The following is a 57,319-nucleotide window of genomic DNA, read 5'->3' on the forward strand; positions in this document are numbered from 1 at the left end:
ACTAAAATCGTTGACAATATCCCAGATGCCACGGAGGTAGTCAGACTCGGCCGACCCGGCGTACCAACCCAATCCGAGGTCCCCTCGCAGATGGAGTGCTGGGTCTGAAAAGTAAATACAGCTGGCAGGGAATTTTCGTGCCCAGCTCCACCTTTGGAAGACGGGCGGATCGAACAAGGTTCGGCGGGCATCACCGGAGAAAAAGACGATCAAGCGCTTGGATTGTGGTTTTGGCGCAAAAATGAACTCGTACAGGCTGTCCTCAGCGACGTGACTATAGATAGCGTGCTGAGCGAGGTCTATAGAGAACCGCCCTTCCCACCGCAACTTGGGTATGTGTGCGAGCTTAGATATCGACGTCTTCTTTGCTTTCACTGCCACCTCAATGAGTCCGGAATAACCCCACCCCACCTTGGGAATGAGACAAACTGAGCTTACCTGGTCCAGACAAAGTGGACACAACCATGCTTTACTGCGGTGGGCACCGTCGCTGCATAAATCGAGCTGGCTACGTCCTTGAACGATTTAGGAGCTTCTCCGTTTCTTTGATTCCCGTCCGTGCTCTCGCAGCATAACGCGATCCCGCCGACGAGTTGGGTGCTGCCAGGATCCTTGCATGATCGGGCAGTAGCAGGGATTACCTGAGCAAGGCGAGCTATACAGTTTCATATGGCGTGCCATAGTATGACGCGTCGTGAGGAACAGCTAGTAGGAGAGCAGTAGTAATGAATGAAGTACAGACGCTGCTGAAACCTCGGCTGCTTCAGCAGTATTTGGACAACGCGGGATCATTCGGTGTCGGCCTTGAGCGCACGGCGCTTCGCAGCGAATCTCTGCAGATGCGCGAATTGTTAGCGTTTGCATCAACACATGGCACGCTCACGTGGGAGCGACTCAAAGTCCAGGTCCTCCAGCGCGCGGTTTCAGCACATTCCCTAGACCTGCAATGGCTAGGCCGCCTCGCCCATACGGTAGCGCTGCAGAATGTCCGGGCGAGCGACACCGACTTCGCCATCGAAGCATTTACCTTGCTCAACTCCGTAGCAGAGCAGGGAGACAAACCTCGGCGCTTCAACAAACTGTTGGCCGAGCTGCTCTTCGAAGAAGGGCGCCTCGAAGAGCTGGACGCGCTGATTCTGCAGTACCCGGACATCAAGTCCCATTACTTCAGCTACATCGCAGTGGATTCACGGAGCCCTTTCATCAGAGGTGACGGGACGGCTCGGGAGTATGATCGATGGCTCGAAGGGTTTAACCGTCAGTTCATTCGCAACGGGTTGACTCCAGTGTTCTTAAACTCAAGTGAGGGCACCCCGTTCAACCGTCTCGACAGTCTTCCTGAACACGGACCTCAGCTTCCTGGACCGCTGGTCACCGTCATCATGACCAGCTTCAAGCCTGTGCGTGAGGACATTCTCCTCTCGGCGCGCTCGATACTGAAGCAGACTTGGAAGAACATTGAGCTGCTTATCGTGGATGACGCATCGCCAGCGGACTCGGCGCCGGTGCTAGACGAGCTTGAAGCACTGGATGACCGGGTGCGGGTAATTCGGTTGGAAGTCAACGGTGGAACCTACGCCGCTCGCAATGTGGGCATCTCCCAAGCGCGCGGTGAATTCATCACGGGACAGGACGCCGATGACTGGTCACACCCCCAGAGAATCGAAACCCAGGTCAACCACCTGCTACGTAACCCACAGAGACCCGGCAACCAGGTCTATACAGTCAACATGACGGAAGACTTGGTGCGTATCCGGCGCGGATACTTCCCCTTCATACCGAGCGCGCCGACGCTGATGGTCAGGACACCCATCATGCGCGAGCTCGGCGGTTACCTCCCCGCGCGAAAAGCCGCCGACAATGAGATGCGAGATCGTATCTCGGCTCTAGCCGGCACGGATGTCTATCAAATCTCAGATCCACTGATCTTCATGCGCATCCTCCCGGATTCCCTCTCGCGATCTGACTTCCGGGCGGGCTGGCAGCACCCAGCCCGCAGGGCGTTCTGGAGCAGCTACAAGACTTGGCACGCACGCGCGAAGCCGGCTGAACTTCGTCGCGCCGCAGGTCAGGCGAGTCCTATCTACATTCCGCCTAGATTCACATCGCCTCCAGATAGCCCGCAGACTCTCGATGCGGTATTCGTAGCTGACTGGTGCGAGCTAGGAGAAACCCAAGAGCTCGCCCTGGAAGAAATCCGGCGTCTGCTCAAGGATGGTCGCCGAGTGGGGGTCATGCACATGGAGAACGCCCTTCACCTTTCGGAATACTCGCGTACTTTCATAGCCCCGGTGCAAGAACTCATCTCGCAGGGGAAAGTCGCGTCCGTTCTCGCCGATGAGGACTTCTACAGGGTTCACCTTGTGTTGGTAAGGAACCCACAGCTTCTAGAGTTCGTGCCGGACGGAAGCGTCGCTTTTGACGTAGGGACTGTGGCAGTCATCGCGGGGAAGAAACCCTGGGACTCAGCGGACTTCCAGGTGCACTATGTACCTAAGGACTGCGCCACCAACGCCCAGGTCTTCTTCGGAGTACGTCCCACATGGATCGCTCAGTCATCTGACGTGCTCTCGGAGCTCAAAGGCTTTGTAGAGCCGGACGAGTTACTGGAGCAGCTCCACGTCACCAGGGTTAACGCAGCTCAGTGGAAGGTCCGCAGAACTCGTCACCGTAATACCCGCCCCGTCATCGGACGCTGGGCGGGAGATCGCGAAGTCCTGTGGCCGGACTCGCCTGAAACCATTGAGCAGATCTATCCCACCGACGGCTCTGCAGATGTTCGCCTCTACGGTGACCCGTCCTCGGCTCTTCGTGCTTTAGGTTCCGCGCGTCTGCCAGCGTCCTGGCTGAGCTTCAGGCAGCACGAAATCAGTAGGCGCACTTACTACCGGTCGGTGGACTTCTTCGTGCACTTTGACCGGGGTTCGGAGGCGCCGGACGTCAGTCTCGCGGTCCTCGAAGCCTTGGCTTCCGGATGCATCGTCGTCCTTCCTCCGGCGTACCTCCCCATCTACGGGGATGCCGCCGTGTACGCCGACGCTCACGACGTAAGAAGCACCGTGAATTTCTATATGGAACGGCCGTCAGAATACCTCCGTCAATCGCAGCAAGGTATAGAGTTTGCGAGCACTTACGGGGCCCATGTTTCGGATGACCCCGTCCAGCAACTGCTACGCCACGCTGACCACGCCTCGGAGGTATTATCCCGGTGAAACTTCTGCCCATTGCTCAGATCATTTTTTTCACTATCAGCGCTCTGGCACTCTTGGGGGTTGCGCTTGCTGTGTTCGCGGAACACTGGCGATTCGCTGCCGGCGCCGCGACCGTCAGCGCAGTGTTTTTCATGGGCCTTGTTGCGCTGACACTAGCTTTCCTGCAGCGGCAACTACGGATAATCCGGGCGCGGGTACGTACCATCGATCAAGAACTGATGCAGAACCGTCACATTGCAGCTGGAGTCCGGCGCATTGACGACAGAACTGCTGATCGTTTCAAGATGATGGAGGCAACAGAAGCGCGGCTTGAAGCTGCTGAGCGTCGCCTCCTTGCCACCTTCGAAGCGCACCGCTTTCAGCTGGAAGACGAGCTCGCAGAGCTGAAAGAAGCTCGCAGTCCCCAACAGTAAAGCCAGACCTACTTAACTGTGCCCTTTGGGCGTTTAGCTCGTTCAATACCCTGCCGTTTCGATTTGTCAGAAGTGGGAGAACCCATGCAGTTCATCGGACATACACGCTTCAGCGTGTACTCCTATCAGTCGGATAAGTTTGCCGCCACCCGCGGCAAGTCAGATGAAAAGAGCTACCGGAACTGGTTGTACGCTCCTGAGCGGATGGCCCCCCGGACTGAGATCTTCATCAACGAGTCACTTCCGCAGATCCAGCGCGCCATGGGTGAGACCCACCAAGTCGCCCATGTGGTCTGCTACTCCCCTTCACTGCCCGACGAGTACCTCAGCGCTCTCCAGAATGCAGAGCACAAATACGAGTTCTTGCATCTGTATGAGGTCAACTCAGCCGTCAGCGGCACCGCTCCGCCAGTCGAAGCGATTCGTGCGGTTGCGGGGTGGACTGATGGCCAGACTCAGCGTTTGGGGATCTACCGTTTGGATGACGATGACCTGATCGCTGAGGACTATTTCGACCGGATGGCTCGCTACGGTGCCGCGGCCGAACCCGGCTGGCGCGTATCCCTGGGATATGGGTTCTCTGCCATACGGTCCAAGGGAGAGTACTACTTTGCTCGGCGCGACTATCACCCCATGGCCAGCGTGGGCATGATGTCTGTTGCTCAGCTCAACCCCGAAGGAGAGCTGGAAGGCCTTCACGACACCGCACACCAGTACAGCGATACCGGCGGCCCCGTCATCGTCGATTCCGAGCATCCCGGATTCTTCCGCACACGGCACTCAGGCCAGGACAACATTCTGGCCAAGTACAAAGGCCAAGATTTCCTCTCCGCTGCCGTAGCAGAAATGCGCCGCTGGCAGCCACAGGACGTCAAAGACGTCGTCGCCAAATTCCCCATACTGCAGGGCAGAGTGCACAAAGCCCTCACGCCAGTGGATTCGGCGGTCAACCTGGTTGACTCACCCATTGAACTAAGCGCGGAGCCCACGCGCTTCAACGCACCATTCCAGGACGGGTGCGTCCTGGTCATGGAACTCGAAGGACGATTCGAGAAGGGACAGGTCAAAGTCCGCTACTCCGTGAGCGCCGATGAGGGACAGGACGTGGCTGATAAAGCCACCCGCGAGTACTTCTCGGCGCAGCTGGTGGACTACGACCAGGAGTCCGGGTACTTCGAACCTGTTGCCACCAACGAACGAGGCCCGAAACGGCACCTGGTCATCAGATGCCCAGAGGGACTCCGGTTGGAAGAAGTCGCGGTGATATCGAAGCGGAAGAAAAATCCCGTGATCCTCAAAGAACTCAGCGTCCGCCCGCTTCTGGACACTGACGCCTCCGCTGAGACGGCTGTCAGCTAGCTGGTCAGCGAGTCGCCACCGCCGCGCGCGGCAGACGCCGCCTGGCGCACAGTATCCTCCTCAGCAGAGTCCAGGGCGGCCAAGAACTGCTGCGCCTCAGGAACTAGGCGGGTTCGGGAGGTCTGGGCACCATAGAGCTCAGACAGCGCTTTGGCCTGGCTCGCTAGGTCCAGAATGGCGCGGTCTTGGGATTCTCTCTTGCGCAGCACCAGTACTGGGATGTGCAGCTTCAGCAGTCGGTTCCAATAGTCCGCCCGCATCCGCCCAGCCCGCTGCGCGAGCTCTCCACCTTGGCCACGCGCCAGAGCCATCAGTCCAAAACAGTCATGAATGAACTGCAGCTGCTGGTGCGCCGGAACCTCAGCCCGAGACACATGCACTCGGTGCTGCGAGTCCGGTTCTTCCAGGGTGATGAAGTAGCAGTCCACGTCCTCTACCAGGGCGACCTTGTCCGCGTAGAGAAACGCGGCCACCATGAACGGGTGGTCACTGGCGTAGATCAGCGACTCATTGAAGCGGTAGGGCAGCCTGCGCGCGAAATCTGTCCGGAAGAGCTTCTGCACGTGCAGGCTGTTCAGCCAGCCGGCGTGGTAGCCCTTCACTTTAGGGTCCTTAGGGGGCAAGACGTTCGGCGCTGAACGGTTCACGCCCACGTACCGGCCCACCACCAGATCGGCAGATGTCTCACGGGCCTGCGCCACCATGCTGTTCAGCGCCTGGTCGCCGAGGTAATCATCGGCGTCAAGGAAGAAGACAAACTCGCCCCGGGCGGCGTCGAGGATAGTGTTCCTGCCCTTCGACGGGCTACCCGTTCCGCGGTGGCGGGCCACGGTGAACCCGGCCCAGTCTGCGCTGTCCTTATAGGCGCTGGCGGTCTTCACCGTGGCATCAGTGGATCCGTCATCCACCACCAGCACTTCAATATAGGAAGTCCCCAGGCTCTGGGCGGCGACGCTCTCTAGGCAGCGGCCTACTCGCTGCGCATCCTGGTGCGTGGTGATCCCTACGGTGACGATGGGGACGGCGGTGCCACTGGCTGGATTGGGCGAGGGGATGCGAGGGTTTGCCTGGGGTTGCCGCTTTCGCGGCGTACCTGTGCGCAGGATCCGCCTAGTGGCTTTCTGCAGGAAGCTGCGCGGCATCCGATCCTCTCCTCATACTGTGATGTGCTCAGATCTCAGCACATGCTCAATCGCCTCTGCTCTCGGGCGGAACCTCTGTGTCTGGGACTTGTCACAACTTACTAGAACTTTTCTCCTCTGCATCCGGCACCACTGTGGCCCCTGCTTCTCACAAGGGTGTTCTGCGCGATGCGTCAAGGTGACCACGGTACGCTCGGGGACAATGTGCTGACCGCCGCGTTCCCGCCGGCCTTACAGAATGGATCCCGCAGTGGCTAGACCTCAACGTAGACGTGACTCGCCTTTTATGAAGTTCACCACTGCGGAGTACTACAACCGTGGCACCAAGCTGCGACGGGACCTCACGAATAAGACTTTCGTGCACCAGCTGCTGCGGGACAAGACCCTGGGTGGCCAGCACATAGGTCTCCCTACTCAGCACGCCATCCTCACCTCGCCGGAACAGATCACTGATGAAGTTCTCGGCGAGCGAGTTGCTCTGAAATTCGCCCATGGCTGGTCCGCAAAGGGTGTGATGCTCTTAGAGCGCATCGGCGAGCACCAGTACTTCGACCACATGAGCTTGCGTGAGCGCAGCTTGGACAATATTCGCCGCTCACAGCAGGCGATTCTGGCGAAGTTCCCCAAGAAGAAGGCAGCTTGGATTGTGGAGGACTTCCTGCAGGGAGCCCAGCCCGGCGGGGTGCCCTACGACTACAAGTTCTATATGTTCCAAGATCAGATAGGCGTGGTGGCCCAGATTGACCGTAATTCATCCCCGCTGCGAGCAGTGATGCTCGATGGAAACCTCAAGCCCCTCACGCTGGGGCGGGATTACTGGACAGGACGCAATGACACCCAGCTGACGGTCCCGCTGGTACCGCGTTCGGCTGTCATGCTCTCCCGCTGGGCCATCGAGCTGGCAAAGATGACCGACGCGCCTTTCTCCCGCATAGACCTCTACGACACTGTGGACGGCCCATACTTCGGCGAGTTCACCTTCTCCACCGGCGCGGAGATCAAAGGACGCGTCACCTACAGTCGAGCTATCGATGACCATCTCGACGAGCTCTTCAATGAGGCCCAACGGGAACTCAACGGGGAGACCGTGACCCCGCGGGATACCTTCAGCACAGCTCTCCAGACTCTTGAGCCTGAGGTCATCGCGGCCCAACCGGTGATGGACCTCCAGCAGTACCAGCGCTACGCCTATTACCTGCACAATCAGGGTAGCCTGGGTGGCTACCGCCTGGCTCAAGCCCAACAGGCACTGGTGGAACATGGCGCGGAGGAGACCATCAACCGTTACGTGGTGGATGCCCACCATGCCGCCCGACGCAGCGCCCGCAGACTGGGCGCGCCTCCCAGCAACCGCGTGACCCAGCAGGCCAAGCGGGTCTACCGCAAAGTCTCCAAGCTGTTGCCCGTCTAAAGGAGAAGCACACCTATATGCCACCAGCGACGCGCCCGCGTGCCAAAAAGTCACCCTTCCTACAGTTCACCGCTGCGGAATTCCGCCAACGCGGCACCAGGTTGCGTCAGCAGCTCTCGGATAAGACCTATGTCCAAGAGCTACTCAGAGACAAGACCCTGGGCGGGACCACCATCGGTCTGCCCAAGCAGTACGCCAAGCTGACCTCACCGGAGCAGATCACCCCAGAGATCCTGGGGGAGCGGACCGCGCTGAAATTCGCACACGGTTGGTCCGCCAAGGGGGTCATGCTGCTGGAGAAACTCGGCGAGAACCGGTACTTCGACCATATGGCCATGCGGGAATGCACCCTGGAGCGCATCCGGGAGAAGCAGCAGGCTGTGGCAGCGGCGTTCGGAAGGAAGAACCCGGTCTGGATTGTGGAAGAGTTCCTCCGCGGAGCTCAGCCAGGGGAGGTGCCCTTTGACTACAAGTTCTATATGTTCCAGGGGCAGATTGCCATGGTCGCCCAGATTGACCGCAACTCTTCTCCGCCGAAGATGATCAAGCTCAAAGGCAATCTCACACCCTTTACGCCGGGAAAGGACTATTGGGCTAAGCCTAAGGACCTTCAGCCCGCGGTGCCGGTGGTGCCCCGTTCAGCTGTGATGCTCTCGCGCTGGGCGATCGAACTGTCCACCATGACAGATGCCCCCTTTGTGCGGGTAGACCTTTATGACACGGTGGATGGCCCCTACTTCGGGGAATTCACCTTCTCCTCCGGCGCGGAGTTCAAAGGCACCGTCACCTACAGCCCAAAGATGCTTAACCGGTTCGACCAGCTCTTCGGTGACGCCCAGCGCCGCCTCGACGGTGAGGAGACGGACCTGCCGGCAGGTTGGAGCACCCTGCTGCAGTCCCTTGACCCGCAGGTTCTCGCTGAGCACCCGCAGATTCCGCTGCCGGAATATGAACGCTTCAGCTACCTGCTGCACAATCACGGAAGCGTGGGTGCGCGACGCCTGGCAGAAGCCCAGAAGGACCTGCTTCACGGTGCCGAGGACGACGCCACCGCGCGCCGCATCAACCGGTACCTCACGCAGGCGCATAAAGCCGCCGGGCTACGCGCAGTAGAGCAGCAGAAGAAGCTCGGGTCCACAGACTCGCAAGCGCTGAAGATGGGCCGAAAAGTGTACAAGAAGGCAGCATCGCGCATTGGAGCCCCAAGAGGACCCAAGTCCTAGGAACGCGAGGGCAGCGCTCTCTGTCAGCTAGGGGTGAGTAGACTTCCGTCTCGATGCTTAAGTCACTCGCCCTAGGCGCCGAAGCCGCCCGCCGGGCCGTTCACACCCTGGCCAAAGTCCCCGGAGCGGACACCGCCCTGGCGCGTGCCATCGTCTTTACCGGTCGCGCGGTGCCCTCCGCCGCCGAAGCTGACTTCACCGGGGAGGACCGGCCGCTACGGCGGCTGCACTCCCAAGCAGCCAGCCTGGTCTTCGAAGCCAACGGCAGCGGCGCCCAGCGACTGCTGCAGCGCCTGGATATCTCCACCATCAAGGACGCGGACTACCTTGAGCGCCTAGCCGCCCGCTACCACCGGATCCACCGCTACGACGCCGCCCTGGCCATGCGCCAGCGCGCCGCCCAGCTGGACTCAGAGAACCCAGTGCGGCATCTGGCCCTGGGCAGGGCCCTGCAGCGGGCCAGCAGCTCCGGACTCATGCGTGATCCCATCGCCGGGCTGACCACAGGCCCCCAGCCGCGCACCGAGGAAGCCCGCCAGGCCCTGCACCGGGCAGCCGAACTAGCACCGGAGAACCCCGCCATCCTGCACGAACTGGGACGGCTGGAGTTCGACCACGGCGACCTCGATCGCGGACTGGAACTGCTTGAGCAAGCGGTCTCCCAACGGCCCAACGCAGTGTGGCACGTCGATGCGGCCAAACGCTTCCGCAAACCCCACGTGCTGCAGCTTGAGAAGGCCCTTGAGCACTACGAAAAAGCTCTGGCCCTGGACCCAGGTCAGGACCAAACCTTCCGGCATGTGATCACCATCGGCTGCCGCGCCGTCAGCGACTGGCCCAGGCTCTGGCGCAGCGCAGAGCTCTACGAAGGCCACCGCAGCCGACGCGCCAAGGCGCACATCAAGAGCCAGCGCCGTGCGGCGATGGACCAACTGGCGCCCCTGTTCACAACGGAACTCGCGGCCGGTGGAGCCATCAGCGCGGCTGAAGCCCGTTCCGCAGTCCAGACCCTGCAGCAGGCCGAGGCCGCCGGCCACCGGCTCTCTTGGCCCACCACGCTGCTCATCAGCTACCGGCTGCAGTTCGCCGGGCACCTAGGCCTGGGCTTCGAAATCCGCCAGCGGCTGGCCGAACGCAGCCTCGCGTGGCTGGGCACCACCTCCGGCGGTCACATTGGGCACCGGCAGAAACTTCTGGCGGCCCTGGTGTACCTGGACCGGCTAGAGGAGGCGCAGCGGCTCATCGACCCCGCCCCTTGGCCGCCGCAGACTGATCTGGCCGCCCAACAGCTGCAGAAGCTCGCCGCCGATGTGCAGCTCACCCGTGGCAACCACCGGCCCTATCTTGAGTACTCCGCGCAGCAGCGTGCCCGTATCCCACTGCCGGTGGATGACACCATGGAATCCCTGGTCCGAGGCAAACGAGTGGCGATCGTGGGACCAGTGGACACCGGAGACCAACTGGGAGAGCTGATCGATGGCCACGACGTCGTCGTGCGTCCCCGCTTTGCCCTGGACTTCGTGGCCCAGCACACGAAGTCCCAGGGCAGCCGCACGGACATCGTCTACATCAACGGACAAGACATCGACCCACTGTTGCCGCAGCTGGACGCCGCGGTGGAGAGCGGCAATCTCCAGCTCGCCGTGGCACGGCCGATCAGCCTGCAGCAGCACCTGGACCGGCAGCTGCCCTGGCTGCGGTTCTACCGGCAGGACTACGCGCTGAACTTCCACGGCGCGCCCTTGGGTGTGCAGCGGTTTATCTACGACATCCTGCAGTTCGAACCAGCGGAGATCGCCGTGTTCAACAGCGATATGTACACCGGACTGGATCCCTTCGCCGCGGGCTATCGTGAGGCCAAGGACACCTCCTACGGGCCGGGCTCCATCATGAACGACCTGATCGTCCTCCATGACCTGCTCTTCGACTTCAAGTACCTGCAGGGCCTGCAGGCCACCGGCATCATCACCCTGCACGGGCGCAGTGCCGAGGTGGGCGCGCTGACCCCGGAGGAGTACGTCCACGCCATCGAAACCGGCGGTGCGCTCAGATGATGGGCACTGCGGTCATGAGCACTGTGGTGACGAACGCTCCGGTGACGGGAGCTGAACGCTGATGGCGGTGAACCTGCATCATCTGCGGCTGAAGATCGCCGCGGCTGCCATGGTCAAAGGGATTGCCTGGCGGGCCACTCGGCTGCCCGGACCGGCAGGCACCGCTGCTGCACACGCGCTGACCCGAGCCTCCACCCGGCTGACCCCTGAGGGCGAGGCCACCGGCTCCTACCGAGGACTGCTGGCGGGACTGCTGCAGGACGCGCTGCGCGACCACCACACCGACGACGACGCCGCAGCGGTCAGCTACGACCCCGTGGCGGGATTGGTGCCTGCGGCTGGCGCCGAGCCAGTCCCGGACCTGCCGCTGCTGCGCCAGCGAGCAGAGCAGGACCCCAGGGCCGGAAACCTGCTGGCACTGGCCGCGGCCCACCGGAAGTCCTATATCGCTGAGTTCGAGGCATCCGCGGAGTTCTATGAGCGGGCCTTCGCCGCCAACCCGAAGGACCTGCGCGCCATCGAGGGGATCTTAAGCTCCGGGGCCCGTTCGCACTTCGACTTCGCGCGCATCTGGACGTACGTACACACCCTGAGGCCCACGAAAGGCACGCTCAGCGGTGCCGACTTCTGGGACCCGGTGGAACAGCTTTTCGCAGCCGACCCCAGTACAACCGACTCCAGTACAGCCCAACCCACTGCCGCGCAGATTGAGGCGGCAGAAGCGGTCCTCGCCGCGCATGAGCAGGACCTGCCGGATCTGCACCAGCTGCTGCTGGAGGCCCTGGCGGTGCGTCTGCAGTTCTTAGGCGCATTCCTCACCGGCACGATGATCCGCCGAGCCATGGCGCAGAACCGGGTCAACGAACTGCGCGGCATCCCGCTGGAATCAGCGCTGTGGGTCAAGCACCTGATGGGCGCCTACGCCTACCTCGAGCAGGACCAGCGGCTGGAGAGGATTGCGGCAAAACCCCCAGTGGACCGCCCGCACAAGCTTGCTCACCAGCAGGTGGACAAGCTGCGGGCAGATGCCGCGCTCTGGACCGGTGATGCTGCCCCGCTGCAGGAACTGAGCCTTCAACGCGCGGCTGAGCTTGAGCTGCCGGGGGAGCAGCGGATGCGCCAGCTGGTGCTGGGCCGCCGGGTCGCCGTGGTCGGTCCCGCCGCCACCGCCGAAGAGGTAGGGGAACTCATCGACGCCCACGACGTCGTCGTCCGTCCCCGTTTCACCCCGGAGTACGTCCAGACAGAGCGGGTGCGGATCGGTTCCCGCACGGATATCGCTTACTACTCAGGACTGGATCTCACGCGCGGTTGGGAGCAGATCGAACGCTCCGCGCTCAACGGGGACTTTCAGCTCGCGGTCACCCGTCCGCTCTACTGGCCGGTGCTGGCACAGCAGCAGCTCCCCCCGCAGTGGCTTCGCGCCGCGAGGTTCGAATTCGGCCTCTACTTTCGCGGTGCCCCGCTGGGGCTGCAGAGGATCCTCTACGACCTGTTGCAGTTTGCTCCGGCCGAGCTCTCACTGTTCCACGCTGACTTCTACGCCAGCCCCCACGTACTGCGCCCCGGCTACCGTGCTGCCGACTCCAGCGTGTTCGGTCCGCACTCACCCATGAATGACCCTGTGGTGATGCATGACCTCAGCTTCGAGTTCCGCTTCACCCAGCGGCTGGTGCGCAGCGGACTGGTCACCGCCCACGGCACTGCCGGTGAGGTGCTGACGCTCAGCGAAGCGCAGTATCTGGAGCGTCTGGAGCAGCTGAGCCCGCTGGGGCGGCGCGTTGGACGCTCCTGAAACCCGTCCCTGGAGCCCCTCTGCGAGCCCTCTCCGCGGGCACCTCCGTGAACCCCCTCACTCACCCCTAGCACCGGCTAGGTAGACTCAGCTGCTGTGAGCAGCTCAATCCTGAAACCCGTAGATACCGATCAGATCACCGTCGTCGTGCCGGCGCGGGCCGGCAGTGAGCGGGTGAAGAATAAGAACACTCGCCGTTTCGCCTCCTATGAGGGCGGCCTGCTGGAGCTGAAGCTCAAACAGCTGACCCGGACTGAAGAGGTTGATCGGATCATCGTCTCCTCCAATGACCCGGTGGTGCTGGACTACACCGCACGCTTTGCCGAAGATCAGGGCGATGAGCGGATCCAAGCGCTTCCGCGCCCCGACGAGCTGGGCCGGTCCTCCACCCCCATGAGTGTGTTCATCGATTACGTGGCGCAGCTCCAGGAGACCGGCACCATGATGATGACCCACGTGACCCACCCCTTCATCGGGTCCCAGTACTTCTCCGAACTGGTCAGTGCATGGCGCGAAGCCGCCGACGCCGGCCACGACAGTCTGCTCTCCGTCACCAAGCTACAGACTTTCCTCTGGGATGAGAACGGCCCGGTCAACTATGACCCGACCGACGAGAAATGGCCACGCAGCCAGGACATCAAGCCGCTGTTCGAGATCAACCACGGCGCTTACCTGATTCCCTTCCGCGTGATGCGCGAAGTGGGTGACCGGGTAGGTGAACACCCGAAGATGTACGAGCTGCCCGAGAACGTCGTGCTAGACATCGACTGGGAAGACCAGTTCACGCTGCTCCAAGACATCGCCGAGGCCAAAGAGTTCCGCGGCATCAGCATTCTCTAGGGGGAGCAGCACCATGATTCGAGTCATCTGCGTCCGCCACGGCGAGACCGAATGGAATAAGACCCACCGCCTACAGGGGCAGTCCGAGGTGGCGCTGGCTGAATCCGGTCTTGCCCAAGCTCGAGCCGCCGGGCTCTACGTACGCGGTCAGCATCCCAGCGCGGGTTACGTCTCACCGCTGAAGCGCACCCATGCCACGTTCGATCAGTTCGGGCTCGGGTTCGCGCCGGTGGAGCTACCTGGGCTTATTGAGCAGAATCTCGGCGACTGGGAGGGCATGAAGACCGCCGCAGCCAAGACCGAGTACGCCGAGCTGTACAAGTCGTGGAAGAAGGGCGAAGGGACCCCACCCTCAGGGGAGGAGCCCAGCGCCGTCGTCGAACGCATGGTGAAAGCATTCTGCGGTATCATCCGCGGCGCGGCCGACCTGGAGCCCACACCCTGCGTGGACACTGACTATGACCTGCGCACGGTGGTGGTGGTCTCCCACGGGACCTCCACCAAGGCCCTGCTGGAGGGGCTGGGACTCATCGACCGGTCTCACGTGATCTCTTTGACGGCTGCTGCCATCTCGGTCATCGACGTTCCTCTGCATGGGGGCCCGCTCTCCAGCTCACTGCCCAAAGGTGGAGTGGAGATCGACGGCGGGGCGGCTGCGGAGGCTGAAGTGATTCGCGGACTCAGCGACGAACAGATTCGCGCCTACGCAAAACTGCGGATGTACAACCTCTCCCCAGAGGTGCTGGCTGCCGTACTGTCTGCATAGCCTGAGTCCTGCATAGCCTGAGTTCTGCACAGTGTGGGTCGGGCATAGTCTGAATCGGGCCTGCTGTGATGTGCCTCATGGGTGCAGTTGAGTCGGGCTTCTAGACTGAAGCACAGCAGTCCACCAGTTCACAGCACCTACACTCACTCCGTACCCACACTCACCCAGTACTCATACAAACCCGGGGGGCAGATGTGCGTAAGCCGCGGCGCCGGCCTGTGTTGCTGGGCGCCCTCGGCGTCGTCGGTTCAGCTGCGCTGCTGCTGAGTGGCCTCAGCCCGGCTGCTGCCTACTCCGGCCCCGCTGAGGTGCCGAATCCGTTTCAGGACTACTCTGCGCAGGACTACGCCGATGCGCTGTGGAACCTAGAAACCTCAGTTGGCGTACGCGCCCTCGAGCGCGAGAGCCACAGCCAGTGCGACACCCAGACCTACACGGTGAGCCACCCTCTGGATCAGGAGCCGGTGCGCACCTATGCCCATGTGCTCAGCCCTGATGGCACGTGGTGCGCCGGTGAGGAGGGGGATGAGCTCCGTGCGGAGTTGGACGCCAAGGACGAAGACAGCGAAGAGTTCTTCCACGGCCGGCCCTATGAGAACACCGCCCAGCGGGTGCCTTACTACGGCAGCTGGGCAGATGTGAACGGCAATGGCGTCACCTCCCGCACGGAAATCCACGCTCGGGACTTGGGCAACACCAGCTTCGCGGTGACCGGCACCTACTGGGACCACTACACAGGCCAGCGAGTCAACATCGGCCGCACCGAAACCCACGGCGAACACATGATCCCCGTAGGGCACACTTGGCCGGAGATGCAGCACCGCAGCCGAGAGGCCAGGGTCGCCTATTACAACGACCCCATGAACCTCACCAGCACCATCGGCTCCATCAACCGCGAAAAAGCTGGACACACCCCCACCGAGTGGATGCCCAGCAACGAAGACGCCTGGTGCAGCTATGTGATGACCTGGACCCACATCGCCCACAAACACCAGATCTCACTTTTCGGTTCAGACATCGACTATCTGCGGGAACTGCTCTGGGGCTGCATGGAAGATGAGCTGGGCGATCAGGACGGCGAGGGCGGTCAGGGACATTCTTGGGGGGAGCCCAGTCCTGATCTGGACTGGCGGAGCAGCTCGCCTGTGCCTCATGCCCCTGCGCCTAAGGAGGCTGAAGAGGCTGAGGGCCCGGGTCCCACGGCAGCTTTTTCGACTCGGGATTACGCTGACGCGCTGTGGAATATGGAGCATCAGCTGCGGATCCGCAGCGTCGAGCAAGAGAACTTTGAAGACTGCGCGGTCCAAACGCTCAGCGTCCGGCAACCCGACAGCCCGCATGTGTTGCGCTATAAACGAGTCATCAGTGCTGAGGACACCTCCTGTCCCGAGGACGAGCGCGATGAGCTGCGCGCGGAACTCGATGAGGAAGATGAGGTCAATCCCGGGGTCTTCCATATCGAGTCCACGGCCGGCAAGCGCCGCCAGTACTTCGGCTACTGGGGTGTGAATGAGGACGGGCTGACCACACAGCAGGAGGTCCTGGCCCGCGATATTGCGGAGCCCCAGTGGAATTCCTCGCGCACAGGGGTGCGGGCGGGGGAGTTCACTGACCCCTACACCGGTGAACAGCAGCAGTACTCACCGGCTGAGACTGTAGTGGACCATGTGCTGCCTCCGGCTCACGCTGGTCTGGAGATGCAGCGCAGAGATGCTGCTGCGCGCAAGGCGTACTACAACGACCCCCGAAACTTGCTGTTGACCACCCGCGACGCCCAGTCCCAGAAGCGTGGTGATGCGCCACGGAATTGGATGCCTGCGGATGAGTCATTCCACTGTGCCTACGCTGTGACCTGGGTGCATACCGCAGTGGCACATCAGATCTCACTGTTCAATACCGACGTCCGCCAGCTGCGGCAGAGCCTCTACACCTGCCTAGAAGATGCCGAGGATCAGCAGCTCAGCGACCAACGTCGGGCCGACCTGGAGTGGGCAAGCCTGCCTCCCTACTGAACCACTTCCGCAAGGGACTTTTCCGCAAGGGACTTCGCCGTAGCCTTCCACGCCTGTTTGCATACCCCTGGGGGTATGTGACACGCTATCGCTTATACCCCCCCTGCGTATCCAGACGGTATGTCAGAAAGGGACTGTCATGCTCTTAGAGCGGATCTACGACGAAGATCTAGCCCAGGCTAGTTACTTCGTCGGCTGCCAGGCCACCGGTGAGGCGATCGTGATCGACGCCCGCCGCGACCTCGACGACTACTTCGCCATCGCCGCCCGGCACGGGATGACCATCTCTGCAGTGGTCGAGACGCACATCCACGCCGATTACCTCTCCGGGACCCGAGAACTCGCCGCCGCGGCCAGGGCCACCGCCTATGTCTCCGGCGAAGGAGGGCGGGACTGGCAATACGGCTTCGATGCCCACCGGCTCCATCACGGCGACACCATCACCCTGGGCAACATCACTATCGAGGCCCGGCACACACCGGGGCACACTCCAGAACACCTGGTCTTCCTGGTCACCGATGGGGCCTTCAGTGATGCCCCTGGTTACATGGTCTCCGGAGACTTCGTCTTTGCCGGAGACCTAGGACGCCCGGACTTACTGGGCGAAGCCGCCGGCGGCGTCGACACCCGCTACGAAGGGGCCAAGCAGCTCTACCGCAGCCTCAATCAAGAGTTCCTCACCCTCCCCGAGCACGTCCTGGTCTACCCCGGCCATGGCTCTGGCAGCGCCTGCGGCAAAGCCCTGGGCGCGCTGCCTGCCACCACAGTGGGCTATGAACGCGCCAACGCGTGGTGGGCCAAGCACCTGGAGAACGACGACGAAGCCGGTTTCATCGCTGAACTGCTCGAGGGCCAGCCCGACGCCCACGCCTACTTCGGACGGATGAAGCGCCAGAACAAAGAAGGTCCCGCCGTCCTCGGTCCGCTTACTGCCCTCCCCGAAGTCAGCCCCGAACAACTGCGGCAGCCCCTGGAGCAGAACCAGGCCATCCTGGTGGACACCCGCCCGCATACCGCGGTGCACCAGGGCACCGTCCCCGGTGCGCTGAACATCCCTGCCGGGGCCAAGACCGCCAGCTTCGCGGCCTGGGCCTATGACCCGGAGCATGAGACCGCGCCCCTGGTGCTGCTGGCAGAAAATCAGGAGCACGCCGAGCAGCTGCGCCGTCGGCTCATGCGGGTGGGCATTGACGAAGTCACCGCATACACCACGACTCTCACTGGCCTGCCGCAGCACCGCCCGGCCACCGTCACCCCCGCCGAGCTGGAGAACTTCACCCCGGCCCAGCTCTTGGACGTGCGCAATAAGACCGAGCACGCCCAAGGACACATTCCCGGGTCGGTCCAGCTCAGCGCGGGCCGGGTACTTTGGCACCAAGACCAGCTGCCGGCTGCGGGGCCGATTGTCACCTACTGCCAGTCGGGAGTGCGCAACTCTGTGGCTGCCAACGCCCTGCGCCGACAAGGACACGACGTTCGCGAACTGGTAGGAAGCTATGCCGGGTGGGCAGACTGGGCACAGCAGAACTCCCGCATCAGCTGAACCTGCACTGTGCCGGCCGCGGCTGAGCCCCACGGCTGAGAGCTCAGGCCCGCGACCCCACACCTGAGACCGCTCATACATTCAACGAAGGAGACAGATGACGACGACCCCTGCCGCCCAGGCAGCACCCATGGCCCCAGCAGAGCTTGCGGAGAAGATTGCCGCAGCAGCTACCGGCTCATCTGAGCAGGCACCGTTGATGGTGGATGTCCGCACCCCCGGTGAATACGAGACGCTGCACATTCCCGGCTCGCTGAACATCCCGCTGGACCTGCTGCAGAACCATCAGACCCAGCTGGGCGAGCAGCTCCAAGGCGAGGTGGTGCTGATCTGCCAGACCGGGAACCGCGCCCAACAGGCCCTGCAGCTGCTGCGCTCAGCAGGGGTCAACGGTGCTCGGGTGCTGGAGGGCGGCGTCGTCGCCTTCGAAGCGTCACAGCACAAGCACACCGCTCGGGGCACCCAGCGCTGGGCCATGGACCGCCAAGTGCGTATGGTGGCAGGTTCGCTGGTGCTCACAGGTTTCCTTGGCAGCAAACTGATCTCGCCGAAACTCGGCTACCTCGCCGGAGCCATCGGAGCAGGGCTGACCTTCTCCGCACTGAGCAACACGTGTGCCATGGCCTCGGCCCTATCAAAGATGCCCTGGAACAGGACAGCAGCTCACCCCACCCTGGAGAAGCTGTTGACGGAGATTCCGCGCGCCAACGCGGTGCAGGTCCCCGGCACAGCAGGTCAGCGCGGGTGACCGGCCCCACCCTGGTCCTAGTCCTGGTGCTCGCCGTCGGGATTGGGATCACACTAGGTCTCCTCGGTGGCGGCGGCACTATTCTGGCGGTACCACTGCTGACCTATGTGGCCGGCATGCCCGCCAAAGAGGCCATCGCGTCCTCCATGTTCATCATCGGAGTGACATCGGCCATCAGCGTGCTGAGTCATGCGCGCCGGGGCAACGTTCAATGGCGCACCGGACTTCTCTTCGGTGCTGCTGCCATGACAGGTGCCTTCGGCGGAGGTCTACTGGGCAGCCAGCTGCCTGACCTTGTGCTGCTGGTGGCCTTCGCCGTGATGATGATCGCTACCGCCCTGGCGATGATTGCGGGACGGCGGCCTCATGGCCCCGCTGCGCCTCGTCCCCAGCTGCCGCTGCTGAAGATCCTGCTCGAAGGACTGGTAGTGGGCGTGGTCACCGGCATGGTGGGCGCCGGTGGAGGCTTCCTGGTAATGCCCGCTCTGGTGCTGCTGGGAGGGCTCTCCATGCCTGCCGCGGTAGGCACATCTCTGTTGATCATCGCGCTGAAATCTTTCACCGGACTCGGCGGCTACCTGACCACGGTGAGCATCGACTGGGTGCCGGTACTACTGATCACCGCTGTCACCATCATCGGTGCGCTCATCGGCTCAGCGGTGGCGAAGTTCGTGCCTGAGGGCGCGCTGAAGAGCGTCTTCGGATACTTTGTTCTGACCATGGGGTTGGTGATCTTCGGGCAGGAGCTCCCCGCCCCTTATGTGGCCGCACTCGCGGTCGTGGTCCTGATTGTGCTGACTGCCGTTCTGCTCAGACGACGCAGGAGCGCACAAGCGCTACGCATTCAATAAGGAGGAAAGCATGAGGGAAGCAGATCCTGAAGCTCAACGGAAGATCCTGAACCGGCTGAAGCGGGCTCGGGGTCAGCTTGACGCGGTGATCAACGCCGTGGAGTCCGGACAGAGCTGCCGCAGTGTGGTCACCCAGCTCGCTGCAGTCTCCACAGCGTTGGACCGTGCCGGATTCAGCGTGGTCTCCTCCGCCATGCAGTTCTGCGTGAACGATCCCGAGCGTGCCGCCGAGTTGGAAGACGGGCTGACTGTGGAGGAGCTGGAGAAGCTGTTTCTTTCACTGTCCTAATTGGACTGTCTTAGTTCAGATGTCCCAGCCGAGGTCTCCAACAGAAGGATCAGCTGCGCGGAGGAGGGGGGAGCTTCGGCCTGCGCGCCGGTGTGGGCAGCACCGGAAGCCGTGCAGTGCCGGGGGCCGCGTCGGGATTGACGCTGCGCTCGGCTTCCTTCTTGTACTCGATCGCTTCAAACAGCAGATCGCGGCGGATCTGGGAGGTCGAGGTGCCCTCGGTACGGGGGAGGTAGACGACGTCGCAGTAGTCCCGCAGGTACTCAAACCGCGGCGAGCCCTCCCAATCCGAGCCCATGACCACCAGATCGATCTCATGCCTGCGGATGTCATCGATCTTCTGATCCCAGGTGCTCTCCGGAACCACCAGATCCACGTAGCGGATGGACTCCAGCATCAGCTGGCGCACCTCGAAGGGATGGTAACTGGGTTGCTTGCCCGGCTTAGCCTCGTTGAACGCATCGGTGCTCAGCCCCACCACAAGATAGTTGCCCATGGCCTTGGCGCGGCGCAGCAGTCGGATATGCCCCCAGTGGAGCAGATCAAAGGTGCCGTAGGTCAGGACCCGTTTCATGCCGCCCTGAACGTCACGGCTTCAGTCAGCAGATCCTTACGAATCTGCGAGGTGGAGACGCCCTCAGTGCGCGGCAGATACTCCACATCACAAACACTGCGCAGGCTCTCAAACCGCGGGGAGCCCTCCCAGTCCGAGCCCATGACCACGACGTCGGCACGGTAGCGCCGCACGTCCTCGGCCTTCTGCTCCCAGGAGGCTTCAGGGATCACCAGATCCACGTAGCGCACTGCCTCGAGCATGGCTTTGCGCACCTGAAAGGAGTGGTAGCTGGCGCGGGCGCCCTTTTCCTGCACGAACTCGTCGGTGCTGGCGGCCACAATCAGGTAGTCGCCCATCGCTTTGGCGCGCTTGAGGAGCCGAATATGCCCCCAGTGGAGCAGATCGAACGTGCCGTAGGTGAGAATCCTCTTCATCGTGCGTGCCCTCAGCCAATGCCTTACGTTAACGAGTTGCGGGGCAGGCGTCGTCGTACCGGGTGTACTGTCTGCCCCAGGGTCAGGTGCGAAATTTATTTCAGTGCAAGTCTGCGCATAATAACAACTTCCTGAAAACAGCGGGTTTCAAGAAACTCTTGAGAGTTTCCGTCAGCGCCCTCGTAGAGCGTATTGCGCGCCAGGAGCCGTCCAGGGAGCTTTTCAGGGGCCGCGTGTACTCTGACCCTGATGTCTGAAGAGCTCCTCACCGAAGAAGCCCCTCCTAAATCCAGCCGACGCCGGCGCATCACGCTGATCGTGCTCAGTTCAGCCCTGGTGCTCCTGATCGCTGGTGTCACCGCTGCTGCCCTCTATCTGAACTCTTTGCGCGGCGCCTACGAGACCTCCGTCAATGTGCTCCCGGAAGAAGAGACCTTCCCCGAGGAGAGCGAACGTCCTGAGCGTCCTGCCCGGGTGGAGGACGACGGCAAGCTGGTCGATGATGAACAGGTCAACATCCTGCTGTTGGGCTCTGATGCTGGCGGCGGCTCCGGGGAGACCGAGAACGTTCCCTGGCTGCCCAATGCCGGACGCGCCGACACCATCATGTGGGTCCACATCCCGCACGAGCGTGACTCCATCCAGGTTATGTCCATCATGCGTGATACCTGGGTGCCGATCCCGGGCCACGGTGAGGCCAAGATCAACTCATCCTTCTCCTTTGGCGGTCCTGGCACCGCAGTGGCCGCCGTGGAGAACCTCTTCGATGTCCGAATCGACCACGTGGCCGCGGTGGACATGCAGGGCTTCCAGGGGCTGGTCAGTGCCATGGGAGGAGTCACCGTGGACTCTCCGGTGGCCTTCACCTCCCGGGACGGCTACCAGTTCAACCAGGGTCCGCAATCGATGGACTCCACTGCGGCGATGAGCTTTGTGCGCGAGCGCCGTGCCTTCGACGGCGGGGACTACCAGCGTGTAGCCAATCAGCAGGCCTTTGTGCGCGGAGTCCTCAACGAGGTGCTCACCCCCTCCACCCTGACCAATCCAGTGACCCTGCACAATATGGTCTCCAACTTCGCGCCCTATATGACAGTAGATGCGGGGCTGCAGGACGCTGATCTCATCGCTGATCTGGGATGGTCGCTGCGGAACGTGCGTGGCGGCGATATCCAGATGTTCACCCTGCCCAACCACGGCGTAGGTCAGGCCGGCAGCGAATCCATCATTGTTCCTGACTATGACGCCATGGCCGCTGCTGGACAGGCCATGCGCGAGGGCAGTTTCAGCGAGTACGCCACCAGTCACTGAGTCGGCGCACGCGCAGGTGCCCTGCCGCGGGCCAGGCGCAGGGACAGTGAGGCGCTCAAACGGCAGCGGCGGAGCACCGCTGGCCTTGGCGTTGACCCGGGGCTCAGTAGGTATCCGGGGGTTGTCAGGGAGACTGGTGTATTTTGTGCGCCCTCTTAACCCTGCACGTATGCTGGACAATCATGAGTGACGATCTGGACGTAGCCGAACTGGAGGCCCTGGCCTCAGACCCGCACACCGACTGGGACGTTCTCCACTGGATTGCGGAGAACTATCCCCAGCTGCGTCCCGCCGTCGCCGCCAACCCCGGTACCTACCAGGAACTCGTGGACGCCCTGGCTGCCCTCGGTGATCCTGATATTGACGCTGCCATTGCCCTGCGTCCCTTCGGCAAGGAAGTCTCTTCCGCCCAGGCTGCCACCAACCCGATGGCCGGTATGTGGGACACCATGACCCACCATACTCCTGCCTACCGTGAGCATGAGGATGCTGCGGCGGCGTCCTACACCGATCCTTACGCGGCTCGCACCTACGAGGCTGAGGATGTTCAGCCGCAGGAACAACAGGCACACGAACCCCATGCTGACGAACCCCATGCTGAGGAACCGTGGGCGCAGGCACCCGTTGACCAGGACGCTGCCGCCCACCCGCTGGGCGCTGATGACCATGGCCAGCAGCACGACGACGCTCACTTGATTCCCGCTGCGGATGTCGCCTCTGATGACTTCACCACAGAAGAGCCTGCAGCCGAGCCCCACGCCTACGAGCATCTGCATGCAGCGGACGAGATTCCCGATTCGGCGTTAGCTCAGGATGAGGCAGAGTCTGAACCAGAAGCGCTTGAGTCAGCAGGGCCTGTGTCAGCAGAGCCTGAATCAGCAGGGCCTGAATCAGCAGAATCTGAGCCAGGTGAGCGAGATGCTGGTGAGTCTGATGAGGACGGCACCTACCCTGAGGGCCGGGAGGCGCTCTCATACCTGCCCGCTGCGCAGGAGACTGCGGCAGTGGTTCCTCCGCCGGCGGCTCTGTCCACCGCATACCGTGAGCCCGGTGCTGCCGAGGAGCAGCCGCGCCGTCGTTCTCCCCTTGTGCTGATCGCCGCAGCTGTTGTGGGCGTGGTGGCCATAGGCGCGATCATCGCTCTGGTGGCCAACCTGCTCGGCGGCTCCGACGAGGCCCCTGTGGCTGAATCCACCCCCACCCCCACGCAGCAGCAGACTGAGTCGCCCGGGGGCGAAGAAACAGAGGGCGAAGAGACTGAGGCCCCCGAAGAGGAAGAAAGCCCGGGCGCCGATGAGGAGGCCCTCGTCCAAGCGCGTGCTGCGGTGGCATCACTTCCTGACGAGACCAGCTGCCAGAGTGGTGATGATGCAGGCGTGGTCACCGCATTTCTCACTGCCGCCGGTACCCAGGACGCGGCGGCTGCGGACGATGCTGATGCTTTGGAGCAGGCTTTCACCGGACTGCAAAGCGCATGCTCCTCCACCCATGCTGCCGGAGTCTTCGAAGCTGCCCGCAGCGGCTCCGAAGCCCCGGAGAACGGCGGCTCAGAGAACGGCGCTGCAGAGCTGCTCACCGAGGTGGGCACCGACTGGGTCAACCGAAGCATCGGTCTGGGCGGCGCTCAGGAGATGGACGGCTTCGTCACTCCCAACGGCAATATCCAGTGCGAATTCAACGACGGCGTACGCTGCACCGCCTACCAGCACAGCTACGCGGCCCCTGCAGGATGCAGCGGCGGCACCACCTACCGGATGCAGGTGGACGGCGGCACCGCTGGGCCGCACTGTGAAGATCCCGTGGAGCGCACCGACCGGCAGACGCTCTCCGTCAACAGCTCCGCCACTGATGGTTTCCTGGTCTGCATCTCAATGAGCGACCGGGTCTCCTGCTACAACTCAGTCACCGGCGGCGGCTTCGAGATCTCCGAGCGCGGCCACTACCCCTACTGATCTCCAGATTGGGCGATCACCGTGTCGGCTGATCCCCAGGTCAGGCCCTGGGTCCCCAGATCAGAATTCCGCCTAGGTTTATGAAATCTGCCTAAGGCTATAAGCGTCTGCGGGGTTCACAAGCTTATGCCGGATCAGGGGTACGCGGAATGACAGTGGCCCCCGGTGCCGAGGATTCCCCACGCTGGGTCCGCTGCGGGACACCGCGGAGCCCTTCACACACAGAGTTTGTTTGTTTCACCGAGGCTGCGGATCGGCTTCGATATGACACAAAGCGCGGGTCCGGCGTGCGGGGAGGCCGACGACGGCGCGGAGGCGTCAGCTCTGCAGCTGCAGGGCGTCCACAATCTGATCCGCACACCGCGGCGGAGTTACCGGCAGGGCGCCGTCGTCGTCGGTGACGAAGTCCAGGTGACGGGAACGGAAGCGCAAGATATTGGCCTCCATCTCCTCACGGGCGGCAGAACTCAGCTCCTCAGCGTTGAGACCACCCAGGCGCAGCGCCTGTTCCACTGCCTCGGTGGCTGAGCTGACAATCGGTCCGGGCACTTCGGCCTGGTAGTCCACGGCCAGCCCGCGGGCATCCTGGTAATCCTCCATGTCATAGGGCCAGAAGACCATGGGGATGTTGCGCAGGCTGGCCTCGTAGGTCACCGCTGAATAGTCGGTGATGACCACGTCTGCCACCGCCAGCCAGTCCAGCACGCCCACACCGGTTCCGGTGCCGATGAGCGTATTGCCGGCCTCGGGCAGGGGGGACTTGTCCTGCGGGTGCGGCAGCAGCACCAGGGTGCCGGGCTCATCGGCGAAGGCCGCGGCCAGCTGGGTATAGGGAATCTGTTTACCGCGCCGGAAGGTGGGCACGTAGAGGATGATCTGGCCGCCGTCCTCCTGAGCCTTCTGAAACTGAGGGAAGCGGTGGAGGATCTTCTTTCGGCGGTCCTGCTGGCCGGCGTCATCGAGCAGATAGTCGATCCGCGGCATGCCATAGGGCTTGATGCGCTCGGCCGGGATGCCGAAGGCTGCGGTGTAGATACTGGCCGGCACTGAGCCGGAGGCGCACACGAAGGTGTAGTTCTGGTGCATCCGCATGGCCTCAGCCACCCGCGGATGAGGCCCCTCACGGGTGCCGGAAGCCAGATGGCCGAACTTCTTAATGGCGCCCAGGGCATGCCAGATCTGGCCGATTCGCAGCTCTTCGCGGTGGTTGAGGATGCTGACCGGGATGATGTAGCCATCCACCAGGCAGCCAGCACAGGTGGCCAGGTGATACATCTCCCGGAAGGCCTTGCCCAAGTAGGAGACCGAAAGCTTCTTATGCTTGATCACCACAATCCGGTGATCAGGGTGCTTTCGGCGGATCGCTTCCTGAAGGAGAGAGAAATCCACGGAGATCTGCCGCGGCTCCCGGGTGATCAGTACAACTTTGCGCTGAACCGGCAGCAGCTTGAACACGGCATAGATGACACGTGCCCCGGCGGTCAGAAATCCCAGAGCGTGCGGGAGGATGCGTCGCTTCAGGTCCGTATCCTTCCGCTTCTCGAAAGCGCCGGAGCAGGAGCTGATCGAGTCCGGGCGCGGGTGTGCAGTACCACAGACACCCTAACGCACTCTTAGGGCTCCGCCCCGGCGCGGCACAGAGATCCCATGGTGTGGCGGTTCATGCTCTGGTGGTTCATGGTGTGCCAGTTCATGGTGTGCCGGTTTCTGGAGTGGCGATCTCTGCCCGAACATTGCGATACCCGGCAGCCGTGGTCACACCATGCCCATAAGGACCCGGGCGCATTCGGCCGTGGTCCATTCGGGGTGGGCGGTGTGCCGCTCAATGCTCACTGTCACTGCTGCTGCCAGCAGCGCAGTGGCAGTGATCTCAGCGTTGTCACCGTGGCCAAGGCGCTGCAGTCCACGGGCAACGAGTGCGACGATCGACTGTTTCTCCACGCGCAGCTGACCGGACTCATCGGCTCCGCGGCGGGCCAGCGCGTAGGCCACCAGGCCGGTGAATGATGAATACTCATCCAGGAACTCCAGTGCCTTGCTCAGCTGGGCAGCGAATGCGGCCCTGGCCGATGAGACCGACGTCCCAGCATCTGCCGCGCCGTCCTCCATGATCTCTTGCAACCGTTCGGCACCGTAGACCAGCATCTCCCGCACCAGTTCCTCTTTGGACCCGAACTGGTAGTACACCGAGCCCTTGGCCACTCCTGCCACCGCAGCCAGCTCCTCCACCGTGTACTCCTGGATGCTGCGGTGTTCATCCAGAGACATCATGGCCTCAAGCAGGCGAATACGTGCGGGACGTCGTCTGCCAGTGGCAGAGTCAGAATCGGATACGGGTGCGGTAACGGGGGTCATGCTGCCTCCTGAATGGGCGGTTGGAGCCTCCGCAGACTCCACATTTTCTTCTTATGCACCGCCAGGACCTGAACGGAGAGTCCAATAATGGCGGTGACCAGCAGTGCGAGCAAAGCCGTCTGCAGTGCATCGAGCCGGCCGCCGTAGATGACATGCCGTAATCCGTCCACCACATAGCTCATCGGCAGCAGCGGATGCAGCGCCTGCAGCACCGGCGGCAGCGCCTGATAGGGGAACGTGCCTCCGGAGGCCACTAGCTGCAGTACCAGCAGCACCAGCATCAGCATCTTTCCGGGATTGCCCAACAGCGCCACCGCCCCTTGGATGAGCGCCGTGAACGCCACCGAGGAAGCAATCAGCAGTGCTAAGGCCAACCATGGATGCGCCGGAGTGAGTCCCAGGCCCAGAACGACGGCGGCGTACAGCAGCAATGCCTGGACCAGGGCAAGCCCGGCGAATGACAACCAGGAGCCTGCCGCGATGGACACAGAGGGCGCATTCGACGCTAGTGCTCGCGCAGAGAACGGGCGCAGGACCTGAAGCAGCACCAATGCGCCAATCCACAGCGACAGGGCGAGGAAGAAGGGCGCCATGCCAGCACCGTAGCTACCAGCTTCGGTCTGCGCGCTCTGGTGCACGGCCACTGGATTCCCCATCACCCGCGCGATCTGCTCCTTAGCTTTGCCATCAGGGTTTGGGACCTCCTCAGCACCGGCGCCCAGGCCCTCAGCCAACTCCCGGGCACCGTCCTTCAGCTCCCCAGTGCCGGACCGGGCTTCACCGAGTCCATCCCGCAAGGTAGCCGCGCCGCTGGACAGCTCAGCACTGCCCGCGGTGAGCTCCTCGGCACCTGAGGCCAGTGTCCCAGTGCCGGTATGCAGTTGGTCCGCGCCGTCCTTGAGCTGATCGGCGCCGTCGTTGAGCTGGGCCGCTGCGGACTCAGCATCCTGAAGCCCCTGCACCAGATCCGGTGCTGAGGCGACCAGCCGAGCAGTGCCATCGGCCAGAGTGCTGCTGCCCGCGGAGAGTTCAGCGGCGCCGTCGGCCACCTGCTGTGCACCGGAGGTCAGCTCGTTGATGGACTCTTGCGCTGTCGCCAGTTCCTGGCGAGCCGCGGCAGCACGCTGAAGATCCGTTGAGTCATCTGCGATAGCCCCCAGTGCCGCTTCCGCATCCTGAACCTGGGACTGGTCGATGAGACCGGCATCGATCAGCGCCTCAACTGCTGTGGGAACCCGGTCCGCAGCGTTGCTTTCGAAGCGAGAAATCACCTCAGCGGCTTCATCGGTGGCCGCTGCTAACTGGTGACTGCCCTCTGCTACCGCGTCAGCTCCCGCAGAGAGGGATTCCATGCCGGTGCTCAGTTCCTGGGCGCCACTGTTCAGGGCTTCAGCGGCCCCTTCAACGGACTCACCACCCTGGACCAGCTCGCCAAGCCCCGAATGCAGTGCACCGGTACCGTCGCTGAGCTCTGCTGCACCTGCCGCGAGATCACCGGAACCTGCATTGAGCTCCGCAATGCCTGAGCGCAGCTGGTGTGTGCCCTCATCAAGTGCGACGGCGCCGTCGGTGAGCTCAGTGGAGCCCTGGTGCAGTTCAGTCATGCCGTCCTGCAGGGCAACAGCGCCATCGCGCAGCTGCCCTGCGCCGTCGGCCGCCTCGGTCAGCTGCTGATGGATCTGCCCATAGCCGGTGAGCATGGCATCAGCGGTTTCCTTCCCCACCTGGGCTGCGACGGTGTCATGGACGCGTGTGGTCAGCGAGTTCACGATGTTGGTGAGCAGGTAGTTATTGGCCTCGTTCACCGTGACCTCGAGGATGGCCTGCTCAGCGAAGGAGAACGAGCTGGGGGAGGCCAGCGCCGCGGAGAAATCAGTTGGGATGATCAGCGCGAACTGGTATTCCCCGGATTCCACGCCCGCTTCCGCTTCGGTCCTGCTGGAGACCGAATGCCAGCCGAAGGTGCCGTCCTCCAGCAGCTCCTCGGTGACATCCTCGCCGATGGTGCGCTGGACGCCGTCGAAATCCGCGCCCTCATCCAGGTTCACCAGGGCAGCGTCGACGGAGTCGAGATTGTCATAGGGGTCCCAGTTGGCGTAGAGGTACACCCCGGCGTAGAGCAAAGGAATCAGGGACAGCCCGATGATAGTGATCAACGGCGTCAGGCTGGAGGTCAGGCGGGTGAACTCAGCGCGGAGAAGTCGGATAAACGTCACTGCTGCACCTGCTGCTCTCCGGGGGGTACGCCGGTTTCTGCCTCGGTGGTGGTTCTCGGCGACGCTCCGGCCCAGCCGGTGTGCAGACCCCCGGTACTAATGTCGCCCGTATGCATGTGGGCAGGAAGATCCTCAGCAGCCGGCAACTGCGCCACCACCGCCAGTACGCTGCGGCTTCGGCGTCGGCTCTGGTTGCTAGTTTTCCTTCCGGCACTGGTGTGGCGGGTGAGTACTCGCAGCATGTCCTGGTAGCTGATGTCATGGCGATCGGGGGAGTCCACTACCGCCACGCGCACCTGCGGATCCGCGAAGGCAAGGCTCAGCAGTAGATGTAGGCGCAATGCCGGATCCAGGGCTGCGACATGCTCCTCGACGATGTCAGTAAAGCCGTTGTCACGAATCCAGGTTGCTGGACTGACGGTGCGCGTCATGTGGCGAATGAACGAGGTGCCCGGCGGGCGGCTGTGCAGGGCCAGCGCCTCTGCAACCACATGCTTGACCTTCATATGGTGCTCAGGCTCAGTGATGGTGGGGGAATCCACCGGAGCCGCGGCGCAGCGGAGCCGTTTCAGGTTGGCTTCACCGTCAAGGAGAACCTCGCCGGTGTGTGGCTCTAAGCGGCCGGAGGCGATGAGTGTGCAGGCGGTACGTCCCATGCGGGTGGGCACCTGCAGAAGTGATAGATGACCTTCTGGTACGGCGAAGGTGGTGGCTGGGATGAGCTGGTGATGGTGCTCATCGAAGCCCACGGAGTGAAGTTCCAGCATGCCTTCCAGTCTATTGCACTGACTGGTCAGTTCAAAAAAGTGAGAAGTGGTACCTTTTCTGATACGTCACTTCGGTGATCCCACTGTTGAGAGGTAGCTGTCTTCATGAGCATCGACACCGCTGTACTGAGCGCCAAGGCCAAGACGCTGCTGGAACTGCACCACAGTCACACACCGGTCGTGCTGCCCACCGCCTGGGATGCATGGTCTGCCAAGTTGATCGAATCCGCCGGGTACTCTGCCCTGACCGTGGGCAGCCACCCCCTCGCCGATTCTCTGGGGGCCGCCGACGGCGAGGTCATGACACTGAGTCAGGCGCTGAAGACCATTGCCCGGATCACCGCCGCGGTGGATATCCCGGTGAGCGCGGACCTGGAATCCGGATATGACACCGAGGCCGCCGAACTGGTGGAACGCACCCTGGAAGCCGGGGTGGTCGGCATCAACATCGAGGACACCGTGCATTCCCGCGGCAGCATGCGCAGCCCGCAGGAGCATGCCGACTACATCGCCGCCATCCGTGCCGCAGCAGAGGATGCCGGGGTCCACCTGGTCATCAATGCGCGCACCGATGTGTATAAGCACGCCGAGGATTTTGCGGACCCGCTGGCCGAAACCATCCACCGTCTCAATCTCCTAGAGGCAGCCGGTGCCGACTCGCTCTACCCGGTGGGACTGCCCAGCACCGGGGTGCTCACCAGCATCCTGGAGGCGGTCTCCACACCGGTGAACGTCACCGCCCATCCGCAGCACGGGGCCATCCCGGATCAGCTGTCCCTAGAGGAGCTCACCGGGCTCGGGGTCTCACGGGTCAGCTTCGGGCCGCTGCTGCAGGCCGCCCTGAGCGAGGAAGCCAACACTCTGCTCAACGCCTGGAAACGCTGAGGTCCAGCCGGCGTCCCCCACTGCGCCGGTGGCGCTGCAGGCCTGGTAGTTTTAGGGTTCTATGCGCGTCACAATTGCTCCTGAAACTGAAGGTGTCCTCAACGCCGACGCCGGCTCTACCGTCCGCCGAACTGTGCTGCCCTGCGGGGTGCGGGTGCTGACTGAACAGATGCCGGGGATCCGCTCAGTGAGCATCGGCTTCTGGATTGCCGTGGGTTCCCGGGACGAGGCTGACCATCAGTACGGCTCTACCCACTTCCTCGAGCATCTGCTGTTCAAGGGCACGGCCAAGCGCTCGGCCCTGGACATCGCCGCAGCCTTTGACGCCGTAGGTGGCGAGTCCAATGCGATGACCGGCAAAGAGTCCACCTGCTACTACGCCCGGGTACTGGATACCGATCTGCCCATAGCGGTGGAGGTCCTCACCGATATGGTGACCTCCGCAGTGATCGATCCGGCAGAGATGGAGACCGAGCGCGGGGTGATCCTGGAAGAGCTGGCCATGGCCGAGGATGACCCGGGCGACGTCGTCCACGAACGTTTTACCGAACAGGTGCTCGACGGGCACCCGCTGGGCCGGCCCATCGGCGGCACCCCGGAGGCCATCGAACAAGCCAGCCGCGACGATGTCGGGGACCATTTCGCCCGCTGGTACCGCCCGGAGGAACTGGTCATCACCGCTGCCGGCGGGCTGGACCATGAGCAGCTGTGCCAGTTGGTCACCGCAGCGCTGGAAGGATCCCGCTGGGACATCAGCCAGAACTGCCAACCGGCACCGCGCCGGGTAGGAGCAGAGATCCACATCCCGGTCCGAACCGGCACCGAACATCACCGCAAACCGGTGGAGCAGACCCAGGTGATCCTGGGTGGCCGCGGAATGGCTGCCCACGATGAAGACCGCTTCGCGCTGTCCCTGATGCACGCCGTCCTCGGCGGAGGGATGTCCTCCCGACTCTTTCAGGAGATTCGCGAACGCAGAGGGCTGGCCTACAGCACCTATTCCTTCTCCGCCGCATTCACCGATGCAGGCCTCTACGGTCTCTACGCTGGCTGCCTGCCGGAGAAGGTGGATGCAGTCATCGATGTCATGAGCAACGAACTGGAGCGCATCGCCACCGAAGAAGTCACCGCCGAGGAGCTGGAGCGGGCCAAGGGCCAGCTGCGTGGCTCCACCGTGCTTGGCATGGAAGAGACCAGCTCACGGATGTCCCGGCTGGGCAAAGCCGAGCTGGTCCGCGGTGAGTTCGTGGACATCTCCGACACACTGGCTCAGGTTGAAGCGGTCACCAGCGCCGATATCCGGCGAGTAGCGGCGCGGCTGGCCGACTCTCCGCGGGCTACCACCATCGTCGGCCCTTAGCGGACTGGCCCTAGCGGACTGGACCCTAGAGCGCCGGCTGGTAGGGGCTAGGCAGGTAGGCCTGCGCCAGTGCGGCCGCGCTGGCCCGGCCATCTGACCCGGTGCGCTCACCCGGTACGGCCGCGCGTGGTTCATGGCCTGCGCCCCTTAGCCCTTTTGGCCGCATCCAGGGGGTATTCAGCTGGCACACACTGCGCGCACGGCGAGCTCTCATAAAGTCGCTCCCTAACGAACACATGGCCGCCAACGTTGGGTGAGTAGAACATGACGACCATCGGATTCCACGCCTCCCAGGAGCAGATCTCCCCTTCCCAACTGCTGCGCGATGTGCAGCGCGCCGAGGAAGCCGGATTTGATGCCGCAATGAGCTCGGATCATTTCTTTCCCTGGTCAGAGCGGCAAGGCCACTCCGGCTTCACCTTCTCCTGGCTCGGGGCGGCCCTGGCCACCACCTCCTTCCCGATCGGCTCGGTGTGCGCCCCCGGCCAGCGTTACCACCCCGCCGTCGTCGCTCAGGCCACCGCCACTCTGGGGGAGATGTTCCCCGGTCGCTACTGGGTGGCGCTAGGGGCCGGACAAGCGATGAACGAACACATCACCGGTGAGAAGTGGCTCGGCCAGGACGACCGGCGACGGCGCCTGGAAGAGTCCGCCAAGATCATCAGCCAGCTTCATGCAGGGCAGTGGATCTCCGGGCATAAGGGCCTCGTCGAGGTCGACGACGCCTACCTCTATGACCGGCCGGAGAATCCCATTCCGCTCTACGCCGCCTGTGTCACCGAAGAATCGGCTCGGCGTGCAGCTCGATGGGCCGGGGGGCTGATCACCCTAAACCAGGCCGGTGACGTGCAGAACGACGTACTCAGCGCCTATCGGGACGCCGGCGGAGAAGGGCCGGCCATGCTGCAGATCCACCTCAGCTGGGCGCCCACGCAGGCCGAAGCCGAGGAGATCGCCTACGGCCAGTGGCGCAGTAACGTCTTTGGCCCCCCGCTCGATCAGGACCTGCCCACACCGGCACACTTCGATGCCGCCGCTGATACTGTGCCCCGCGAAAACGTCCTGGAAGCGGTCTGGACCTCACATTCCACCGCGCAGCACACGGAGTGGATTCAGCACGCTGTTCAGAGCGGTTTCGACGCCGTCTATCTGCACCATGTGGGCCAACACCAGCAGCCTTTCATCGACACCTTCGGTGAGCATGTGCTGCCGCAACTTCGTCAAAGCAGCTGAACCGCCCGAGTAACTGAACCGCACAGGCAGCTGAACCGCCGCAGCAGCTGAACTACACCGCCGCGCAGCATCACGAGGAAGACCAGGACAGCCGAAGGAAGGCCGAAGACCCCATGCGTATCACTGAGACCGCAGACCTCTGGTACAAGAACGCGATTGTCTACTGCATCGACCCGGAGACTTTCCTGGACTCCGACGGCGATGGCATCGGCGATCTCAACGGCCTGGCCCAACGGGTGGACTACCTGGCAGAAATCGGGGTGACCTGCCTGTGGCTGATGCCCTTCTATCCATCGCCGCGGCGAGACAACGGATATGACATCGCCGACATGTACGGAGTGGACCCGCGATACGGCAACCACGGCGACTTCGTTGAACTGGTGCGCATTGCCCACGATCGTGGTCTGCGCGTGATCATCGACCTGGTCATCAACCACACCTCTGACCAGCACCCGTGGTTCCGCAAAGCCCGGGCGTCCAAGGACAACCCCTACCGGGACTTCTACGTCTGGCGCTCCGACACCCCGCCGGATACCTCCGAGGAGAGCATGTTCCCCGACTCGGAGAACGGTATCTGGACCCATGATGAGAAAACTGGGGAGTGGTACCTGCACCACTTCCTGCACACCCAGCCGGACCTGAACACCGCCAATCCGCAGGTCCGTGACGCGATCGCCAAAACCATGGGCTTCTGGCTGCAGCTGGGCGTGGACGGCTTCCGCGTGGACGCGGTGCCTTTCGCCATCAACCAGACCACCTTCGAAGGTCATGACAAGAACGAACTCGAAGAGCCCCACGACTATCTGCGCAGCCTGCGCGCCTTCCTCGCCCGCCGCTCCTCCGGAAACGGAGCTGCGATCATGCTGGGAGAGGTCAACCTGCCACATGAGGAACAGCTGACATTCTTCGGCGGATCCGATGGCGATCAGCTGACCATGCAGTTCGACTTCTACACCAACCAGAAAACCTTCCTGGCGCTGGCACGCCAAGACGCTGCCCCGCTGATCGAGGCGCTGAACTCCCGTCCCAAGGACATCGGTGTGGAGCCGCAGTATGCGAACTTCCTGCGCAACCATGACGAGCTGACCCTTGACCTGCTGCCTGAAGATGAGCAGAACGAGGTGCTGGATACCTTCGGACCAGAAGAGGAACACCGGTTCGCCGGACGCGGGCTGCGGCGTCGTCTTCCTCCCATGTTCGACGGCGACCCGCGCCGACTGAAGATGGCCTACTCGCTGCTCTTCGCCCTACCCGGCACCCCGGTGCTCTTCTACGGTGAAGAGATCGGCATGGGCGAGAACCTGGAGGTTGATGGGCGCGAAGCCGTGCGCACCCCGATGCAGTGGACCGATGAGAAGAACGGTGGATTCTCCAGCGCTGCCCCCTCCAAGCTGGCCCGCCAAGTCACCGAGGGTCCCTACGGCCCGGCGCACGTCAACGCGGCGGACTGCAGGCGCAATAAGGACTCGCTGCTGCATCACATCACCCGGTTGGCGAAGCGATACCGTGAATCCCCGGAACTGGGCTGGGGTGACTACGCCGTGCTGGATCAGCCGAATCCCTCGGTGCTGGCACACCATGTCACCTGGAAGGACCGTTCTATGGTGCTGCTGCATAATCTGGGAGCGGAGCCCGTCGTCGTCCCGCTTACCCTCGAAGAGGAAGAGCCCGGCACGCAGCTGCTGGACCTGATGTCCGAGGAGTCCTGCGAGCTGGATCAGGACAGCTCCACAGAATCTCAGCTGGATGGTTACGGCTACCGCTGGTTGCGGATCAAGCGCGCGGATGACCCGCGTCTGGTCTGAGTTGGCGCTATCCTGAAGGGTCATACTCATTACCGACCGTCCGGCTGCTTCTAAGGCGCCATTCAGTCTCCGTGACTAGCATCACGGGGATCCACTGATTCAGGAGGCATCACTTCAGTGACCACACGCCCATCCCGAACCTCCGCCGCACACCGCGCCCCGTTGGCAGGTGTGGCCCTGGTGGCCGTCACCGCGCTCAGTGCCTGCGGAAACCCCTTCGACGCCTCCGAGCTGGACGGGGCATCACCGGCGGGAACACCGCAGTTCGGGGAGATTCGCGAAGAGGTCTTCTCAGCAATGCTGGCCGCTGACTCGGTGACCATCAGCGGCGAAGTCCAGGCAGGCGACGCTGATCTGGATGCGCTCTTCGAGGGGGTGGACGACGACGCCGTAGGCGACCTGCAGATCACCGGCGCCGTTGATGGCACCAACTCGGAGATGAGCTTCACCGCAGGCGGCAATAGCTTCACCCAGCGCGCCGTCGAAGGCGAGGAGTACTTCCGCGGGGAAGACTTCGCAGCCCTGCTGATCAGTGAACTCGATGAAGACATCGCTGAAGCAGTGGATGAGTCCTTCATCGAAGAAACTGTGGCCGATGCCTGGGTGCAGTTCACCGACGGCGGGGATGGCAGCGTGTTCTCCGCCGCGGACGTCATCACCACCTGGCAGCAGGAACTCGACGGCGAGGAACTGGGTTCTATGAGCGCTGTCACCGAGGACCGCGAAGGCAGCCCAGTCTGGGTCTACCGCGCCGATGAGGGCGATACCGAATTCGTGGTGGCTGCCGAGGGCGAGCCGTATCTGCTGGAAGTTCGCGAAGGGGAGTCCTTCTACCAGTTCAGTGACTGGAACGAATCACCCACCCCGGAGGCGCCGGAGAGCATCATCACCCTGGATGAGATCTTTGCGGCCATCGCCGAAGACCAGGGCTGGCCCACCGAGGAGATCACCGAGAATAACGATGACTCCGAGGACGGCGAATCCGCCGGGGACGACTCGACCACCACTACCTAATCAGAGCAGACCCCCTACGTGAGGAGCATCGTAATGGACAGGTTCTACAGAGCCACAGGCGTCTTCGGCGTCGCGCTTCTCGCCCTGACAGCCTGCGGTGATTCAGGCGAGGGCGGAGATGACTACCCCGAGGACAACGCACAGGAAGGCGTAGACCCCTCGGGTGCGGAGCAGCAGGGCAACTACTCCGATGAGATTGCCGGGGAAGAGGGCGACAACGTTGCCAGCCCGGTGCCCGATGACGAGACCATGGACCCCCCTGCGCTGAATGAGATCATCGACCAGATCTGGGAGACCAGCGCGGAGCAGGACTCGGTGACCATCAACGTGGCCGTGACTGCCGAAGCTCTGGAACAGGCCCAGGAGAACCTCGGCGGCACCCAGGAGGAGGGCGATCTGCCCCACGTTGAGGACACCGAAGACGAAGGCGAGGACGTGCAGATGACCATCGCCGGGGACCTCAACGGCGGTGGTTCCACCTACACCCAGGAAGGCGGCGGCGAGTACCTGGTCTTCGACGAGGGAGAGCAGTACCTGCAGACCGTGGACACATTCGTGAGTGACTACCAGGCCGGTGCTGAGGCCCAGGGCGTCACGGCTGAGATTGCCCCGGAGGACTTACGCGACGCGCTCACCGCTGAGGGCGACTGGATCGAGGTGACGCCTACCCACGCCGAGCGTGTGGAGACCCCGGCACAGTTCCTGGAGAACTTCCGCAATGGATACGGCCTTACCGCCGGCGGCACCGAACTTGGTGACCTCAGCGCGGAGGGCGAGGTGGAGACCCGCGACGGCGAGAACGTGTGGGTCTACGCCGAGGGCGGCTATGAGCTGGTGGTGCTTGCCGATGAGAGCGAGCCGTTGCTGATGGCCATCGCAGTGGAGGACGGCGGGGTCCAGGTGGACTTCTCCGACTGGAACGAAACCGATGCGCCCGAACGCCCCGAGGATGACGCCATCATCTTTGCCGATGAGCTGGAGGCCATCATCCAGCCGCTGGTGCAGTAACCGGTCACAGCTCCATATCAGTTGACCCCAGAGCCGCTCCCGCAGCCGCGGGGGCGGCTCTTTTGGCATAGCCTGCACCCTTTGCAGAGAACACTGGACTCTTGCCCTGACCTACCCCGCTAGCTGATCCTGGCAAGAACTACGGAGCGACACTACGGAACGGACTGTGACCACTGATGATCCCCAGCCCTTCAGCTTCCAGACCTCTAGCCCCCAGAACCCCAGCACCCAGACCGTCCGCGTCCAGGCGCTTTGCTCTCGCCGGCATGATGAGTACTGCTGTGCTGGTCTTGACTTCCTGCGGCGGCGACCTCGCCGGTGATGCGGATCAGGCCGCCGGGTCTGCCCCGTCGTCGGCGCCTGCCTCCAGCAGTGCCTCGGAAGAACTCGCTGCCGAAGAAACAGCGGAGCCAACAGGGCAGTCAACGGAGAGTGCCGCCGAGCCCAGCGGTGAACTGCAGGCTGAGGGCGACCTCGCCGATGTCCCCGAGCTCGCCGAACTGGAAGAAGCGATCTGGGAGACCGCGGCGGCGCAGCAGAGCGTGACAGTCACCATGGAAATGCCCGCCGGAGCCGCCGGGCTTACCCCGCTGCATCGTGACCTAGAGGATGACTCCACGGTGGAGATCCTGGTCAGCGGAGAGCTCGACGGGGCGGATATGCGGTACAGCACCTTCGGCTATGAGGTGCTGATCTACGGGGATCTTGTGTACCAGAGCGTCGATGACGTGGTGGACAGTACCTTCGTGACCGGACCCAATGCTGAGGACTTCGACGTGGACGCAGAGGAGGTCCGGCGTGCCCTGTCGGATCAGGGCAGCTGGATCAGTCTTCCAGCAGCACAATATGCCGACGCGGTAGAGACCCCGGAAACGGTGATTGACCGGCTTGGCCAGGAATACGAATCGCGAGGTGGGGCCGCGGACTTCGATGCCGGACAGGCCCAGACCCGTGATGACGTGGACGTATGGGTCTACACCTCAGAGCAGAGCGAGATAGTGATCACTGCCGATCATGACGAACCGCTGCTGCGCGAGGTCAACACGGTCGAGGACGACCATGAAATTCACGGAACCTTCACCGAGTGGAATAGCGTGGAGTTGCCCGCGGAGCCCGAAGACGACCAGATCATCAGCATAGACCAGCTGCAGTCCATCGTCGCTGAATTCCTCTAGGCGCAGCCGCTGAAACCGGGGAGTACCCCCGGCGTCAGCTGGTCCCGGGCTGAATGAATCACCCATGACAGCCTTGGTGGCTGAACAGCGGCTCATAGTCCTCTCAGAGTTGCCGCAGAATGCCCATTCTGGCTTTCCTCACCCCCATCCGGTTGTCCATGATGGATGCAGAACGCCTCGTTCGCGTGATGCGCGTCACTGAGGTGGAGGCGGAAAGGCCGCCCGGCATCAGACCCTGGTGCAGTCAAACGGAGGTAAGAATCTTCATGGCTATTACCGAAGACAACAAGCTTCGCTCCCTCGCAGGTATCGTCGGCATCGGCTCGCTGGCCCTTCTGGGTGTGACCGCATGCGATAACGACGGCGGTGGCACTGAAGACACTGGCACTGAAGACACCGGCACAGTCGACGACGGCGGTGAGGGCACCGTGGATGACGGCATCGTTGATGATGGCACCACCGACGACGGAAGCGTTGACGACGGCGGCATGGAGGATCCGGCAGATCCGGGCACCACTGAGGACACTGCCGATCCTGCCCAGCCCGGAGTCGGCGAGGATGAAGACGACGATCTGTAACACCTAGCGTCCGCCGTCGAGCGGATGAGTACTGAAGAACCCCCTGAGCGGCCAGAGCCATTCAGGGGGTTCTTCGTGTCAGTAGTCATTCCTTCAGGTCAGTGGACAACCCGGGTGCTCGCGTGGATCCACAAAGTTCCACGTGTCTGTGCTAGCAGGGGAGAGGTCCTAGGCGGCGTTGCGAGCGGCTTCGCAGTCCTTGCAGACGCCGCGGAACACCACATCGGCTACTTCCACCGTCATCCCCAGCGAGGGCGGAGCCTCCAGGCAGGGAGCCTCACCGTGGACGCAGTCGACATCCTCGATGCGTCCGCACACCGTGCAGATGGCGTGATGGTGGTTGTCATGGGTGCGAGTCTCATAGCAGGCCGCCGAACCCGGAGGATCGAAGCGGCGCAGCAGGTCATGAGCGGTGAGATCATGCAGCACGGTGTAGACCGACTGCACGGTGATCTCCTGCAGCTTCTGAGCCACCGCCGCATGGACTGCTTCTGCAGGCTGGTGCGGATTCTCGGCGACGGCGTCCAGTACGGCCAGGCGCTGCTTGGTCACGCGTAACCCTCGTTCGCGCAGCAGCGCAGGCCAGCGCTCAAAATCACCGGAGCCTTCATAAGTTGCCTCCGGATCCCCTGGGACGCTGTGAATCGCGGTTGTCATAACAGATATCTTAGCGAGCAAATATGAGTAACTCACAATAACTCGTCGGCGCGGTGAGCCGGATAGACTGGCGACGGCTTCCGACCCGTCCTCCTGAGGAGAACTCATCACATGAGCACACCGGCGAATATCAACAGCGCGCACCTGAACAACGCCCCCCTGGCCGACGTCGACCCGGAGATCGCCCAGGCGATTGCCGATGAACTGGGCCGCCAGCGCGGCACCCTGGAGATGATCGCCTCCGAGAACTTCGTGCCCCGGGCAGTGCTGGAAGCACAGGGTTCGGTGCTGACCAATAAGTACGCCGAAGGCTACCCGGGCCGGCGCTACTACGGCGGTTGCGAGTTCGTCGACGTGGCGGAGAACCTCGCCATCGAACGCGCCAAGAAGCTCTTCGGCGCAGACCACGCCAATGTGCAGCCCCACGCCGGTGCGCAGGCCAACGTTGCGGTGATGACCGCGTTCCTGAAGCCCGGCGATAAGCTCATGGGCCTCTCGCTGGCCCACGGTGGGCACCTGACCCACGGCATGAAGCTCAATCACTCCGGCAAGTTCTATGAGGTCGCCGCCTATGAGGTGGACCCCGAGACCGGTGTGATCGATATGGAGAAGGTCCGCGAGCAGGCGCTTGCAGAGAAACCAGACATGATCGTGGCCGGCTGGTCCGCCTACCCGCGCCAGCTGGACTTCGCTGCGTTCCGGGAGATCGCAGATGAAGTCGGCGCGATTCTGTGGGTGGATATGGCGCATTTTGCCGGGCTGGTGGCTGCTGGCCTTCACCCGAACCCGGTGCCCTTTGCAGACGTGGTGACCACCACCGTGCACAAGACCCTGGCGGGACCGCGCTCGGGCATGATCCTCACCAAGGAGGAGCATGCCAAGAAGATCAACTCCGCCGTGTTCCCCGGGCAGCAGGGTGGTCCGCTGATGCACGCCATCGCCGCGAAGGCTGTGGCGTTCAAGATCGCCGGCACCGAGGAGTTCGCCGAGCGTCAGCGCCGCACCGTGCAGGGTGCCCAGCTTCTGGCCGAGCGGCTGGTCGCTGCGGATGTCGCAGAAGCTGGAGTGTCTGTGCTCACCGGTGGCACCGATGTGCACCTGGTGCTGGTGGACCTGCGCAATTCGGAGCTGGATGGCAAGCAGGCCGAGGACCTGCTCCACGAGATCGGCATCACCGTCAACCGCAACGCGGTACCCAATGACCCCCGCCCGCCGATGACCACCTCAGGTCTGCGCATCGGCACCCCAGCGCTGGCTTCGCGTGGATTCGGCGACACCGAGTTCCGCGAGGTCGCAGAGATCATTGCCGAGGCGCTGAAGGGTGGCGCAGATCTTGAGGCGCTGAAGGCGCGCGTGGCCAAGCTGGCCGGCGACTTCCCGCTCTACGAGGGCCTCGAGGAGTGGTGATCAACTGATGACTGCACAGATTCTTGACGGCCGTGCCACTGCGAAGGCGATCAAAGCAGACCTCGCCCAGCGGGTGGCCGCACTGAAAGAGCAGGGCGTGGTGCCCGGGCTCGGGACCGTTCTGGTCGGGTCGGATCCGGCCAGCCAGTCCTATGTGGGCGGTAAGCACCGTGACTGCACTGAAGTGGGCATCAACTCCATCCAGGTGGAGCTGCCCGAGGATATCTCCGAAGCGGACCTGCTCACTGAGCTGGAGAAACTCAACAACGACGACGCCTGCACCGGCTACATCGTGCAGCTGCCGCTGCCGAAGCACCTGGACACCAATAAGATCCTCGAGGCCATCGCTCCGGAGAAGGACGCCGACGGGCTGCACCCGATGAACCTCGGCCGACTGGTGGCCAATGTCAACGACGAGATCACCTCTCCGCTGCCATGCACCCCCAAGGGCTGCGTGGACTTACTGGAGCACTACGGCATCGATCTGAACGGCAAGCATGTGGTGGTTCTCGGCCGTGGCGTGACCATCGGGCGTCCCATCGGACTGCTGCTGACCCGGCGTGCCGTCAACGCCACCGTGACGCTGTGCCACACCGGCACGAAGGACACCGCTGAGCACCTCAAGCGCGCCGATGTGGTGGTCGCTGCTGCAGGTGTGAAGCACGTGATCGACCCTGCGGATCTCAAGCCCGGCGTCGTCGTCCTGGATGTGGGTGTGACCCGAGAGGTCAACCCCGAGACGGGCAAGGCGAAGATTTACGGCGACGTCGCCCCCGGTATTGAAGACGTTGCCTCCTGGTATTCACCGAATCCCGGCGGTGTGGGGCCCATGACTCGGGTGGAGCTGCTGCAGAACGTGGTGCTTTCGGCTGAGCAGGCCCTCGCCGCGCGCTGAGCGTGAGGGCTCCGTATGACCGGTGATCAGCAGATCATTTCGGTGACCCCGCTGAACCGGAAGTTCACCGTGCTGCTGGTGGTGGTAGCGGTGCTGGCGCTGGTCCCCAGCGTGGTGTTGCTGGTGATCGATTTCGAGCCGACCATGCTGATCACCATTGCGGTGGTAGCGCTGGTAATGCTGTGGGTCCTGACTCTGAAGACTGAGCTGAGTGTGTCTGAGCGCGGCATCCGGGGTCGGGCTCTGCTGGCGATGACCGGCGAGGTCCCTTGGTCGGAGGTCGTCGACGTCGTCGTCGGTGAGGAGACGGGCCTGCTGAGCGGTGCTCTGGCTGAGGAGCGATCCGGCTGAGAGTTGTCCGGTAGACGGTGAGCTGCCGGGAATGTCTGGCAGGCGAGCATGGTTCTTTCAAATATGAAAAACATCGGGTTCCTTTCCTTCGGGCACTGGACGCCGTCGCCGCATTCGAAGACTCAGACGGCGTCGGACACGCTCCTGCAGTCCATTGACCTCGCAGTCGCTGCCGAGGAAGTAGGGGTCGACGGAGCCTACTTCCGGGTGCACCACTTCGCCCGCCAACTGGCCAGCCCCTTCCCGTTGCTGGCAGCAGTGGGCGCACGCACCTCACGCATTGAGATCGGCACCGGTGTCATCGACATGCGGTACGAGAACCCGATGTACTTCGCCGAGGACGCTGGGGCCGCTGACCTGATCTCCGGTGGGCGACTGCAGCTGGGCATCTCTCGCGGTTCACCAGAACAGGTCATCGAGGGCTGGCGGTACTTCGGCTACTCACCTGCTGAGGGTGAGACGGACGCGGATATGGCGCGCCGGCACACCGAAGTGATGCTTCAGGTGCTTCAGGGCCAGGGCTTCGCTGAGCCGAACCCGCGGCCGATGTTCCCCAACCCGCCGGGCCTGCTGCGCCTGGAACCGCACTCTGAGGGTCTGCGCCAGCGGATCTGGTGGGGTGCAGGGTCTAATGCCACCGCTGAGTGGGCTGCCCAACGGGGCATGAATCTGATGAGCTCCACGCTGAAGGACGATGAGACCGGCGAGGCCTTCCATATTCAGCAGGCTAAGCAGATCCGCGCCTTCCGCGAGGAGTGGGCCCGCCATGACCACGGCTTCGAGCCCCGGGTTTCGGTCTCCCGGTCCATCATCCCGATCGTCACTGATGAGGACCGCGCCTACTTCTTGGGTCAGCGGGATGCGCAGGATCAGATCGGCATGATCGATGAGAAGACGCGGGCGATCTTCGGGCGCAGCTACACCGCTGAGCCTGATGCGCTGGTGGAGGAGCTGGCCAAGGATGAAGCCATTGCCGAAGCCGACACCCTGCTGATCACGGTGCCGAATCAACTGGGTGTGGACTACAACGCGCAGCTGATGAGCAACTTCGTGGAACATGTGGCCAAGCCACTGGGCTGGAAGTAAGCTCCCGCGCCATCGGTGAAGCTACCTCCGGCTCAAATACGGTAAAGAAACTGCCGGAACTCACCCCATTAGGGGAGGAGTTCCGGCAGTTTCTTTACCTAAGTTCGGGGCTCAGCGCAGGAACAGTTTCTTCATCCGGTAAGCCGCCACTGTCATGCCCACCGCCACCATCACCAGGTAGTAGCTGATGTGCACCAGCGTCATGGTGCCGAAGTCCCAGAAGGCGATGTCGCGCATCAGCTCCACGCCGTGCCACAGTGGGAACGCCTGGATGATCCACTGAACGCCCTGCGGGTACACCTCAATGGGAAACAGCGTGGCCGAGAACAGGAACATCGGCATCAGGATCATCATCATCCAGTCCATCTGCTGGAACCGTTTCATGAACGATGTGACAGCCATACCCACCGACGCGAATCCCAGGGCGATGAACAGCGCGGTGAACCACATCAGCAGCGCTGAGAGCGGGTCAACCAGCCCGGTGGCCAGCAGCACACCCAGGAAGCCCAACCCATAGATTCCACCGCGGAACAGCGCCAAGAAGATCTCGCCCACGGCAACGTCCAAGGGGCCCAGTGAGGTGGACATCATGGTCTGGTAGAGCTTGGTGATCTTCAGCTTGAAGAACACATTCCAGGTGGAGTCAAAGATCGCACCGTTCATGGCGGAGACCGCCAACAGCGCGGGTGCAATGAACGCGGCATAGCTGACGGTGCCGCCGTCGGCAGCCTCGACCCCCGAGATCATCGGGGAGATGCCCAGCCCGAAGCTGGTGAGGAACAGCACTGGCTCCAAGAAGCCGGAGATGAAAATGACGCCGCGGTTATTGCGGATAGCCGATAGGCCACGTTGGAAGACTGCGCGGATATTGCCCGAGTACATGCTGGCCAGCAGGCCACTGCGCACCCGCACCGGGGGCACTCCTTCAGCGCGGCGATACGCACCGGCGGCAGTCTCCTTGGCGTCCACGCGGGCTTGCCGTTTGGCGTCCGCTTTGGCACCGGGAGTACGCCCGCGCCACTCCTCGTATCCGAGCCGGCGGATGAAGATCCGCTGGACCAGACGCCAGGAGATCACGACGACGGCGAGCAGGTATCCGGCATGCAGGGCTGTCAGCCACAGCGGCGTTGGCTGTCCGAAGGCCAACACCCGGCCCAGCTCATTGGCATGCCAGATGGGGGAGATCCAGCCGATCACTTGCAGCGCAGCAGGCAGGTTGGTCAGCGGGTAGAAGGTGCCGGAGAACAGGAACAGCGGCATCATGATGAAGCGCTGGATGATGGCGGCATGTCCCTTCTCCTCCCGCAGCGTGGAGATATAGGCCATGATCGGAAGTCCCATGGCCAGACCACCTAAGGTGGCGGAGAAGATCTGCAGCACTGCCAGCGGCGAGGTGATCGCCCCGAAGGCATACAGCACAGCGATGAACACCACTGAATGCACCAGGAACCGGACGCAGACTGCCAGGATGTGCCCGGAGGCGATCTGCGCCGGAGTCAGCGCGGTCGCCTGGGCGCCGTAGTACTTGCGCCGCCACTTGAAGCCCTCCATCACCGGGAAGGTGAATTCAATGCCGGCGGACATCGCCACAGTAGAGGCCAGCACGGCCGGGGCGATATACATCAGGTAGCTCTGTGCACCATAGGCAGAGAAGTCTGCGCCATCGCCGATGAGCACGCCGAGGCCCAGCCCCATGGCCAGGATGTACATGATCGGCTGGAAGATGGAGCTGGCAAGGACCACGCCACCGTAGGCGCGCATGGACCGCAGCGTGGCCTCAGCCTGATACAGCGCCCCGCGCAGGCCGGTGCGGGCAGCCAGCGCGTCCTTCTGCTGGGCAGGGGAAGTAGTAAGGGACGCTTGGGTCGAGGTCATGAGGTGAAACTCCGCTTCAGGCCGTGGCCACAACCGGGGGTCTTTAGGTGTGAAGGCCCGCGCCACTGCAGCGGGCCGAGAGCGTGGCGGGGTTCCCCCGCCCGCGGGACTAACTCAGTCAATGAGGGACCGTCCCGTCAGGCGCAGGAAGACATCTTCCAAAGAGGAACGGCGGACCAACGAGGTCATGGGCTTCAGTCCAGCCGCGTGGATTCTCTCCAACGCAGTCTCAGCCTGGCCCGCGTAGACCAGCAGGCGGTCCGGCAGCACCTCGATATGGCTGAAGCCCGCGGCGTCGTCGTCGCCCAGGATCTTTTCCAGGTGCTCAGCCAGTTCGGCATTGCGGTCCATGCCGAAGCGCAGTTCCAGCACCTCGCGGGTGGAATGCTCGCGGATCAGCCCGGCCGGTGAACCCTCGGCCATGATGGTGCCGTGGTCCACCACCACCAGGCGGTCGCACAGCTGCTCGGCCTCATCCATATGATGGGTGGTCAGCACCAGCGTGGTGCCGGATTCTTTGAGCCGGAACAGCCGGTCCCACAGCACATGGCGGGCCTGCGGGTCCAGTCCGGTGGTGGGTTCATCCAGCAGCAGGATCTCAGGTTCATTGACCAGGGCCCGGGCAATGGTCAGCCGGCGCTTCATGCCGCCTGAGAGGTCCTCCACCCGAGCTGAGGCCTTGTGGCTGAGCTGAGCGAAGTCCAGCAGCTCATCGGCCTTGGCCAGCAGGTATCGGCGCGGCAGCCCGAAGTACCGGCCGTACATGATGATGTTCTCCCGGACCGTGAGCTCTTCATCCAGGTTGTCCTGCTGCGGGATCACGCCCAGCCGAGCCCGCACCCGCGGGCCCTCCACCTCAGGATCGAGGCCAGCGACGTTCATCTGCCCAGAGGTGCGGGCGGCCACAGCGGCGATCATGCGCATAGTGGTGGACTTCCCGGCGCCGTTGGGGCCGAGCAAGCCGAAGGCCTCGCCGCGAGTGACGCTGAAGGTGATGCCGTCAACGGCGGTGAAATCGCCGTAGCGCTTGGTCAGGTCCACGGCTTCAATGGCGGGTGAAAGCGATGAGTCAGCGGACGCACGTGTGGCGGGGGCAGCAGCGGTGGGCATGAGACTTAGCTTACACATGGCCATGGACACGTCATCGGTCATTTTCTCTGACCGAATTCACCCCTAAGGAGGACGACGGCGAGGGAGTAGTCCTGAAGAATGACTTCAGTACACACTCCCACCTTTCAGAGAGGGAAACATGTCTGCACCTGTTCTCGAAACAGAGAACCTGGTCAAGGTCTATGGGCGGGGCGAATCACGCTTCGACGCCCTCAAAGGCCTGACCTTTGAGATCCACCAGGGCGAATCAGTGGCGATCGTGGGCAAGTCCGGCTCGGGCAAGTCCACGTTGATGCACCTGCTTGCCCTGCTTGATGCACCTACCGCGGGCGTCGTCGCCCTTGAGGGCCAGCCGGTGAACAAGCTGAAGCCCAAGCAGGTCTCCAAGCTGCGCAACGAGATCTTCGGCTTTGTCTTCCAGCAGTTCTTCCTCAACCCAAACCAGACGGTGCTGGAGAATGTGACCCTCCCGCTGAAGATTGCTGGTGTGGGCACTGCTGAGCGCAACCGCCGCGGTATGGCTGCCCTGGAGCAGCTGGAGATGGCGGATAAGGCCAAGAACAAGGCCACTAATCTCTCCGGCGGCCAGAAGCAGCGCGTGTGCATCGCCCGGGCCCTGATCAACAACCCCTCGGTGCTGTTTGCCGATGAGCCCACCGGCAACCTGGACACCAATACCGGTGAGATCGTGGAGGATATTCTCTTCGGGCTGCATCGTGACCACGGCATCACCCTGGTAGTAGTGACCCATGACGAAGACCTGGCCGCTAAGTGCCAGCGACGCCTGATCATGCAGGACGGCCTGATCGTGCGCGAAGAGACCGGCTCGAGCCTGCCCGCTGAGGCTAGCCACCAGGAGGACGCCCAGTGAAGTCATTTGATGTAGCACGCACAGCATTCGGCAACACCATGCGCTCGAAGATGCGCACGACGCTTACGGTGATCGCGATTGTCATCGGTGCCTTCACCCTCACGGTGACCTCCGGTCTGGCAGCCGGTGTGAACCAGACCATTGATGACATGGTGGCCGGCTATGGCGAAGAAGATGAGTTGTTCATCATGCCCGCCGCCGCGATGGGCATGGGTGAGAACACCGGCCCAGGACCACAAGAGTACGACCCTGAGGAAGCTCACCAGGAGTCCGAATTCGGCCAGGCGATGCTCTCCGATGAAGACATTGAGACCATCGAAGGCATTGAAGGAGTCACCAACGTTGACCCCATCTTCTTTGTGAGTGCAGATTATCTGGAGGCTCAGGGAAATCAGTACAAACTCAACAATCTTGACTTCCCTGCCAATGGTCCAGCAATGGAGCTTGTAGCTGGTGAACTCCCGTCCCGGGAGAACATGGAAATCACGATTCCGGACACCTGGCTGACGATCTTCGATGAGGACGCCGACGACTACGAGGAGATCGACCCGGAGATCGCCCTGGGCGAGACCGTGGAGATCGGCATTTCCAATATGGTCCTAGAGCAGGACACCTTTGATGCTGAGATCGTAGGTGTATCGACCCAGAACCTTGCTGGCATCGGTGGAGCTCCACTGCCCTCTAATGCTCTCAACGATGCACTGTACGAATTCCAGAACTCGGGCCTGGACGTTGAGCGTCCCGATGCCTTCGTGCAGGCTGTGGCCAGCGTGGAGAATCTCGAATCCAATGAGCAGCGCGTCAAGGACGCTCTGATGGATGAAGGAATGGTCGGCATGACCCTGGAGGACATGCTGGGCATTATCCAAAGCGTCATCGACGCCATCGCCTGGGTGCTCTACGGCTTCGCACTGATCGCGCTGCTGGCAGCCAGCTTCGGCATTGTCAATACCCTGCTGATGAGCGTGCAGGAACGCACCCGAGAGATCGGCCTGATGAAGGCCCTGGGTATGTCGTCTGGAAAGGTCTTCGGACTCTTCTCGATGGAAGCAGTGGTGATCGGCATCCTCGGCTCGGTCATCGGTGTGGCATTGGGGCTCGGCGGAGGATTCCTGGCCAATGGATGGCTCACTGGATCAGGCGGACCGTTGAGCACCGTTGGCGGGTTGACCCTCTTCGCGTTGAACGTCCCTGCACTGCTGGCCATCCTCGGCGTCATTATCGTCATCGCCTTCTTGGCGGGAACCCTTCCAGCAGCCCGCGCTGCAAAGAAGGACCCGATCGAGGCCCTGCGGTACGAGTAGCCAAGCGATATCAGTGACTATTCAGGATGCGTCCAGCTTCGGTTGGAAGCGTTGAGCTGAAGGTCAGAAACACACCGGATCACAAGCAAGCTAAGGAGTAGCGATGAGCACCCCTCCCAATGACAATTCGCCCCAGTGGGGCAATCCTGGTAATCCCGGATACCCAGCTGGACCGCAGACCCCAGGCAACCCCTATTCGGGTCAGCCTGCTGGTCAGCCCGGGGGACAGCCGAGCAAATTCGGCACCGAGGCCTACAACCCCGGTGCCGGCTACGGGGCTCCGATGGAGGAACCGAATAAGTTCCGCACCCTGAAGACCCTGACTCTGGCGTCGCTGGGCGTCTACGTGCTGTCCCAGATCTTCGGTCTGATGAGCATCTTCACCCCAGAGAGCGAGCAGGTCATCCGCGACCAGTTCGCAGCGATGAACATGCCGGTGACCGACGACGACATCAACGCCGCGATGGCATTCAGCGTCGGCCTGGCTGTGGTGTTGACGGTCATTGCCGTGGGCCTCTACCTGCTGGTCTACTTCGGCCTGCGTGCTAAGAAGAACTGGGCCCGCATCACCGGCGTAGTCTTGGCCATCCTGGGCACCGTGTTCACCGTGGGCGGGCTGCTGATGGACTCCGGCGCCATGACCAGCGGGATGGGCCTGGTCAGCCTGGCGCTGACCGTCGCCTGGGTCGCCCTGAACATCTACTGGCTGGTCCTGGCATTCAACGGCCAGGTCAAGGCCTACTTGGAGCAGTTCAACCGCTGATCCTCACCGTTGAGAGAGCCCCGGTCCTCTTCGCCATGCGCGGAGGGCTCGGGGCTCTTCTCGTCGTCATCCGTTATAACGCCCGCCCATAACCACCGGCCGCAGCCGGTGCCGAGTGGTCAGTTTGTCCGCTAAGAACCGGTCCGGAAGCCCATCGTCACGGACAAAGTGACCACTCAACGCGCACGGAGACCGCAACGAAGTACGACGCCGACTGCGCCGCCGTCGTACTTCGTTGTTGCCTGCAACTAGAGGGATAGAGTGAAGCAGTGAGTCCCAACCCGCAGACAGGCCCGGCACCCTCGCAGCGGCGAGTCATGACGGCGCTGCTGCTGCCGCTCTTTGCCTCCCTGATGAGCATCTCCTCGGTGATGGTGGCCCTCCCTGCTATTGAGGAGGGTCTCAGCGCAACCTCTTCAGACCTGCAATGGGTGCTCTCCGGATATGCGCTGGCTTTCGGAATCGGTCTGGTGCCAGCCGGCCGAGCGGGAGATCTCTGGGGCAGGCGCCGAATGTTCTTAGCGGGCGTTGCAGTGTTCGGGCTGACCTCGTTGATCGCTGCATTCTCAATCAACCCGCAGATGCTCAATGTGATGCGCATCCTCATGGGCCTGGGCTCATCCATGCTGGTGCCACAGATCATCGGCATGATTCAGCGGCTCTTCACCGGTAGCGCCCGAGGCCGAGCATACGGTCTGATGAGCACGGTGATCGGGCTGGCCGTGGCGCTGGGGCCGCTGATCGCGGGGGTCCTCATCGACTTCGCGCCGGCGGATTTCGGCTGGCGGATAGTGTTCCTGGTGAATGTGCCGGTGGTGGGGATCGGGCTGCTGGCGGCCTTCCTCTGGCTGCCTGCCCCGCACGACGACGATGCGCCGGCAGCACTGCCACCGGGTTCACCGCGCGGATTGCGCCGGCTGGACCCGATCGGGGTGGTACTTCTGGCAGCCGCGATCGTGATGGTGATGCTGCCCTTCATTCAGTTCCAGAACCTGCTGGGTCTGGTGCTCGGACTGGCCGGCGTCGGGCTGTTGATGCTGTGGCTGGTCTGGGAGAAACGCCTGGGGGAGCGGGACGAGGAAGCCCCTGTGGTGAACCTGCGGCTCTTCGCACTGCCCAGCTACACCTGGAATTCTGCAGTGCTGATCCTCTACTTCGCCGGAATGCCGGCGATCTGGGCAATCGTGGCCATCTACGTCCAGCAGGGACTGGGCGAGGGGGCCTTCATTGCAGGTCTGGTCACGTTGCCCAGTGCTGTGATGGTCACGCTTCTAGCCTCGCAGGTGGGTAAGCGCGTGGAACGCAGCGGCCCTGCGATGCTGGTGGTAGGAACCGCCGCGGCGGTGGCTTCCATGCTGGCGCTGGCTGCTGCGACAGCACTGATGGGCACCGATTACGGGTCGCTATGGTGGATTGCCCTGGCGCTTGGTCTCAACGGGTTCTCACAGGCCCTGATCATTCCCAGCGCGCAGACCCTGTCCATGCAGGATGTACCGGAAAATATGGCCGGGGCTGCTGGCGGTGTCGCCCAGACCGCCCAGCGTGTGGTGACGGCCATCGGCATCGCGGCGGTCACTGCCATCTACTTCCTGGTGGCGGGAGACGGCGGGCATCAAGCCGGTATGCAGATCAGCTCACTGGTGCTGGCTGGGATTATGGTCTTCTCGGTGCTGGCCGCCATCGGCGCAGCCCGTGGAGCGAAGTCTGCGAGACGATAATGTGCAGACCGCCAACGTTTAGCGGAACAGGGCACCGGTCAGCCCAGACGGGCACCGCGCAGCACAGGCGGGTGCTGCTCAGCACTGGAGGGCACCACTCAGCGCAGGCGGGTGACCTCGCGCAGATCCTTGGCGGTCACGTACTTCGGACGGCCTGCGAAGATGCCAGCGCGAAGCTCTGATTCCTCCCACTCCTTCTCCGCTGCGGCGAACTCTTCGGAGCCACCTGTGCGGGACACGAACCAGGTCAACTGGGACTTGTCTGCATCCAGCCACATTGACTCGATGGTGAAACCCAGGGATTCTCGGGCGGGAAACACCTCGGTTGTGAGGAATTCGATGAACTCATCAGCCAGTGCTGGATCCAGCGTGTAGCGGCGCATCCAGGTGGTGCGTTCGGCGCCGTCGGCGGTGGGAGTTTCGGGAAGCACGGTCATAGTCCGCTCCTTGGGATGCCTAGCTGGATGGTCCGAGTTCATCCTATGCTCTGCTCGCGTGGACAATGTGCTGCTCTGCCCCACGTTTTAGCTCAGCGAATCGTCCACACCCGGGGGCACCTCCGCACCGGTTCCTTTCGCCCTTGGCAAACGCAGATCAGCAGTCAACCACTCAGGCTTCGGGCTGACTGCCCTACGGAACTACTCGTGCCGCCCGAGAGGTCCCAATAGCGGGATTCGCATCGATCGCGCCAACACGCGATAATTGCGCCCATGAGTTCTGCCCCCTCCCTGCCCTCCGGAGCTGCTGCTCTGCGCAACGCCGGCCGCCGCGGCACCGGCATCGTCTTCGCCGTGATGATCACCGTGCTGCTGGTCGCGCTGGTCTTCGCCGCCAACCAGAACGAGATCATCGGCTGGATCCTGGTGGTCATCGCCGGTGGTTGGCTGCTGCTGGCCACCATCATGGTGATCGCCTTTCAGCGCGGTGCTCGCAAGTTCGGCGACGCCGTTGACTCAGCTCGTGCAGACGCAGCTGCCCGTCGTACCGGAGGCGACCCGGGCGCCGTCGTCGTTGATGAGGACACCCACGCCCGCAACCTGAAGCTGGACCACTCCTTCAAGATCGTCCAGGTCCAGGCCCGGGTGATCAAGCAGGAGCTCGCCAAGGATGAGCACGCGGATAGGGAAATGGTGGACCGCGCCCTGGAGACCATGGAGATCACCTCCCACAACGGCCGGGACATGCTCGCTGATCTGGTGGGCCGGCGGAAGAAGAACCGTGACGACGACGCCGGGGGCACCGTCTCTGGCGAAATCGTCGACTGAGCGCCACCTCTGGCACACCACCTGCGGCACCACATCCGATCGCACGCCGCACACACACCCTGCTGACAAGCCCTGCTGACACACGCTGCTGACCTTTTGAGGACATGATGACTGAGACCCCCGCAGAGACCAGCCCGCACATCATCCGTGATCCCAAGGGTGAGGACTTAAGCCGGATCGCAAGCGTGAACGTCAACGGCATCCGTGCGGCCCATCGCAAGGGCATGGGCGAGTGGCTGGCCGAACGCGACATCGACATCCTGGCCCTCCAGGAGGTCCGCGCCGACGGCTCCACTCTCACCAAGCTGGTCCAGCAGATGACCGAATCCACCGGGGAGACCTGGCACATCCACGAGCACGAGGCTTCGCAGAAGGGGCGTGCCGGGGTGGCTATCGTCTCCAAGCAGGCGCCGCTGGCTACCCGTACCGGTATAGGCGAAGGCCACCCGGAGGATGATGGCCGCTGGATTGAGGCCGACTATCAGCTTGGCGACGGCACCATGCTGACTGTAGTCAGCGTCTATGTGCACTCCGGGGAGGTGGGGACCGAGCGGCAGGAACACAAGATGCGGTTCCTGCAGTACATGCTGGAGTACCTCCCGCAGCTCGCTGAGCGCACCGACCACGTCCTGGTCATGGGTGACCTCAACGTGGGTCACCGGGAGTTCGACATTAAGAACTGGAAGGGCAATGTGAAGAACTCCGGCTTCCTGCCCGAGGAGCGTGCCTTTTTCGATCAGTACTTCGGCGAAGCAGGGTACGTGGACGTGGCCCGCACGCTGGCCGGGGAAGTGGACGGCCCCTACACCTGGTGGTCCTACCGTGGGAAGGCCTTCGACAACGACACCGGCTGGCGCATCGACTACCACATGGCCACCCCGGCTCTCGCGGAACTGGCCACCAACCCCAAAGTGGACCGCGCCGCAGACTATTCGCTGCGCTGGTCCGACCACGCGCCCCTGGTCATCGACTACCGTCTTCCTTAAGGGAGGTCGCCCGGCGTCGTCGTGCGGTCTCTGACAGATGAGAGATCGCACCAGAAGAGACGAGGCCCTATGCAGCTGGAATCCGTGACAGTCCGGCGAATGACTCTGCCGATGCTCACGCCTTTCACCACGAGCTTCGGCACTCAGACCCACCGGGACCTGCTCATTGTGGAGGCCCACAGCGGCGGAGTCACCGGTTACGGGGAATGCGTGGCGCTCGCGGAGCCGCTGTACTCCGAGGAGACCACCAGCACCTGCGCCCTGGTCATCCAGGACTACATCCTGCCGCGACTCCAGGGGCTGGAGATCAGCCACCCGCGGGAGGTATCCGCAGCGCTGAGCCCGCTCAAACGCAACAATATGGCCAAAGCCGCCGTGGAGGGCGCGATCTGGGAGCTCTGGGCCAAGCGTGAGAATCAGTCCTTGGCACAGAGCTTCGGTGGCACCAAAGACGCGGTGGAGGTGGGCTTGAGCATTGGTATCAAACCCACTGATGCTGACCTGATCGACACTGTCGGTGCAGCAGTGGATGCCGGGTATAAGCGGATTAAGATCAAAATCGCCCCCGGCCGTGATCTGCAGATGATGCGCGCAGTCCGCGCCGAGTTCCCCGATGCGGTGCTCATGGCCGATGCCAACTCCGCCTACACCATGGCGGACCTGGAGTTGTTCCAGGCTCTGGACGAGCTGGACTTGCTGATGGTGGAACAGCCTCTGGCTCATGATGACATCGTCGACCACCGCCACCTGCAGGCCGCCATCCGCACCCCGGTCTGCCTGGATGAGTCCATTCACAGCGCCGAGGATGCCAGGCAAGCGATCGAGCTCGGCTCCTGCCGGATCATCAATATCAAGATCGGCAGGGTCGGAGGCATCGCCGAGTCGCTGAAGATTGAACAGCTGTGCCGTCAGCACGGTATCGATGTCTGGTGCGGCGGCATGCTGGAGACCGGCATCGGTCGAGCCCACAATGTGGCCATCGCGTCGCTGGAGGGCTTCACACTGCCCGGTGATACTGCGCCGTCTGCCCGCTACTGGGCAGAGGACATCATCGAGCCCGAAGTCACCATGGACGACGGCGTGGTGGCGGTTCCTACGGCACCGGGACTGGGTTTTTCGGTCAAGCAGCAGCTTCTTGAAGACCTCACTGTCTCCTCCTTCAGCACCGACTGGCGCTAGGGGCAGAGACTCATCATTCCCCAGCGAATTGCCGCTGCCTTTAGACTGGCTGTGCGCCCGCTCGATCCATGCGATCCGGGCGCACAGATCTGTCGTGGACGTACCAATTGACTAGTGAGGACCATCGTGACGCAGCGCATACTCTCCGGAATGCAGCCCTCTGCTGATTCCCTTCACCTGGGGAACTACCTCGGTGCGCTGGTCAACTGGGTGCGCATGCAGGAGGAGTACGACGCCTTCTTCTTCATCCCCGATATGCACGCGATCACCGTGCCCCAGCCCCCGCAGGAGCTTCGCGATCGAGTCCGGCGCACCGCCGCGCAGTACATTGCCGGCGGCATCGACCCCGAGCGCTCCACGCTCTTCGTGCAGTCCCATGTGCCTGAGCACGCTCAGCTGGGCTGGGTCATGACCTGCCTGACCGGCATGGGCGAAGCCGGGCGAATGACCCAGTTCAAGGACAAATCGGCTAAGCAGGGCGTTGACTCTGCCGGCGTCGGACTCTTCACCTATCCCATGCTCCAGGCTGCGGATATTCTGCTGTACCAGCCGCACGGGGTGCCGGTGGGGGAAGATCAGAAGCAGCACGTGGAGCTCACCCGTAACTTGGCTCAGCGCTTCAACCACCGCTACGGCGAGACCTTCCGGGTGCCTGAGCCGGTGATTCCGGAAGCCGGCGCCCGCATCTATGATCTGCAGAATCCCACCGCCAAGATGTCCAAATCCGCCGAGTCGCCCAACGGGCTGCTGAACCTGCTGGACACCGATAAGCAGATAGCTAAGAAGCTGAAGTCAGCAGTCACCGACGACGGCGCCGAGATCCGCTTTGACCGTGAGTCCAAGCCCGGCATCTCCAACCTCTTGACGATCTACTCCACCCTCACCGGCAAAGCGATCGAGGACATCGTTGCTGAGTATGAAGGCAAAATGTACGGTCACCTGAAGGTGGACCTCGCAGATATCGCGGTGGCCCAGCTGGGGCCCATCCGGGACCGTGCGCTCCAGCTGCTGGATGATCCCGCTGAGCTTGACGCGCTGCTGGCCAAAGGGGCGGCCAAGGCACGCGCCGTCGCTGCTGAAACTCTGGCCACCGCCTATGAGAGGATCGGCTTCCTGCCGGCCTCCGCCGCCTAGCACTATGGTCTACCCCTCCCGACTGCGACCGCGTGCTGCGGGAGGCCGTGCAGGAAATCAGCAGCGGAACACCGGCGGCATTTTGGACAGTGCCCGTGCTCGGATAGCCCGGCACGCTGAAAACCGCGAGGTCAGCGCGAAGATTAACCCGTTGGATGTGGAACGACTCAAGCAGGAGGAACTCCAAGCCCGGATGGCCTATGGCCGGGCGCGCCGGGAAGGTAAGGGCGGATTCGGTCTGGTCTTGCCGGCCCTGGGCTGGGGTCTCGCTCGGGCCAATCGCACCCGTGTGCTGCGCGCGGTCAATCTCTTCTTCTTCCACTACGGCACAGTAATGGCCGCCGGCGCAGCGTACATGATGTTCTTTTCCGTCGCTGCGATGCTCTTTGCGGGGTTCGCCATTGCAGGACTGGTCATCGGCGGCAACCAGGAGTACCAAGAGCTGATCGTCCGTGCGGTCAACACCGCCATCCCGGGAATCATCGGCGAAGACGGACTGGCCACCCCTAAACAGCTCTTTCAGACCCGGGGTCTGAATCTTGCCCTGCTGGTCTCGCTGGTCGTGGCAGTAGTGACCTCGCTGAGCTGGGTGCATGGACTGCGCTCGGGGATGCGCAGCATCTGGGAGCGCCCGCTGATGGCGGAGAATGTGCTGGTGGTCAAAGCCCGGGATCTGGGCATCATGCTGGTGCTGGTGATCATCGTGCTGAGCACTGCGGTCATCGGAGTTCTCACCACACTTTTCATCGAAGAGATTCTGCATCTGCTGGGCTGGGAACTTGATGGCGTAGCCTCGCGGCTGACCAGGGTCGCTTCGCTGGTGATCGCCTTCGGGCTGGATATGTTCATGGCGGTGGTCCTGATGCGCGGTGCCTCTCGGCTGAGTATCCCGGTGAGCGCCCTCTGGCAGTCGGCGCTGATTGCCGGTATTGGGGCGTCGTTGCTACGGTTGGGCTCAACTCAGCTGCTGCAGAACTATGCCGATGCCCCTCTGCTGGCAGGTTTTGCGACCGTACTGGGACTCTTCTTCTACTTCTACCTCTTCAGCCTGGTCTACCTGGTGGCCTCCGCCTGGGGTGCGATTGCCGCCGCTGATCACAGCGCCAAGGTGGGATGAACCGCTGGATCGACCACGTGTCCGGCACTGCCGCGGGAAACTAGCTAAATAAAGCGGAAAAATATCCTGGCAAATCTCTGGAATGTACTTTCTCGATCCCGGCCGGGCGAATTCTTGTGCATAGGCTGGCATATAGACCACGCCTTCCAGCCAGGCGCCGGCACTTAAGGACAGCATCGCCGAATTTGAACTCCAGACGGTCATGTTCGAGCAGCTGAACTTCTACAACCACACAGATCGCCATCGCTCATCGATGGAGAAGAGGAGACCGCAGTGAGCAGCATCAGCAGAAACGGACTGATCAATTCGGACAACGTGAGACTGGCGCTTGGTCTGGGACTGGTCGGGGCACTGGCCCTGACTGCCTGCGGCGGGGACGACACCCAGGGAACCGAAGAGCCCGGCGAGGTTCAGGGAGAGACCGGTGAGGCCGCTGATCCGGGGACCCAGGGCACAAGTGAGGAAACCCAGGAGTCTGTCTCCCCGGAAGCTCCCTTGCTGTCTGAGATCCAGGATCAGGTGACCCAGACACTGCATGAGGCAGAATCGGTGACTATCACTGCCAGTGGCAGCGTTCCTGGTCTCGCATATGAGGGCTCCGATAGCGACACTGAGGATCCTGACCTGGAGGAAGCCGAGGATGCCGAGGACCTCGATGACGAGGCGGAGGAACAGCTGGAGAACGCCGAGGACCTGCAGATGGTCTATCGCGGCGCGGGAGACGGATCATTGGCCATGGCTGAGGTGTCTGCCGAGGGCGTGCAGATGTCGGTGATGACCGTGGACAACGCGGCCTACTTCTCCGGAGACTCGCTGTTGAGCATCTTCGAATCGCAGTTACCGCAGGATCAGCTTGAGCAGTTCGACCTCGAGGCGCTGCGCGAGGATCTTGACGGGCGCTGGATCGATACCGGTCAGGAGGATGACCTGGGAAGTCTGGCTGATGTCCTGGATGAGATCGATGAGGATGAGTGGACGGATGAATTCTCAGAGGAAGGCACCGTCGAAGAGCGAGATGGTCAGACCGTATGGGTCTACAGCGGAGATGACAGCTCTGAGCTGGTGATCGTGGCTGATGAGGAGAGCCCGTACCTGCATTCCATGACACAGGGCACTGACGGCGATGACCTCAGCATCATCTTCAGCGACTGGGACAGCACCGAGCTTCCTGAGGAGCCCGCTGAGGAAGACATCATCAGCGAAGAAGAGTTCCAGCAGCTGATGATGCAGCGCCTGCAGTAGACAGCGGCACCGCATAGTGATGGCCCCGGTCCAAACGGAGCGGGGCCAGTCACTA

At 62.7% G+C, this 57,319-nt stretch carries 50 protein-coding genes; 38 read left to right on the top strand and 12 right to left on the bottom strand.

All coding sequences use genetic code 11. The annotated features are described in order from the left end of the window. Nucleotides 1-375, bottom strand: a 375-nt coding sequence (locus TX78_RS14400) for a hypothetical protein (protein ID WP_222704269.1), incomplete at its 3' end; no start/stop codon positions are given. A 350-nt stretch (nucleotides 376-725) separates the two neighbouring features. Between TX78_RS14400 and TX78_RS09600 the strand changes: the two genes are divergently transcribed. The 3 genes from TX78_RS09600 to TX78_RS09610 all read left to right on the top strand — a co-directional run bounded on the left by TX78_RS09600 (nucleotide 726) and on the right by TX78_RS09610 (nucleotide 4,984). Then, nucleotides 726-3,212, top strand: coding sequence for a glycosyltransferase family 2 protein (locus TX78_RS09600; RefSeq protein ID WP_044495898.1), 2,487 nt, complete (start codon nucleotides 726-728; stop codon nucleotides 3,210-3,212). Further along, the gene (locus tag TX78_RS09605) at nucleotides 3,209-3,625 is read left to right on the top strand and encodes a hypothetical protein (protein ID WP_044495901.1); all 417 of its coding nucleotides are present in this window, start codon (nucleotides 3,209-3,211) and stop codon (nucleotides 3,623-3,625) included. Before TX78_RS09600 ends, TX78_RS09605 begins: the two co-directional genes overlap by 4 nt. Before the next feature lie 84 nt (nucleotides 3,626-3,709). Next, nucleotides 3,710-4,984: a glycosyltransferase gene (locus tag TX78_RS09610; protein WP_044495903.1), complete on the top strand. Its 1,275-nt coding sequence runs from the start codon at nucleotides 3,710-3,712 to the stop codon at nucleotides 4,982-4,984. On the opposite strand, the gene TX78_RS12745 is transcribed toward TX78_RS09610, so the two are convergent. Further along, nucleotides 4,981-6,126, bottom strand: a complete 1,146-nt coding sequence (locus tag TX78_RS12745) for a glycosyltransferase family 2 protein (RefSeq protein WP_049897768.1) — start codon at nucleotides 6,124-6,126, stop codon at nucleotides 4,981-4,983. The genes TX78_RS09610 and TX78_RS12745 overlap by 4 nt on opposite strands. A 286-nt stretch (nucleotides 6,127-6,412) precedes the next feature. Between TX78_RS12745 and TX78_RS09620 the strand changes: the two genes are divergently transcribed. From TX78_RS09620 to TX78_RS09670, 11 genes are all read left to right on the top strand, one after another. After that, nucleotides 6,413-7,537 carry an ATP-grasp fold amidoligase family protein gene (locus tag TX78_RS09620; protein WP_044495905.1) on the top strand — a complete coding sequence of 375 codons (1,125 nt, stop codon included), beginning with the start codon at nucleotides 6,413-6,415 and terminating at the stop codon, nucleotides 7,535-7,537. A 17-nt stretch (nucleotides 7,538-7,554) separates the two neighbouring features. Further along, the gene (locus TX78_RS09625; protein WP_044495908.1) at nucleotides 7,555-8,760 is read left to right on the top strand and encodes an ATP-grasp fold amidoligase family protein; all 1,206 of its coding nucleotides are present in this window, start codon (nucleotides 7,555-7,557) and stop codon (nucleotides 8,758-8,760) included. 53 nt (nucleotides 8,761-8,813) lie between these two features. After that, nucleotides 8,814-10,814: a tetratricopeptide repeat protein gene (locus TX78_RS09630; protein WP_044495910.1), complete on the top strand. Its 2,001-nt coding sequence runs from the start codon at nucleotides 8,814-8,816 to the stop codon at nucleotides 10,812-10,814. Nucleotides 10,815-10,875: 61 nt separating this feature from the next. Then, nucleotides 10,876-12,609 (top strand): hypothetical protein, encoded by a 1,734-nt coding sequence (locus TX78_RS09635; RefSeq protein WP_044495912.1) that lies wholly within the window; start codon nucleotides 10,876-10,878, stop codon nucleotides 12,607-12,609. Nucleotides 12,610-12,705: 96 nt separating this feature from the next. Further along, nucleotides 12,706-13,449 (top strand): acylneuraminate cytidylyltransferase family protein, encoded by a 744-nt coding sequence (locus TX78_RS09640; RefSeq protein WP_049897771.1) that lies wholly within the window; start codon nucleotides 12,706-12,708, stop codon nucleotides 13,447-13,449. 13 nt (nucleotides 13,450-13,462) lie between these two features. Continuing rightward, nucleotides 13,463-14,215, top strand: a complete 753-nt coding sequence (locus TX78_RS09645) for a histidine phosphatase family protein (protein ID WP_044495914.1) — start codon at nucleotides 13,463-13,465, stop codon at nucleotides 14,213-14,215. 194 nt (nucleotides 14,216-14,409) lie between these two features. Continuing rightward, nucleotides 14,410-16,227: a DUF1524 domain-containing protein gene (locus TX78_RS09650; RefSeq protein WP_147640465.1), complete on the top strand. Its 1,818-nt coding sequence runs from the start codon at nucleotides 14,410-14,412 to the stop codon at nucleotides 16,225-16,227. A gap of 139 nt (nucleotides 16,228-16,366) precedes the next feature. After that, a complete protein-coding gene (locus TX78_RS09655) occupies nucleotides 16,367-17,770 on the top strand; it encodes an MBL fold metallo-hydrolase (protein WP_044495917.1) in 1,404 nt (467 codons plus the stop codon). 97 nt (nucleotides 17,771-17,867) lie between these two features. Then, nucleotides 17,868-18,518, top strand: coding sequence for a rhodanese-like domain-containing protein (locus TX78_RS09660; protein ID WP_049897773.1), 651 nt, complete (start codon nucleotides 17,868-17,870; stop codon nucleotides 18,516-18,518). Continuing rightward, nucleotides 18,515-19,369 (top strand): sulfite exporter TauE/SafE family protein, encoded by an 855-nt coding sequence (locus TX78_RS09665; protein WP_044495919.1) that lies wholly within the window; start codon nucleotides 18,515-18,517, stop codon nucleotides 19,367-19,369. The genes TX78_RS09660 and TX78_RS09665 overlap by 4 nt, the downstream gene beginning before the upstream one ends. A gap of 10 nt (nucleotides 19,370-19,379) precedes the next feature. Then, entirely contained in the window at nucleotides 19,380-19,658 is a 279-nt protein-coding gene (locus TX78_RS09670; protein WP_044495920.1) for a metal-sensitive transcriptional regulator, read from the top strand. Nucleotides 19,659-19,707: 49 nt separating this feature from the next. Here TX78_RS09670 and tagD read toward each other — a convergent pair whose 3' ends face one another. Together tagD and TX78_RS09680 are read right to left on the bottom strand one after the other, a co-directional pair. Beyond that, a complete protein-coding gene (gene tagD, locus TX78_RS09675) occupies nucleotides 19,708-20,232 on the bottom strand; it encodes a glycerol-3-phosphate cytidylyltransferase (RefSeq protein ID WP_081652717.1) in 525 nt (174 codons plus the stop codon). Next, nucleotides 20,229-20,648: an adenylyltransferase/cytidyltransferase family protein gene (locus tag TX78_RS09680; RefSeq protein WP_044495921.1), complete on the bottom strand. Its 420-nt coding sequence runs from the start codon at nucleotides 20,646-20,648 to the stop codon at nucleotides 20,229-20,231. Before TX78_RS09680 ends, tagD begins: the two co-directional genes overlap by 4 nt. 249 nt (nucleotides 20,649-20,897) lie before the next feature. Here TX78_RS09680 and TX78_RS09685 point away from each other — a divergent pair, with 249 nt between their 5' ends. Both TX78_RS09685 and TX78_RS09690 read left to right on the top strand, forming a co-directional pair. Next, nucleotides 20,898-21,956, top strand: coding sequence for an LCP family protein (locus TX78_RS09685; protein WP_044495922.1), 1,059 nt, complete (start codon nucleotides 20,898-20,900; stop codon nucleotides 21,954-21,956). A 182-nt stretch (nucleotides 21,957-22,138) separates the two neighbouring features. Continuing rightward, nucleotides 22,139-23,908, top strand: a complete 1,770-nt coding sequence (locus TX78_RS09690; RefSeq protein WP_044495924.1) for a variant leucine-rich repeat-containing protein — start codon at nucleotides 22,139-22,141, stop codon at nucleotides 23,906-23,908. 318 nt (nucleotides 23,909-24,226) lie between these two features. On the opposite strand, the gene TX78_RS09695 is transcribed toward TX78_RS09690, so the two are convergent. The 4 genes from TX78_RS09695 to TX78_RS09710 form a co-directional block, all read right to left on the bottom strand. Then, nucleotides 24,227-25,363, bottom strand: a complete 1,137-nt coding sequence (locus TX78_RS09695) for a CDP-glycerol glycerophosphotransferase family protein (protein ID WP_044495925.1) — start codon at nucleotides 25,361-25,363, stop codon at nucleotides 24,227-24,229. 300 nt (nucleotides 25,364-25,663) lie between these two features. Next, entirely contained in the window at nucleotides 25,664-26,263 is a 600-nt protein-coding gene (locus TX78_RS12750; protein WP_049897775.1) for a TetR/AcrR family transcriptional regulator, read from the bottom strand. Then, nucleotides 26,260-28,479: a YhgE/Pip domain-containing protein gene (locus TX78_RS09705; protein WP_044495927.1), complete on the bottom strand. Its 2,220-nt coding sequence runs from the start codon at nucleotides 28,477-28,479 to the stop codon at nucleotides 26,260-26,262. Before TX78_RS09705 ends, TX78_RS12750 begins: the two co-directional genes overlap by 4 nt. Beyond that, the gene (locus TX78_RS09710; protein WP_049897776.1) at nucleotides 28,476-29,246 is read right to left on the bottom strand and encodes a P-loop NTPase family protein; all 771 of its coding nucleotides are present in this window, start codon (nucleotides 29,244-29,246) and stop codon (nucleotides 28,476-28,478) included. Before TX78_RS09710 ends, TX78_RS09705 begins: the two co-directional genes overlap by 4 nt. A gap of 105 nt (nucleotides 29,247-29,351) precedes the next feature. On the opposite strand from TX78_RS09710, the gene TX78_RS09715 reads away from it, so the two are divergent. The 8 genes from TX78_RS09715 (at nucleotide 29,352) to TX78_RS13770 (ending at nucleotide 38,304) form a co-directional block, all read left to right on the top strand. Then, the gene (locus TX78_RS09715; protein ID WP_044495928.1) at nucleotides 29,352-30,131 is read left to right on the top strand and encodes an isocitrate lyase/PEP mutase family protein; all 780 of its coding nucleotides are present in this window, start codon (nucleotides 29,352-29,354) and stop codon (nucleotides 30,129-30,131) included. Nucleotides 30,132-30,192: 61 nt separating this feature from the next. After that, nucleotides 30,193-31,491, top strand: a complete 1,299-nt coding sequence (locus tag TX78_RS09720; RefSeq protein WP_044495930.1) for a M16 family metallopeptidase — start codon at nucleotides 30,193-30,195, stop codon at nucleotides 31,489-31,491. Between the two features lie 264 nt (nucleotides 31,492-31,755). Beyond that, a complete protein-coding gene (locus TX78_RS09725; RefSeq protein ID WP_044495932.1) occupies nucleotides 31,756-32,724 on the top strand; it encodes a TIGR03885 family FMN-dependent LLM class oxidoreductase in 969 nt (322 codons plus the stop codon). Nucleotides 32,725-32,837: 113 nt separating this feature from the next. Then, entirely contained in the window at nucleotides 32,838-34,529 is a 1,692-nt protein-coding gene (locus TX78_RS09730) for an alpha-amylase family protein (RefSeq protein WP_044495933.1), read from the top strand. Nucleotides 34,530-34,646: 117 nt separating this feature from the next. Then, nucleotides 34,647-35,543, top strand: coding sequence for a hypothetical protein (locus TX78_RS09735; protein ID WP_044495934.1), 897 nt, complete (start codon nucleotides 34,647-34,649; stop codon nucleotides 35,541-35,543). A 33-nt stretch (nucleotides 35,544-35,576) separates the two neighbouring features. Further along, the gene (locus tag TX78_RS09740; RefSeq protein WP_044495936.1) at nucleotides 35,577-36,551 is read left to right on the top strand and encodes a hypothetical protein; all 975 of its coding nucleotides are present in this window, start codon (nucleotides 35,577-35,579) and stop codon (nucleotides 36,549-36,551) included. Between the two features lie 266 nt (nucleotides 36,552-36,817). After that, nucleotides 36,818-37,726 carry a hypothetical protein gene (locus tag TX78_RS09745; protein WP_044495937.1) on the top strand — a complete coding sequence of 303 codons (909 nt, stop codon included), beginning with the start codon at nucleotides 36,818-36,820 and terminating at the stop codon, nucleotides 37,724-37,726. A gap of 266 nt (nucleotides 37,727-37,992) precedes the next feature. Then, nucleotides 37,993-38,304, top strand: a complete 312-nt coding sequence (locus tag TX78_RS13770; RefSeq protein WP_158644329.1) for a hypothetical protein — start codon at nucleotides 37,993-37,995, stop codon at nucleotides 38,302-38,304. 168 nt (nucleotides 38,305-38,472) lie between these two features. Here the strand turns inward: TX78_RS13770 and TX78_RS09755 are convergent, their stop codons facing one another. Beyond that, nucleotides 38,473-38,961, bottom strand: coding sequence for a Fur family transcriptional regulator (locus tag TX78_RS09755; protein ID WP_081652719.1), 489 nt, complete (start codon nucleotides 38,959-38,961; stop codon nucleotides 38,473-38,475). 111 nt (nucleotides 38,962-39,072) lie between these two features. Here TX78_RS09755 and glyA point away from each other — a divergent pair, with 111 nt between their 5' ends. The 4 genes from glyA to TX78_RS09775 all read left to right on the top strand — a co-directional run bounded on the left by glyA (nucleotide 39,073) and on the right by TX78_RS09775 (nucleotide 42,700). Then, complete coding sequence (glyA, locus tag TX78_RS09760) at nucleotides 39,073-40,368, top strand: serine hydroxymethyltransferase (protein ID WP_044495938.1); 1,296 nt, start codon at nucleotides 39,073-39,075, stop codon at nucleotides 40,366-40,368. Nucleotides 40,369-40,375: 7 nt separating this feature from the next. Next, nucleotides 40,376-41,263: a bifunctional methylenetetrahydrofolate dehydrogenase/methenyltetrahydrofolate cyclohydrolase gene (locus TX78_RS09765; RefSeq protein WP_044495939.1), complete on the top strand. Its 888-nt coding sequence runs from the start codon at nucleotides 40,376-40,378 to the stop codon at nucleotides 41,261-41,263. 15 nt (nucleotides 41,264-41,278) lie between these two features. Further along, nucleotides 41,279-41,614 (top strand): hypothetical protein, encoded by a 336-nt coding sequence (locus tag TX78_RS09770; RefSeq protein WP_044495941.1) that lies wholly within the window; start codon nucleotides 41,279-41,281, stop codon nucleotides 41,612-41,614. Between the two features lie 63 nt (nucleotides 41,615-41,677). Continuing rightward, entirely contained in the window at nucleotides 41,678-42,700 is a 1,023-nt protein-coding gene (locus tag TX78_RS09775) for an LLM class flavin-dependent oxidoreductase (RefSeq protein WP_044495942.1), read from the top strand. Nucleotides 42,701-42,811: 111 nt separating this feature from the next. Here TX78_RS09775 and TX78_RS13520 read toward each other — a convergent pair whose 3' ends face one another. Together TX78_RS13520 and TX78_RS09785 are read right to left on the bottom strand one after the other, a co-directional pair. Further along, nucleotides 42,812-44,575, bottom strand: coding sequence for an ABC transporter permease (locus tag TX78_RS13520; protein ID WP_101750642.1), 1,764 nt, complete (start codon nucleotides 44,573-44,575; stop codon nucleotides 42,812-42,814). A 114-nt stretch (nucleotides 44,576-44,689) separates the two neighbouring features. Continuing rightward, nucleotides 44,690-45,685: an ABC transporter ATP-binding protein gene (locus TX78_RS09785; protein ID WP_044496010.1), complete on the bottom strand. Its 996-nt coding sequence runs from the start codon at nucleotides 45,683-45,685 to the stop codon at nucleotides 44,690-44,692. Nucleotides 45,686-45,824: 139 nt separating this feature from the next. Between TX78_RS09785 and TX78_RS09790 the strand changes: the two genes are divergently transcribed. The 4 genes from TX78_RS09790 to TX78_RS09805 all read left to right on the top strand — a co-directional run bounded on the left by TX78_RS09790 (nucleotide 45,825) and on the right by TX78_RS09805 (nucleotide 50,341). Continuing rightward, complete coding sequence (locus TX78_RS09790; protein ID WP_044495943.1) at nucleotides 45,825-46,556, top strand: ABC transporter ATP-binding protein; 732 nt, start codon at nucleotides 45,825-45,827, stop codon at nucleotides 46,554-46,556. Next, a complete protein-coding gene (locus TX78_RS09795) occupies nucleotides 46,553-47,860 on the top strand; it encodes an ABC transporter permease (RefSeq protein ID WP_044495944.1) in 1,308 nt (435 codons plus the stop codon). Before TX78_RS09790 ends, TX78_RS09795 begins: the two co-directional genes overlap by 4 nt. A 103-nt stretch (nucleotides 47,861-47,963) precedes the next feature. Then, nucleotides 47,964-48,623 (top strand): hypothetical protein, encoded by a 660-nt coding sequence (locus tag TX78_RS09800; protein ID WP_049897780.1) that lies wholly within the window; start codon nucleotides 47,964-47,966, stop codon nucleotides 48,621-48,623. 269 nt (nucleotides 48,624-48,892) lie between these two features. Further along, a complete protein-coding gene (locus TX78_RS09805) occupies nucleotides 48,893-50,341 on the top strand; it encodes an MFS transporter (RefSeq protein WP_044495946.1) in 1,449 nt (482 codons plus the stop codon). Nucleotides 50,342-50,439: 98 nt separating this feature from the next. On the opposite strand, the gene TX78_RS09810 is transcribed toward TX78_RS09805, so the two are convergent. Then, on the bottom strand, nucleotides 50,440-50,778 hold the full coding sequence (locus tag TX78_RS09810; RefSeq protein WP_049897783.1) for a hypothetical protein: 339 nt from the start codon (nucleotides 50,776-50,778) through the stop codon (nucleotides 50,440-50,442). A 273-nt stretch (nucleotides 50,779-51,051) separates the two neighbouring features. On the opposite strand from TX78_RS09810, the gene TX78_RS09815 reads away from it, so the two are divergent. From TX78_RS09815 to TX78_RS09840, 6 genes are all read left to right on the top strand, one after another. After that, the gene (locus tag TX78_RS09815; protein WP_044495947.1) at nucleotides 51,052-51,606 is read left to right on the top strand and encodes a hypothetical protein; all 555 of its coding nucleotides are present in this window, start codon (nucleotides 51,052-51,054) and stop codon (nucleotides 51,604-51,606) included. Nucleotides 51,607-51,710: 104 nt separating this feature from the next. Then, entirely contained in the window at nucleotides 51,711-52,592 is an 882-nt protein-coding gene (locus tag TX78_RS09820) for an exodeoxyribonuclease III (RefSeq protein ID WP_407635388.1), read from the top strand. 69 nt (nucleotides 52,593-52,661) lie between these two features. Beyond that, nucleotides 52,662-53,771, top strand: a complete 1,110-nt coding sequence (gene menC, locus TX78_RS09825; protein WP_044495948.1) for an o-succinylbenzoate synthase — start codon at nucleotides 52,662-52,664, stop codon at nucleotides 53,769-53,771. 126 nt (nucleotides 53,772-53,897) lie between these two features. After that, nucleotides 53,898-54,905 (top strand): tryptophan--tRNA ligase, encoded by a 1,008-nt coding sequence (gene trpS, locus TX78_RS09830; protein ID WP_267878924.1) that lies wholly within the window; start codon nucleotides 53,898-53,900, stop codon nucleotides 54,903-54,905. 4 nt (nucleotides 54,906-54,909) lie between these two features. After that, nucleotides 54,910-56,022: a YihY/virulence factor BrkB family protein gene (locus TX78_RS09835; RefSeq protein WP_044495950.1), complete on the top strand. Its 1,113-nt coding sequence runs from the start codon at nucleotides 54,910-54,912 to the stop codon at nucleotides 56,020-56,022. Between the two features lie 273 nt (nucleotides 56,023-56,295). After that, the gene (locus TX78_RS09840) at nucleotides 56,296-57,264 is read left to right on the top strand and encodes an ICP22 family protein (RefSeq protein ID WP_044495951.1); all 969 of its coding nucleotides are present in this window, start codon (nucleotides 56,296-56,298) and stop codon (nucleotides 57,262-57,264) included. Nucleotides 57,265-57,319: the final 55 nt, after the last annotated feature.

Origin of the sequence: Nesterenkonia massiliensis (assembly GCF_000455245.1) — a bacterium.
Classification (GTDB): Bacteria; Actinomycetota; Actinomycetes; order Actinomycetales; family Micrococcaceae; genus Nesterenkonia; species Nesterenkonia rhizosphaerae.

Excerpts from the sequence above, each read along its gene's own strand:
- TX78_RS09815 (WP_044495947.1), top strand. The coding sequence starts at position 51,052 with ATGAGTTCTGCCCCCTCCCTGCCCTCCGGAGCTGCTGCTCTGCGCAAC.
- TX78_RS09790 (WP_044495943.1), top strand. The coding sequence starts at position 45,825 with ATGTCTGCACCTGTTCTCGAAACAGAGAACCTGGTCAAGGTCTATGGG.
- TX78_RS09745 (WP_044495937.1), top strand. The coding sequence starts at position 36,818 with ATGATGAGTACTGCTGTGCTGGTCTTGACTTCCTGCGGCGGCGACCTC.
- TX78_RS09630 (WP_044495910.1), top strand. The coding sequence starts at position 8,814 with ATGCTTAAGTCACTCGCCCTAGGCGCCGAAGCCGCCCGCCGGGCCGTT.
- TX78_RS09655 (WP_044495917.1), top strand. The coding sequence starts at position 16,367 with ATGCTCTTAGAGCGGATCTACGACGAAGATCTAGCCCAGGCTAGTTAC.
- TX78_RS12745 (WP_049897768.1), bottom strand. The coding sequence starts at position 6,126 with ATGCCGCGCAGCTTCCTGCAGAAAGCCACTAGGCGGATCCTGCGCACA.
- TX78_RS13770 (WP_158644329.1), top strand. The coding sequence starts at position 37,993 with ATGGCTATTACCGAAGACAACAAGCTTCGCTCCCTCGCAGGTATCGTC.
- TX78_RS09710 (WP_049897776.1), bottom strand. The coding sequence starts at position 29,246 with ATGCTGGAACTTCACTCCGTGGGCTTCGATGAGCACCATCACCAGCTC.
- TX78_RS09720 (WP_044495930.1), top strand. The coding sequence starts at position 30,193 with ATGCGCGTCACAATTGCTCCTGAAACTGAAGGTGTCCTCAACGCCGAC.
- TX78_RS09600 (WP_044495898.1), top strand. The coding sequence starts at position 726 with ATGAATGAAGTACAGACGCTGCTGAAACCTCGGCTGCTTCAGCAGTAT.
- TX78_RS09685 (WP_044495922.1), top strand. The coding sequence starts at position 20,898 with ATGTCTGAAGAGCTCCTCACCGAAGAAGCCCCTCCTAAATCCAGCCGA.
- TX78_RS09730 (WP_044495933.1), top strand. The coding sequence starts at position 32,838 with ATGCGTATCACTGAGACCGCAGACCTCTGGTACAAGAACGCGATTGTC.
- TX78_RS09715 (WP_044495928.1), top strand. The coding sequence starts at position 29,352 with ATGAGCATCGACACCGCTGTACTGAGCGCCAAGGCCAAGACGCTGCTG.
- TX78_RS09770 (WP_044495941.1), top strand. The coding sequence starts at position 41,279 with ATGACCGGTGATCAGCAGATCATTTCGGTGACCCCGCTGAACCGGAAG.
- TX78_RS09610 (WP_044495903.1), top strand. The coding sequence starts at position 3,710 with ATGCAGTTCATCGGACATACACGCTTCAGCGTGTACTCCTATCAGTCG.
- TX78_RS09680 (WP_044495921.1), bottom strand. The coding sequence starts at position 20,648 with ATGAAGAGGATTCTCACCTACGGCACGTTCGATCTGCTCCACTGGGGG.
- TX78_RS09620 (WP_044495905.1), top strand. The coding sequence starts at position 6,413 with ATGAAGTTCACCACTGCGGAGTACTACAACCGTGGCACCAAGCTGCGA.
- TX78_RS13520 (WP_101750642.1), bottom strand. The coding sequence starts at position 44,575 with ATGACCTCGACCCAAGCGTCCCTTACTACTTCCCCTGCCCAGCAGAAG.
- TX78_RS09725 (WP_044495932.1), top strand. The coding sequence starts at position 31,756 with ATGACGACCATCGGATTCCACGCCTCCCAGGAGCAGATCTCCCCTTCC.
- TX78_RS09690 (WP_044495924.1), top strand. The coding sequence starts at position 22,139 with ATGAGTGACGATCTGGACGTAGCCGAACTGGAGGCCCTGGCCTCAGAC.
- TX78_RS09800 (WP_049897780.1), top strand. The coding sequence starts at position 47,964 with ATGAGCACCCCTCCCAATGACAATTCGCCCCAGTGGGGCAATCCTGGT.
- TX78_RS09785 (WP_044496010.1), bottom strand. The coding sequence starts at position 45,685 with ATGCCCACCGCTGCTGCCCCCGCCACACGTGCGTCCGCTGACTCATCG.
- glyA (WP_044495938.1), top strand. The coding sequence starts at position 39,073 with ATGAGCACACCGGCGAATATCAACAGCGCGCACCTGAACAACGCCCCC.
- TX78_RS09660 (WP_049897773.1), top strand. The coding sequence starts at position 17,868 with ATGACGACGACCCCTGCCGCCCAGGCAGCACCCATGGCCCCAGCAGAG.
- TX78_RS09625 (WP_044495908.1), top strand. The coding sequence starts at position 7,555 with ATGCCACCAGCGACGCGCCCGCGTGCCAAAAAGTCACCCTTCCTACAG.
- TX78_RS09645 (WP_044495914.1), top strand. The coding sequence starts at position 13,463 with ATGATTCGAGTCATCTGCGTCCGCCACGGCGAGACCGAATGGAATAAG.
- TX78_RS09635 (WP_044495912.1), top strand. The coding sequence starts at position 10,876 with ATGGCGGTGAACCTGCATCATCTGCGGCTGAAGATCGCCGCGGCTGCC.
- TX78_RS12750 (WP_049897775.1), bottom strand. The coding sequence starts at position 26,263 with ATGACCCCCGTTACCGCACCCGTATCCGATTCTGACTCTGCCACTGGC.
- tagD (WP_081652717.1), bottom strand. The coding sequence starts at position 20,232 with ATGAAACGGGTCCTGACCTACGGCACCTTTGATCTGCTCCACTGGGGG.
- TX78_RS09775 (WP_044495942.1), top strand. The coding sequence starts at position 41,678 with ATGAAAAACATCGGGTTCCTTTCCTTCGGGCACTGGACGCCGTCGCCG.
- TX78_RS09740 (WP_044495936.1), top strand. The coding sequence starts at position 35,577 with ATGGACAGGTTCTACAGAGCCACAGGCGTCTTCGGCGTCGCGCTTCTC.
- menC (WP_044495948.1), top strand. The coding sequence starts at position 52,662 with ATGCAGCTGGAATCCGTGACAGTCCGGCGAATGACTCTGCCGATGCTC.
- TX78_RS09810 (WP_049897783.1), bottom strand. The coding sequence starts at position 50,778 with ATGACCGTGCTTCCCGAAACTCCCACCGCCGACGGCGCCGAACGCACC.
- TX78_RS09670 (WP_044495920.1), top strand. The coding sequence starts at position 19,380 with ATGAGGGAAGCAGATCCTGAAGCTCAACGGAAGATCCTGAACCGGCTG.
- TX78_RS09835 (WP_044495950.1), top strand. The coding sequence starts at position 54,910 with ATGGTCTACCCCTCCCGACTGCGACCGCGTGCTGCGGGAGGCCGTGCA.
- TX78_RS09755 (WP_081652719.1), bottom strand. The coding sequence starts at position 38,961 with ATGACAACCGCGATTCACAGCGTCCCAGGGGATCCGGAGGCAACTTAT.
- TX78_RS09820 (WP_407635388.1), top strand. The coding sequence starts at position 51,711 with ATGATGACTGAGACCCCCGCAGAGACCAGCCCGCACATCATCCGTGAT.
- TX78_RS09765 (WP_044495939.1), top strand. The coding sequence starts at position 40,376 with ATGACTGCACAGATTCTTGACGGCCGTGCCACTGCGAAGGCGATCAAA.